Here is a 56714-nt window from a genome sequence, read left to right on the forward strand (position 1 = left end):
CGGTGGGCGCGGTCGATGGCCTGCGCCTCGACGGCCGGGTTCCACCACGGGTCGAGCAGGATGACGTAGTCGGCCTCGACGAGGTTGAGCCCGACACCGCCCGCCTTGAGCGAGACAAAGAACGCTGGCGCGTCGCCGGTGCGGAACTGGTCGATGACGGCAGCGCGGTTGGTCGTTGAGCCGTCGAGGTAGAGCGAGGCGATCCCGGCATCCGTCGCAGCATCCCGCGCGCGGCCGAGGAAGCGGGTGAATTGGCTGAGCACGAGGGCGCGGTGCCCTTCGGCAGCTGCCTCGCGAAGCAGCTCGATGAGGGCGTCGAGCTTTGCCGAGGGCGCTTCGCCTTCGTCGACCAGGTCGGGCGAGAGCGAGAGTTGGCGAAGCAGAGTGAGCGAGCGGAAGATCTGGAACCGGTTCGCGTCGACGTCGTCGACCAGACCGAGCACTTTCTGGCGCTCACGTGCGAGCCTGCGGTCGTAGAGCCGCCGGTGGGTCGGGTGCAGATCGAGCACGAGTTGCTGCTCTTGCTTGGGCGGCAGTTCCGATGCGACAAGCTCTTTGGTGCGGCGCAGCAGGAAGGGGCGGATGCGGCGCTGCAGCGTCCGCAGCCGTTCGTTGTCGCGTTCTCGTTCGATGGGTGTGCGGTAGTACTCGGTGAAGCTGCGGCGCCCTCCCAGCAAACCCGGGCACGCGAGCGAGACGAGCGCCCACAGCTCGAGCAGGTTGTTCTCGAGCGGAGTGCCGGTGATGACCAGTGTGAAGGGAGCGTCCAGCATCCGGGCGCATTTGTAGCCCTGCGACGACGGGTTCTTGATCTGTTGAGCCTCGTCGAGAATGAGCCCCTGCCAGTCCAGGGTCGCGTAAGCGTCGAACTCGAGACGGAACAGCGCGTAGCTGGTCACGACGACGTGCGCCCCGGCGACCTCGTCGGCCAGTGCCGTGCCGCGCTTGTTTCCCATTGCGCTGATCGCAGCGACGCGCAGCTCGGGCGCGAATCGCGCGCACTCGGCAGCCCAGTTGCCGACGACGCTGGTGGGGGCGACGATGAGAAACGGCGGATGCTGCTGGTCGCCCGTCTCAAGCGCATCGAGTCGTGCTTTCTCGATCATCGCGATGGTCTGCAGGGTCTTACCCAGGCCCATGTCGTCGGCGAGCACCCCGCCGAGTTGGTGGGTGCGCAGGAAGTCGAGCCAAGAGAACCCTGTGCGCTGGTAGTCGCGCAGTTCGGCGCGCAGGGTCGGGGGCGGCTCGATGGGGGTGAGCTGATCGTGGTCGCTGAGACCGCGCACCCGCATCCACCATTCGATCTCTTGGCGCGCGACGACGCCCAGCTCGACGAGCTCTTCCCAGAGGTCGGCTTGGTAGCGGCTGACCTGCACCGAGGTGACGGGGCGGTCCGAGAGGGCACTGGCTTCGGCGATGATCTCGCGCAGGCGCTGCAGCTCGGGCGTATCGAGCGAGAAGTAGGTGCCGCTCGGCAGGACGAGGATCGGCTCGTTCTCGCTGAGCGCCCGGAACAGGGCAGCGAAGTCGACATCCTCACCCTCGATGCGCACCTGAACGCTCAGGTCGAACCAATCATTGGTTCCGGGCTGGGCGGTGACCGAGACATCCGGCGCCTGGGATGCGGCACGGAAGCTGGGCGCCTCGACGTCTTCGATGACCCGCACGGCCTCGAGCGAACGCAGGCCGGGCAGCACTTCGGCGACGAAAAGCACAGCAGCCGCGCCTCGCAGGGTTTGGTCGGGCGGCACCACCGCAGCATCGGGCCGCTCCCCCGGCAGCACGATGGAGGCGTGGGCGCCTGCGGCGCTGCGAACGGCATCGAGGATGCCGCCCTCGCGAACCCGGTCGGGACGGATGCTGCCGCCGAGCCGGTCCCATCGCCAGGTGAGGTGGGCAAGCCCGTCGCCGTGGTCGACGCGCACTTCGAGCACGGTGACCGGCGGCGCCGGCACCGTGTAGCTGGCATCGGGCGATACGACCGGCGCGATCGCCTGCAGCCGTGGCAGATAGTCGCTCTCGAAGCGCTCCCTGCTTGCCGTGTCGACCGAGATGGGCGTGTCGGCGGCGAGCAGGTCGCGCATCGGCCCGGTGAGCGGCGGATCGAGGGGGTGCAGCACAATGCGTTCTTCGGCGGTGCCGGCTGCGGTGACCCGACCCACGGCGATCGGAGGATTGCCGACGGTCACGAGCGGCTCCGACGCGTCACTTTCCCCGTCGGCGCCGGCGTCGGCGTCCCCGGCGCCGGCGCCGGCGTCGTCTCGCACCGGCACCAGCTCTCCGCACACCGCGAGTCGCTTACGGTTCTCGGTGACCGAGATCCGCGGGGTCAGCGCCTCCCCGTCAAGCCGCACCGGATGCTGCGCTTTGCCGGGCGAGACGAGCGCAACGCCCGCCGCCTCGAGATCGGTCAACAGCGACCAGAGCGTTCGCGAGGGCAGCCGGTCGAGCTGCATCCATTCGTCGTCGCGATAGGCGTAGCCCCACGAGTTCGCGGCGGGGTCGAGAACGTCGAGTTCGATCAGCAGCGCGAGGGCTGCGGGATCCGCCTGCAACCCGTCGAGGTGCCCCCAGCGAGCCTGGCCCTTGATCCATGCGCCCCGCGCACCCCGCATCCCGGGCCGGGCCACGAGCCTCGGCTGCTGCGGAGCTCTGCTCCAGCGCGTCGCGCGCGGTGTCTGCAGGGCGACGAACAGGCACAGTTCGACGGCGGCCGCATCGGATGCCGGCAGCAGCCCGTCGAGCGAGCGTTGCCACGGTGGGGTTCTGTCGCGGGGCGGGGATGACTGGCCTTTCGATGCTCTCGCGCCCGAGTCCGTCCCGGCATCCGAGACGGCAAGCAGCACGGCAGCGACGTGCGCGCAGTGCGGGGCGTGCTCGCAACTGCAGTAGGCGCTCATCGACCCACGCGCAGGCTCAATGACGGCCGAGACGACCATGACCTCATCGCCCCCGTGGCCGCGATCGCGCACGACGGCATCGACCGAGGTTCGCGTGTTGTCGGCATCCAGGTCGACGATCGTGACCCGCCCTGCCGCGTTCAGCGCCCATGCGCGGTCGTAGTTCGCACCCCCGAGTGATCGGGCAACCTCATGCCAGTAGTCCACGAATCCATCGTTGCAGCCGTCGCCGACATCCCGAACTCGGCCGACGCCGACTCGCTGACAACCGAGTTCTTCGGAGCGTTGTGGAGGAAAGGCTCCTCATCGTCCTGCGCGCAGCACAGCGGACGCCGTGCGCCAGCGTGTCGCGAGTCTAGGAGTCCAGCGCGCGCTTGATGAGAGCCGACACGTCGCGGTCGAGGTTGTCGATCCGGTGCTCGAGCGCGCTGAAGCGCACGTCGACCGCCGCGAACCGCGCATTCATCTCCCCCTGCAGCCCGTCGATACGCCCACTCAGCGCGTCGATTCGCCCGTTGACCTCACCGCCCAGTGCGTCGATCCGCCCAGAGAGCTCGCCCCGCAATCCGTGGATCGCGGCAGTCGTCGTGCGATTGGTGAGTGTGACGATCACCGTCGTGCCTCCCAGCATGACAGTCGTAAGCGCGGCGATGTAGAGCCAGTTCTCTGGGTCCACGAGCGAGATCACCCCTTCATTGTGCGACGTCGCGAGAGGTATCACCTGACGCAGGCGCGAGGCGCGGTGCCAGGCCAGCGGCGAGCGCGTAGACCCGATCGTCCAGCCTCGACACGCGGTCGTCGAGCCGTGAGAGACGCTCGTCGATGCGGTTCAGGTCGGTCTTAAACTCAGCCTTCAATTCGGCCAACTCCGCCTTCAGCTCGGCCTTCACCTCCGCGCGGGTGCGACGCGCCGACGCGGTCACGGTTGTCGCGAGGCCCACGATGCCGACAGCGAGTGCAACGATCACGCCCAGTGTGTCTATGCCCACGGTGACCTCCATGTTCTCCAGTGTGCGCCTTATCGGCGCAGGTAGCTAGAACCGTAAGCGAGCGCGCACCCCACGGCGCACGATCAAGCGCGGGCGCCACACGACGGTCGCCGTCGCCTACTGGGGAGGAACCGACCGGAATCGGACGTGCGATCTGCACCGAACCATGCCTGAGCACCTCACGGGCGAACTGCCGCGCGACATCGCTCATCTCGCCGCGATCGGTACGTTCCCGGGGTCCGTCCCAGAGGTTCTCGAGCACGGTTCGCACGCCCTCTTCATACAGCTCGGATGCCTCGACCGGCCCGTCGCCGCGACGGATGCCGCAACTCCCGCCTCGCGCAGCGCGAACCGCAGATCCGCCAGCTCGTCGTTGATCTCACTCGGGTCGAACCGGGCGGGATCACCCTGGATTTCGATCAGCTCTGCGCCTTCGAGGCCGCGGCTGTCTTCGGGCGGGGCTGCCCGGCGTCCGTCGACGCACACCGCCAGCGGCACGGGATCGAGGTATAGGCCGCAAATCCACGAGTTATGTGTCGCGAAACTACGAGTTGAGCTAGCTACGTGCTCGGCACGGCTCAGCAGAGCGCTGCGTTCGGCGACCGGCTGGGGGGCCTGCCGGTCTCGTCTCTGTGGGAACGTGCCCCCACCCTCTGACGCGTGATCCGAGCGGTGACGTCAGTAATGGTCTCGTGCTTGGAGGATCACGATGTGGTCGTCGGTGACGTAATAGACGAGTCGATTCTTCTCGTCGATCCGCCGAGACCAGGAGCCCGACAGCACGTGGCGGAGCTGCTCGGGTTTGCCGACACCGTCGAACGGATCGCGAAGGACTGCGGCGATGAGCGTGTTGATCCGCTTCAGCGTCTTGCGATCCTGCGCCTGCCAGTACACGCAGTCCTCCCACCCGTTCGGGTCGAAGACAAGCGCGCGGGTCACGGATCGACGAGGTCGTGCTGCTCGAACTCGCCGCGACGCGCGCGCTCGACCGCCTCGAGCAGCCGCTCGGCGTTAGCGGGATTTCGAAGAAGATACGCGGTTTCAGTGAGAGCGTCGTAATCGTCCTTGGACATGATCACGGCATTGCCACGGCGGGAGACGACCTCCACCGTCGTGTGATCGTCGTTGACCTGCTGGATGAGTCCGAACAGGCTCTTTCGCGCTTCGGTCGCCGTGATCGCGGACACGGGAACACCTCCGAGTGAGTAGTACGTAAAACGGTACCACTCTGGAGATTGGTCTGGCGTCGGGAGCGACGAACGCAGATTACTCGTCGCGCGGAGCCTCGCGCGCGGGCGCAAGTCGCGGCGCGAGACCCGCCGCGAGCGCATAGACCCGGTCATCAAGCCGAGACACCCGGTCGTCAAGCCGAGACACCCGGTCGTCAAGCTGCGAAAGTCGGTCGTCGAGGCGAGAGATCTCCGTCGCGAACTCGGCCTTCAGCTCGACGCGAGTGCGTCGCGCAGACGCCGTCACGGTCGTCGCCAGCCCGACGATGCCCACGGCGAGCGCAACGAGCACGGCGAGTGTGTCCATCCCCACGACGACCTCCATGTTCTCCAGTGTGCGCCGGATCAGCGCGCGTATCCATGGATGAGTTCGAGTTCGGCGCGCAGGTGGTGTGGATCAGGAACATCCATCGGTACCGCAGCCAGGATGCCTGCGACGATCGCGGCCTTCGGTTCGAGGCTCGAGGGGTAGGCGACATCGATCGCGCGACGCACCAGAGAAGCGACGGAGACGCCCCGCTGGGCAGCGATTCGTCCAAGCCTTTCACGCTGCTCGGTCTCAATGAGCACCTGAAGCCGCTCGGTCTTCATGCCCATACTGTAGTCGGCGCATGTATCCGGACGTCGGGGCGTTCAGGCGAGGGCTGGTCTGCCGCGCTGCGGGCGCGCCTCCACTTCCCGCGTGATGGCAGTCACCCATTCCCTGCGCCAGCGACGAATCTGCTCGCGTTGCTTCTTGTTGGCGCCAGAGCGGGGGCCCAGGAGATCGAATGCCGCATCGACATAACCCACGAGCTCCTCCTGCGGGCTGGCCGATGCACGCGCGAGTATGCGACATGCCGAGGACGCGTCGACGCCCGTCTCGAGCAGGCGCAGAATCTCCCTTGCGTCCTTGAAGCCCTTTTCGGTGTCAGGCCTATCGAGCAGTGCGGCCATCTTCGAGATCGTGTGGGCGTCGATCGTGAGCAGACGCCATTTGCCTTGGCCGAGGTCTTCTGTGTGGTCGGCGAGAACCTCGACCCGTAGACGGAGCTTTCCGCCGAGCTCGGACTGGTGTGGAATGTACACATCGACGTGGACACCCTCGACTTCACCGCGCCACTTTGTTCCTTGCAGATGGCTGGACTCCGACAGCTCCGACAAGGCGCCTCTGACCTTCTCCCGCACCTCATGTGAGCCGATGATCAGGTCGATGTCACGGCTGATATCACCGCCGACTCGCGCGAACGTCGCCCACCCTCCGATAAGGATCGAAGGCTCGAGTTCGTGGCCCAGGTAGTCCAGGACGAACCTCAGATGTCCCTCGTCATCCAGTGGCACCTCAGCCAACGCGTTCCTCCGCCCGCGCCCAGTCGTCAATCGCGAACCACTCCCGCCACAGGGCGCGACGGAACTCGCTAGCCTGCCAGCCCGGCTGGGCGAAGAGATCCGCGTAAGTCTGCGCGGCACTGGTGAACCCGTCGCCCCACCTCGCGAGCGTGCGCTGATCAACCGTGATCACGCGCGCATCGTCACCAGGCGGAAGTCCATTGAGATCCGTATCGAAGGGCACGTAGACCATTGCGATTCCGTGATCCGCGATGAGATTGCGACCACCGAGGTGATGAGCAGCTGCACGAGTACCCCCAATCGCATACTCAGGCGCACGCGCGACGAGGTCCTGGGCCGCGGCGAACTCGGTTCCGCGTGCACCCGCGAGTGTTCGAGCTGCCGCGAGCAGCATAAGGACGCGTTCCGGATCCGACACACTGAAGCCTCCACCGAGGTGTTTCGTCACCGCACCGATCGCAGTCGGGCGAGACAAGGCTTTGTAGGTGATCTTCTCTCCGACGCCGGCTTCCCACGCGAGGTCACCGGCGTTCTTCCATTGCCTCCGCCCGGCGAGGGCAGCATCGACCATCGTTCGCCAGACGGCATCGGTTTCGCGCATCGCTTTCCTCCCCGTTGATTCTACTCAGTAGTAGAATCAAGAATCCACCTATTGGTGGAATCGAGAATCGACCGAGAAGTAGAATCGCGGATCGCCTGGCTCGATCTTCCTGGCCATCATCCTTTCTTCCTCAAAGGGTAGACTTCCACCGTGGCTCTCAACATCAAGGACCCCGAGGCCGATCGCCTGGTGCGGGCTCTGGCTGACGCAACGGGCGAGAGCATCACGGTTGCCGCGCGGCGGGCGTTCGCCGAACGCCTTGACCGCATCAGGGCACAGGCCACGGCACCTGACGTGCAGGCCGACCTCGAGGCGATCATCTCCCGAGGGCGCGATCGGGCAACCCTGGATCCGCGGCCGGCCGACGAAATCCTCGGCTACGACGAGCACGGCCTGCCCCGATGACGATCGCACTCGACACGTCGGCGTTGCTGGCCATCGTCCTTGGCGAAGAGGATGCATCGCATTTCGCCCGGGTGATCGCCGAGAACGTCGGCGATCTGCACGTGAGCGCTGCCACCCTCGTGGAAGCGATGATCGTGGCCGAAGCGCGCCAGGGGCCAGCAGCTACCCAGGATCTCGAAGCCCTCATCTCTCGCGCTCGCGTCACAGTCGCACCCTTCGACACTGCTCAGGCATCGATCGCAACGGCAGCGTGGCGGCGCTTCGGCAAGGGTCGCCACGCCGCATCACTGAACATGGGCGACTGCTACTCATATGCGCTCGCCCGCAGCCTGGGCGCGGCACTGCTGTTCAAGGGTGACGACTTCGCGCAGACCGACATCGGCGCTGCGATCTGAGAGGTGCATTGCGACGCCTTGCCGCTGGCGCACACGCCGCTCCTTCCCGCTGTCGAAGAGATGGCAGCGGCAAGGAGCGCTGCTGTGACGTGACGCCCCATCCCGGACCCGCGGGCGGTAGCGAGCGAACGCGCTTCACACAAGGCCCTCGGGGAGAGGCCAACCGACCTCATACTGTCGCGATCAGCGGCCCGGCGAGATCGGATGGGAGACGGCAGTGGGTGGTGATCGCTATGTGGAGGCGTTCCGGACGATCCTCACCGGCAAGAACGTGAGGTTCCGCTGGACGGAGATCCTCTTCGTGGGCATCCGCGTGTTCGGCTAGCTGGCGCTGCTGTTCGTCGTGCTCCCGCCGCTGATGGCCATCTCGTTCGTGCTGGTGCAGGCCGCCGTGTTCGGCTTTCTGCTCGCCGGGGCGTTCTCGCCGAACCACATCGGGATGCCGACCGCTCCCGCACGACGCCGATATCGACTTCCTGCGACGCCAGGTCCGCATGTCGCGCAACGTCCGGGGAGGACCGCATGTGCACTTCCTCAAGGGGGGCCTCGAGTACCAGATCGAGCATCACCTCTTCCCTCGGGCGCCGCGTCCGAATCTTCCCGCCCTGCAGAAACTGGTGCGAGCGCATCAACCCGACCACGTGCAGCGCGTCCGGCACCTGTGGGCGTCGGGCGCCGAGCGCGTTCGCGAACCGCGACGAGGACGGCGGATTCGTCAGGGTTCTCGACGAGAACCCCCCGCAGCCCGAATGGGCCGCCGCTCGGGAGGCCGAAGAGCTGTGCCCGTCCGCGACGATCCGGCTCCAGGAGGACTGAACCGCGGACGACGCATCGTCCGGGCGACACTGGCCCGGATCGTTACCGCGAGTTCGATGACTCCCGTTGCCCGGACGACGAGCGCCCGACGAGGTCGGCAACCATTCGGTCGATGGCTTCGGGTGAGAGGAGTTCGTCGATGACCATGAGCGCTGCTCCGCGGACGCCGGCATCGATGCCGCCGCGAGCCGGCACAATGTTCAGGTATTGGGTGGACAGGGGGATAGACCGCTTGTACACGACTTCCCGCACGCCGGCGATGATCTCTTGCACGAGCACGCCGAGGCGACCGCCGACGACGACCGTCGAGGGGTTGAGCAGGCTCACACACATGGCCGCGACCTCGCCGATGGCTCGCCCCGCGTCTCGGGCCGCGGCGATGGCGACGGGGTCCCCGATCCGGATGCGCTCCGCGACGGCGCCCGGCGGCACCCTCTCGCCGGAAGCAGCTGAAAGCTCCTGCGCGATCGCGGGGGCGCTGGCGATCGCTTCGAGATCACGTTCGTCCAGCGAGTAGTGCGGAACCTGCACGTGACCGATGTCTCCCGCCGATCCCTGCGCTCCACGCTGCAGACTGCCACCCGAGATCACACCCGCTCCGATGCCCGTGGACACCTTGATGAACAGCAGGTCGTCAACGTCGGGCCAGGATGTCGCCCGTTCACCGATCGCGAGGACGTTCACGTCGTTGTCCACGAACGTCGGCACATCGATCCGCTCCCGAACGAATGCCGGGATGTCGAATCCATCCCACCCCGGCATGATGGGCGGACGGATCGGCCTGCCTGTCGAGTGCTGCACCGGACCCGGCACCCCGATCCCGACGCCGAGCACCGTGCTCGGGTCGACATCGAGATCGGCGAGCAGCCGTTGGGCAGCCTCGATCACCCAGTCGAGCGTGGCCTGGGGGCCAGCGGCGATATCGAGCTCGCGGCGCTCGGTGATGCGCACCTCCCCGCGAAGATCGGTGATTCCGACGACACCATGGGTAGCGCCGAGGTCGACCGCGACGACCGTGCGCGCCGATGCGTCGAACGCGACGCGGGACGCGGGTCTTCCGCCTGACGACGCTGCGTTTCCGAGCGATGAGACCAGGCCGATCTCCTGCAGCGCCGCGAGACGGACAACGACGGTCGTGCGCGCGAGTCCCGTCTCGTCGACGAGCTCCCCCCGGGTGCGGGGGCTCCCATCGCGGAGGATCCGAAAGAGGTCGCCGGCCCCGACCGTACCCATCTCCGCTCCCTTGTCTCTTCGATGCCGCATCAGAGAATGCAGAAATCATGTCATTGCGTCTTGAGAAGGTCAAAGTGCGGAACCTTATAGCTCCTACGGTATCTACTATTGACTTGAAAAAGTCATAAGTGCTAACGTCGCTGCGACGATCCCCTACGAGGAGGTAGACAGCCATGAAGCTCGCGTTCGAGATGAATGCCTGGGGCGGTGTGGTCGGCACTCCCGGCGCCGTGACCGACATCGGGTCCGGTTTCTATGTGACTCCGGGCGATGTGACGGTGGGTCTCGACGCGGCGGCTGCCGCCGGTTTCGCCGGCTTCGAACTGTTCGACGGCAACCTGCTCCCCTTCGAGGACGACATGCAGACGCTTCGCGCGGCTGCGGCCGACCGCGGGCTCACCCCCGTAGGCGTGTACTCGGGCGGACACTTCATCTACCGCGACGCGCACGCCGACGAGTTGGCGCGGTTCACGCGTTCGATCGCGCTCGCCTCGTCGCTGGGCGCCCGGCACTTCGTGCTCGGCGGCGGCGCGATCCGTCACACCGGCCGCCAGGAGGCCGACTACGAGATCATGGCCTCGCTGCTCGACGAGGTCGCTCGCCGGGCCGAGGATGCCGGGCTCATCCCCAGCTACCACCCGCACCTGGGCAGCATCGCCGAGAGTCCCGATCAGATCGATGCGCTGTTCGGGGCGAGCTCGATCGGGCTGTGCGCCGACGTCGCGCACATCGCAGGAGGGGGCGGCGATGCCGTTGCGGTCATCCAGCGCTATGCCGACCGCCTCGTCAACGTCCACCTGAAAGACCTCGACGCCGAGGCGGGCAGCTTCATGCCCCTCGGCGAGGGCGACCTGCCGATGAGCGCGATCATCCGGGCGGTCGTGGATGCCGGGTATGACGACTGGATCACGGTCGAGCTCGACGGCTACGCCGGCGACGCGAGCGCGGCCGCGAAGCGAAGCTTCGAGTTCCTCTCCTCCGAGGGGCTCGTTTCCTGATCCGTCGGGTCGGGAACGTCTCGGAACGCCAGGGACGAGACGGCTTCCGGAGCCAAGGCGGTTCCGGAGGAGGGGACGAAGCACCATTCGTCCCTCAATCACACGCAAGGGAGCACGTGACCATGCACATCAAGAAGTCACTCGTGGCGGCCATGGCCGTCGTGGGCGTCCTCGCCTTCGCCGGATGCACTCCGGCCGGCGGCGGGGACTCGGGCTCGGACGTCGATCCTGCGATCGCCGCAGAGATCGATGCCGCGCTGCAGGAGATCACGGGCCAGGTGCTGAGCACCGGCCCCAACGGCGAGGAGCCGGCACCGGCGTCCGAGGCTGTCGTCACCGACGAGCAGGCGGCCCAGGTCGCCGAGATGGGGCTCACCGCGGCCATTGTCATGCACTACGGCGGCAACGACTGGGCCAACGCCCAGATCGCGGGCCTGAACGCGGAGTTCGAGCGCCTCGGCATCGAGGTCATCGCCACCACGGATGCCGGGTTCGACCCGGCCAAGCAGGTGTCCGACATCGAGACCGTTCTGGCCCAGAACCCCGACATCATCGTCTCGATCCCGACCGACACGGTCGCGACCGCAAGCGCATACCGCAAGGCCGCGGAGCAGGGCGTCAAGCTCGTCTTCATGGACAACGTCCCCGAGGGCTTCACCCCCGGCGTCGACTACGTCTCGATGGTGTCGGCCGACAACTACGGCAACGGCGTGACCTCCGCCTACCTGCTGGCGCGGGCACTGGGCGGCCAGGGCAAGATCGGTGCGATCTACCACGAGGCGGACTTCTTCGTGACCCAGCAGCGCTACGACGGCTTCGTCGACACGATCACCGAGCAGTTCCCCGACATCGAGATCGTTGAGCAGCAGGGCATCGCCGGTCCCGACTTCGCCGGTGATGCGCAGGCGGCGACCACAGCGATGCTCACCAAGCACGCCGACCTCGACGGCATCTGGGCCGTCTGGGACGTCCCCGCCGAGGGTGTCATGGCTGCCGCTCGCGAGAACGGCCGCACCGACATCAAGATCGCGACCGAGGACCTCGGGACCAACGTGGCGATCGCTCTCGCCGAAAACGAGATGATCGTCGGTCTGGGTGCCCAGTTGCCCTACGACCAGGGCGTCGCTGAGGCGGGTCTGGCAGCCCTGTCGATCCTTGGCATCGAGGTGCCGCCGTACGTCGCACTGAGCTCGCTGCCGGTCGACCACGCGAACGTCCTCGAGGCGTGGGAGCTCGTGTACCACTCGGCTCCGCCGGCTTCGGTCACCGACGCATACGTCGACTGACCCAATCCCTTCCGGGGGTGGATGCCGCCCGCATCCACCCCCACCATCCTTCTTCCTCTCACTGACCCCCTGACATCGGAGACGACATGCAAGACATCAAGATCGCCATGATCGGCGGCGGGTTCATGGGCAAGGCCCACTCGCTCGCGTACTCAGCCATGCCCATGTTCTTCTGGCCGGCCCCGGCACGCCCCGTCAAGCACGTCGTCGTCGACGCCACCGAGGACCTGGCGCGCACCGCTGCGGACCGCTACGGCTGGAACACGTCGTCCAGTTCGTGGGAGGCCGTGATCAACGACCCCGAGGTCGACCTCGTCGACATCGCGACCCCCAACAACCTGCACGCCGAGATCGCGATCGCCGCCGCCGAGGCGGGCAAGCACGTGATCTGCGAGAAGCCCCTCGCGCCCACTTCCGCTGAGGCGCTACAGATGCTCGAAGCGGTTGAGCGCGCCGGTGTCGTCAGCGCCGTCGCCTTCAACTACCGTCGCACCCCGGCTGTCGCACTGGCCAAGAAGTACATCGACGAGGGCGCGATCGGTCGCATCCTGAATTTCCGCGGCACGTATCTGCAGGACTGGAGCGCCGACCCCGACTCGCCGCTGAGCTGGCGCTTCCAGAAGAAGATCGCCGGATCGGGTGCGGTGGGCGACATCGGCAGCCACGTCGTCGACATCGCCCGGTATCTCGTCGGCGAGATCTCCGCGGTGAACTCGATCACCTCGACCTACATCGCAGAGCGCCCGCTGCAGACCAGCGGTTTCGACGCTCTCGGCGGTGCGTCGAGGTCCGATGGGCCCCGCGGTGCGGTGGATGTCGACGACGAGGCCATCTCACTGGTCCGCTTCCACAACGGTGCCGTGGGCTCGATCGAGGCGACGCGCAACGCGTGGGGTCGGAACAATTTCATCACCTTCGAGATCCACGGCACCGAGGGCTCGATCTTCTTCAACTACGAGAACCGTGACGAGCTGCAGGTCGCGTTCAAGAGCGACCCAGCCGACCGCCGCGGCTTCCGCACCGTCTACACGGGACCGAACACGCCTTACGGTGAGGCCCTGTGGCCCATCCCCGCGCTGGGCATCGGGTACGGCGAGACGAAGATCATCGAAGCCCACGACGTCATCAAGGCGATCGTCGACGGCAGCCGGGTGCGTCCCGACTTCGCCGACGGCTACGCCGCAGCATTGGTCGACGACGCGATCCTCGAGTCGGGCCAGTCGGGCGAATGGGTGAAGATTCCTGCGCGCGACGGCGGCGATGTCTGATTCGTCCGCACCCGCGGTGCGGATGCGCCGCATCGTCAAGAGCTTCGGGCCCGTCGAGGTGCTCAAGGAGGTCGATCTCGACATCCATGCGGGTGAGGTTCACGCTCTGGCGGGCGAGAACGGTGCGGGCAAGTCGACCCTCATGAAGGTGCTGCAGGGCGTGCATCCGATCACCTCCGGTGAGATCGAGGTCAACGGCGAGCCGGTGAAGATCCGCAACCCCGCGGATGCCGAGAGGGTCGGGATCGGCATGGTGTTCCAGGAGTTCAGTCTCGTGCCGTCGATGACGGTCGCGCAGAACATCTTCTTGAACCGGGAGCTGCGCTCCAAGCTGGGCCTCATCGACGACCGCGCCGCCGAGCGCGAGGCTGCGCGGATCTTCGCCGACCTGGGCGTGAGCATCGACCCGGCGGCCCGTGTCGAGACTCTCGGCACCGCGTACTGGCAGCTGGTCGAGATCGCGAAAGCAGTGGCCAAGAACGCCACCGTGCTCGTGATGGACGAGCCGACCGCAAGCCTGGCCAGCCACGAGGTGGAGCGCTTGTTCGAGCTCATCGAACGGCTGACGGCTCGTGGGATCGCGATCGTTTACATCTCGCACCGCATGGACGAGATCCGCCGCGTCGCCCAGCGCATCACGGTGCTGCGCGATGGGCGGGTGGTCCTCAGCGACCGCGTGGCCGACGTCGAGGTGGCGCAGATCATCGAGGCGATCATCGGCCGGCGTCTGGCGAGCGACCTCGTCTACCGTGAGCGCGAGCGCGGCGTCGACGATCGCGTGATCCTCGCCGCCGAGCACGTCGCCAGCGACACGGGCCTCGTGGATGTCGACGTGACGGTGCGTGCGGGCGAGATCGTCGGTCTCGCGGGCCTCATGGGGAGCGGTCGCACCGAGTTCGCCCGGGTCATCGCGGGCATCGATCGACCGTCGTCGGGCACCATCCGGATCGACGGGCGGACGGTCAGCTTCCGCAGCGCGCTTGCGGCGCAGCGGGCCGGCATCGCCCTGATCCCCGAGGACCGCCGCGAACAGGGCCTCGTGCTCGAACATTCGGTCTCGGCGAACCTCATGCTGCCGGTCCTCGACCGCCTCATGGCGGGAATCCTGGTGAGCACGGCACGGATGCGCGCCATGACGCAGGACCTCGTCGAGCGCTTCTCGGTCAAGACAGCCGACCCGTACGCTCCCGTGAACCTGCTCTCGGGCGGCAACCAACAGAAGGTCGTCGTCGCGAAGTGGATCAACACCGATCCGAAGCTGCTCGTCATGGACGAGCCGACGGCGGGCGTCGACATCGGCACCAAGACCGAGATCCTCGACATCGTGCGCGACTACGCCTCGCAGGGCAACGCCGTGCTGTTCATCTCTTCCGAGCTTCCCGAGCTGCTGGCCGTCGCCGACCGTGTCGTCGTCCTACGCGGCGGGCGCACGGATCGCGAACTCACTCGCTCGCAGATCAGCAGCGAAGAACAACTCCAACTCATCATCCAAGGAGAAGCCGCATGAGCACCTCTGTGACCGCCGAGAACACCTCGATGCGGCGGCGTCTGACCGCACGCATGGACTGGCGCAGCAACATCATCTACATCGCGTTCGTCGTGGTGTTCATCCTCTTCGCCGTGATGCTCGGCAACGACGGATTCCTATCAGGCAACAACCTGCTCAACATCGCCCGGCAGACCGCGACGATCTCGATCATGGCGATCGCGATGACGTTCGTCATCGCTGCCGCCGAGATCGACCTGAGCGTCGGCTCGATCGCGGGCTTGAGCTCGGTGGTGACGGCGATCACTGTGACCAACTTCGGGCTGGTGCCCGGCATCCTGGCGGGGCTCGCCTCGGGTGCGGTCATCGGCGCCGTCAACGGTGGCCTGGTCGCTCTGCTGAACATCCCCTCCTTCTTGGTGACCCTGGGCATGCTCGGGTTGGCGGCCGGTATCGCGCAGTGGATCACGGGCTCGGCCCCGCAACCGATCACCGACGACGTGTACGTGATGATCTTCGGCGGCGGCGACTTCGGCCCGGTCCCGGGTCTGCTGGTGTGGACCGCCGTGATCGTCGCGCTCGGATGGGTCATCATGAACCGCTCGCGCTACGGTCGCAAGGTGCTCGCGACCGGCGGCAACCCGACCGCGGCACGCTTCACCGGCATCAACACAGCGCGCATCAAGTTCACGGTGCTGCTCGTGTCGGGTATCGTCGCCGCGTTCGCGGGGATGCTGTACGCGGGGCGCCTCGAGTCTGGCCGTTTCCAGTGGGGCCAGGGCGATGAGCTCACGGTGATCGCCGCGGTGATCCTCGGCGGCACGAGCCTGTTCGGCGGTCGCGGGGCGATCATCGGCACCCTGTTCGGTTCGCTGTTCATGGGCCTGGTCAACAACGGCCTGATCCTTGCGGGGCTCGATGTGGCTCAGCAGCAGGTGGTTCGTGGCGCGATCATCATCGCGGCCGTCGCCCTCTCGAGAAAGAAGTAGCGCGATGGAGCCGATTCGCAGCGGGATCATCGGTACCGGGTTCATGGGTCGCGCGCACGCGCGAGCAGTGCGGTCGGCCGGCGGCACGGTCGTCGCGTTCGCTGGACGCGATCAGGACCGGACACGGGCTACCGCCCAGGCCGAGGGCGTGCGGCGGGTCCTGACCCCCCAAGAACTCATCGACGACCCCGACGTCGATCTCGTGCACGTGTGCACCCCGAACGCCTTCCACGTGAAGTACGCCGAGGCGGCGATCGCGGCGGGCAAGCATGTGATCTGCGAGAAACCGTTGGCGTTGTCGCTGGCTGATGCGCAGCGCCTGCAGGATGCCGCAGACGCCGCCGGTGTCGTGCACGCCGTGCCGTTCGTCTACCGCTTCTACCCGACCGTGCGAGAGGCCCGTTCGCGGATCGCGGCCGGCGATGAGCGCATCTGGCTGGCGCACGGCCACTATCTGCAGGACTGGATGTCGGACCGTTCGAGCACGAACTGGCGTCTGGCAGATGGGGCGTCGCGCGCGTTCGCCGACATCGGTGTGCACTGGTGCGACCTGTTCGAGTTCGTTAGCGGGCACCGCATCGTGCGGCTCATCGCAACCCGCTCGCGGCTGCACGATTCGCGGATCTCGGCCGAGGGCGAGGTTCCGGTCCTCACCGAGGACGGCGTGACGATGCTGTTCGAGACCGATCGCGGCGCATCCGGGTCGCTCGTGGTGTCTCAGGCCACACCGGGTCGCAAGAACCGCCTGTGGCTGTCGATCGACGGGGAGACGCAGTCGTACGCGTTCGATCAAGAGAACCCGAACGATCTGTGGATCGGCGCGCGTGAGCAGGTCACGATCGTTCCGAAGGGTGACGAGACGTCGGCGGATGCCCGCGGACTGGATCCGTATCTGCTGGTTCCCTCGGGCCATCCGCAGGGGTACCTTGACTGTTTCGGGCTGTTTCTCGCCGACGTGCACCGCAGCATCCGTGGTGAGCGCGTCGAGGGGCTGCCCTCGTTTGCCGACGGGGTGCGCGCAGCCCGTCTCACCGAAGCCGTGATCGCCTCGTCGGAGTCGGGCGATTGGGCTCACGCCACGGACTCCGCCCGCCGGGAGGCGAACGCAGCATGACATCGACGCACGAGGCACGGCATCCGGTCACCCTGTTCACGGGCCAGTGGGCGGATCTTCCCTTCGACGAGGTCGCGAGGCGTGCGGCGGAGTGGGGCTATGACGGGCTCGAGATCGCCGCGTCGGGTGACCACCTCGATCTGCGTCGCGCCGACGAGGACCCAGCGTATCTGCGCTCGCGCCTCGAGGTGCTCGACCGGTACGGGCTGAAAGTGTTCGCGATCTCGAACCACCTCGCCGGCCAGGCGGTGTGCGACTCCCCCATCGACTTCCGTCACCAGGCGATCGTGCGCGACTACGTGTGGGGCGACGGTGACCCTGAGGGGGTGCGTCAGCGCGCCGCCGACGACATGAAGCGGGCCGCCCGGGTGGCGAGAGGCCTCGGCGCCGACACGGTGGTGGGTTTCACCGGCTCGTCGATCTGGCAGTATGTCGCGATGTTCCCGCCGGTGGATGCCACGGTGATCGACGCTGGTTACGAGGACTTCGCCCGCCGGTGGAACCCGATCCTGGACGTCTTCGACGCCGAGGGTGTGCGATTCGCGCACGAGGTGCATCCGAGCGAGATCGCCTACGACTACTGGACGAGCGTGCGAACCCTCGAGGCGATCGATCGCCGCCCCGCGTTCGGGTTCAACTGGGATCCCAGCCACATGATGTGGCAGCGGGTCGACCCGGTCGGTTTCATCTGGGACTTCAAGGACCGGATCTACCACGTGGACTGCAAGGACACACGAGTGCGCGCGACGAACGGTCGCGGCGGCACATTGGGCTCGCACCTCCCCTGGGGTGACCCACGCCGACCGTGGGACTTCGTCTCGACGGGGCGGGGCGATGTGCCCTGGGACGATGCCTTCCGGGCGCTCGCGGCGATCGGCTACGCCGGTCCTATCTCGATCGAGTGGGAGGATGCCGGCATGGACCGACTCCACGGCGCCGCCGAGGCCGTGACGTACGTGCGCTCGCTGCTGTGGCAGCTTCCCGAGCAGTCGTTCGACGCCGCGTTCAGCAACCAGTAGGCACCGGTTTCCGCGGCCACACCGCCGAGATCGCCGCAGCGCACCGCACGGACTGCTCGCCGCGTTCGCGGTTGCCCGTGGAAGCAGCCCTTCGCCGGTCGTTGAGCGAGCGAAGCGACCCCAAGCACCCCGTCCGCCCCTCCCGGACACCAACCGGATACCAGCACGAAATACCGGGTGTGTGAGGATAGTGCGAGGATCCCCAACCGAGAGGCACCATGGAGCTCCGCGACTACCTGCACATCCTGCGCAAGAACTGGCTCATCATCCTTGCGCTGACGCTCGTCGGTGTCGGTGCCGCCGCCGCATATTCCCTGACGCGCACGCCGCTGTATGAGGCCGAGAGCTCGGTCTTCGTCTCGACGCAGGCCGGGTCGGGAACGATCCAAGACCTGAACCAGGGATCGAACTTCTCGCTCGACCGGGTGCCGTCGTATGTGCTCGTCGCGACGTCTCCGGTCGTGCTCAACCCCGTCATCGACGACCTCGGGCTCGATACGACGGCAAGTCAGCTCGCGAAGCAGATCTCGGTGTCGTCGCCGTTGAACTCCGCGATCATCAACGTGTCGGTGCAGGATGCCGACCCTCAGCTTGCCGCCGACATCGCGAACGCCACCGCGGCGAGCCTGTCCGATGCGGTGGAAGAGATCGAGACGACGGCGGGTCTCACCGCGAGCCCGGTGCGCCTGTCTGTCATCCGCCCGGCGCTGCCGATGAGCGTGCCGGTGAGCCCGAATGTTCCGCTGAACCTGGCACTCGGCGGCCTCATCGGCCTGGCGCTGGGCGTCGCGTTCGCCATCCTCCGCACGGTCCTCGACACGAAGGTGCGCAATCCGCGCGATGTCGCGCAGCTGACCGATCGCCCGATGATCGGTGTCATTCCCTTCGACCCGAAGGCGGCCGAGCGCCCGATCATCCTCGAAGCCGACCCCACGAACCAGCGCGCCGAGGCGTTCCGAGCCCTGCGCACCAACCTGCAGTTCATCGAGTTGGATGGCGGCCAGACGTTCGTCATCACCTCGAGCATTCCCAGCGAGGGTAAGTCGACGACCGCGGTGAACCTCGCGATCGCTCTCGCGGACGCCGGCAAGCGCGTGGCCCTTCTCGACACCGACCTGCGCAAGCCGAAGGTCGCCGAATACCTCGGCATCGAGGGAGCGGTCGGACTGACGGATGTCTTGATCGGGCGCGCGAAGGTCACCGATGTGATGCTCCCGTGGGGCCGCCGCCCGCTCTACGTGCTTCCCGCTGGGAAGGTGCCGCCGAACCCGTCCGAGTTGCTCGGCTCGTCGCAGATGAAGGCGCTCCTCGACGACTTCGCGAACACCTTTGATGTCGTGATCTGCGACGCGCCCCCGCTTCTTCCGGTGACGGATGCCGCCGTTCTGTCACGCCTCACGGCCGGCGCGATCGTCATCACTGCCGCGGGTCGCACGACGACCCACCAACTCGACGGCGCCCTGGATGCCCTCGAGACCGTCGGCGCGAAGGTCGCTGGCCTCGTCATGACGATGGCGCCCACCAAGGGGCCCGACTCGTACATGTACGGCTACGGGTATGGCTACGGGTACGGATACGGCTACGGCCACTCCGACAAGAAGTAGTCAGTCGAGAGCCTGGCGCGACGGGCGCGGCTCCGGCTCAGATCAGCTGAGCCAACCGCCATACGCGAACCGTCAGCGCGGAAGCGCAGCGACGATCTGGTCGACGGCGTCCTCTGGGCTCACGACACTGGCGTCGATCGCAAGGTCGGCGTCGGTGGGCACTTCGTAAGGGTCGCTGATCCCGGTGAACTGGGGGATCTCGCCGGCACGTGCTTTCGCGTAGAGACCCTTGCGGTCGCGCGCTTCGCACACCTCGAGCGGTGTCGAGATGTGGACGAGCATGAACCGTCCAACGTCCTCGGCTCGCTCTCGCATCTCAGCGCGCATCTCGGAATAGGGAGCGATCGGGGCGCAGACGGCGATGCCGCCGTGCTTGGCAATCAGCGCCCCAACCCAGCCGATGCGACGCACGTTCATGAGGCGGTCCTCGCGCGAGAAGCCCAGCTTGGACGACAGGATGAGGCGCACCTCGTCCCCGTCGAGCAGGGTTACGGTGCGGTCGTCAACCTCGCCGAGACGTTCGGCCAGGAGCTTCGCGATTGTGGACTTTCCGGATCCCGAGAGGCCGGTGAGCAGGATGACGAGGCCAGGGCCGACGGCGCGCTCGGTGTCCCAGACCTCGATCTCGTCGGCGAAAAGCGCGTGGGTGGCAGCGGCGACGGCGTCGCGCCAGTCTTCGGCGGATCGGAGTGCCGCGTCGGGGGCAGGAAGAACCCGCACGTCATGTCCCGCCGCGAGAGCTCGCCGCACGTCGTGACTCAACGCTTCCGCGTGGTGGCCGGTGTCGAGCACGACGAGCGGTCGCTCACCGAGCGACTCCCAGCGTGCGTCTTCCTCGCCGGGAAGGTCGCCGAGCACGACGACTGCACGCTCGACACGCGAGGCCTGGGCGCCGATGCGGCGATCGCGGTGTAGTCGGTGTCCGAACGCTCGAAGCTGGGCGGCGGACCCGATAAGCCATTCGCCGCCTGCGACATCGCCATCGATCTCAACGACAGCGAGCGGCGTGCCCTCCTGGTCGAGCATCTCCACGGCCCCGCTCGTGAGGGGCTCAGTCGTCTGCAGCCGGCCACCGGCACCTTCAGACGCGTACGAGGCCGATCCGAGGCCACCGGCGAGCACCAGCTCGAGCTCGGCGACTCCCGCCGGGCTCAGCGTCATGCGAGCGGTCACGAGGTCGACTCGTTGTCGCTGCTGTGGGTTTCCTGCAGCTCACGAGCGCGCTTCTCTTGTCGCTGCGTGGGCTTCAGGCCGTGGCGGGTGCGCAGATACATCCAGCCCAGAGTACCGATCACGAAGGCGCTGATGACGAGGATGAGGGTCCACTCATTCGACACCTTGAGCATCTTGAGGCCGGCGGCCAACAGGACGAGGGCCAGAGCGCGTCGAACGATGGTTCCCGAGACCCGCGACGAGAGCCGAGCGCCAAGGTACGCGCCGGGAATGGCTCCGAGCGTGAGCGGCCACACGATGCCCCAGTCGACGTCGCCGTAGAGCAGGTGGCCGGCGGCCGCAGCGATGACCAGGGGCACGGCCTGCACGAGGTCGGTACCGACGAGCCGGTTGGCCGAGAGCATCGGATACAGGGCCATCAGCGTGATGATGATGAACGATCCGGACCCCACCGAGGTGAGGCCCACCATGAGGCCACCGACGATGCCGACGATGACCGTGACGACGATCTTGACCTTGATGTCCTTGTCGGCGACTTCGGGCTGAGCGATCTCTTCACCGCGCATGATGCGCGCGTGGGTTCGCATGGCGATGTAGGCGCGCACGATCAGCAGCGCCGACGCGATGAGCAACACGACGCCGAGCGCGGTCTTGACGAAGTTGTTAACTTCTTCCATCGGCCCGATCGCACTGATGATCAGGGCACCCGAGAACGCGGCGGGCACGGATCCGACCACGAGCCAGAGCACGATTTTCCAGTGCACGGTGCCGTGTCGCATGTGCACGATCGAGCCGACGGGCTTCATGAACGCGCTTGTGATGAGGTCGCTGGAGACCGCCGTGAGCGGCGAGACGCCGAAGAACAGCACGAGCACGGGTGTCATCAGGGCGCCACCGCCCATGCCGGTCAGGCCGACGACGATGCCGATTCCGAGACCCGCAAGGGCAAGTCCCCAATCCATGCGGTGCCCCCTCGTAAATTCCGACCGGATTAGTCGGTATTCAACGGCACGGATGCCGCGGAGGCAAGCTGAGCCGTGTTAACAGCTCGTCAATTCTTCGCGCATGTCTTCACTCGGCACTCTCGGCCAGCGTGCGCTCGGGCTCCTGGTCGCGTCGAGCAAGACGGCGGTCGTTCAGCACGGCCTGCACCGAGATCCAGACGGCACCAACCCACAGCACGATCACCCCGCCGAGCACCCACCAGGTCAGCAGTCCGCCTGTCTGGTCGACACCGAGCATGATCGTGCGGGCGTTTGTGAAGACGATCATGCCGCCCACGAGCGAGCCGAGAAGGCGGGGCGGCATGATGCGCACGAGCCAGGCTGCGACCGGGGCGGCGACAAGGCCGCCAATGAGCAGCGCGAGGACCCACGCCATATCGAAGCCTTGAGAACCGAGGCCGATGAAGAACCCCACGCTGGCTGAGATGGCGACCAGGAATTCGCTGGTGTCGATCGTGCCGATCACCTTGCGCGGTTCCATCCGGCCGCTGGCAAGCAGCGCCGGCGTTCCGACGGGCCCCCATCCGCCCCCACCGGTCGCATCGATGAAGCCGCCGAGCAGTCCGAGAGGAGCCAGGAATCGCAGGCGGAGCGGCCTCGAGCCATCGGGCTTGGGGAGCGCACGAAACGTGAACCGCACGAGCACGTACAGGCCAAGCGCAAGCAGGATGCCGCTCATCAAAGGCCGGGCCGCCTCACTGGAGAGGTTCGAGAGCAGCGTCGCACCGAGGAATGCACCGATGGCGCCGGGGATGCCGACCTTGGCGACGACCTTCCAGTCGACGTTGCCGAACCGCCAATGCGACAGACCCGACGCTAGGGTCGTGCCGATCTCGGCGAGGTGCACCGAAGCGCTTGCCGCCGCGGGGCTGGCCCCGATGAGCAGCAGGAGAGTCGTCGAGGTGACCCCGTAGGCCATCCCGAGCGAGCCGTCGACGAGTTGGGCGGCGAAACCGACGACCGCAAGCAGGAGCAAGGTTTGCATTCGATGCCTCTTCCCGATAAATCCGACTGGATTAGTCGGTATTAAGACACACGATGGACCCAGCGCGCAAATGAACAGTTCAAGAACCGCGCAGGAGCCGACGAGTCAGTCGCCGAGCGAAGACGCGTTCAGCCAGGCTCGTGGCTCGTCAGCGAGCGCCTGCACTGACGCCGGCAGGCTGCCTGTCGCGAGGTCGGCGATGGTCGTGGCCTCGAGCACCGCCCGCACGTTCGCCCGCAGCGCGACCCAGAGCGTGGCCAGGGCCTCGTGCTCCTCGAGGTACTCGACGTCCGAGGGCCGCGCGTCCCGCACGTAGACGAGGGGGCCGTCTACGGCACGGATGACGTCAGCCACCGAGACCGTCGAGGCGGGCACCGCGAGCCGATAACCGCCAGCCGCTCCGCGACGACTGGTGACGATTCCGGCCCGCCGCAGCGAGGTCAGGATGCCTTCGAGGAAGCTGCCCGGAATCCCCTGCGCTTCGGCTACGGCATCTGCCGAAATGACCTCGTCGCCTGCCTGCGCGATCGCGACCGTCGCGCGGACGGCGTAGTCCGCTCGGGCTGAGATGCGCATACCCGATTATGGCCTGTTACGTACGCGTAACGCGGCAGAGACCCGGCGTTCGTTTGACGACACACGCTTACGGTAAGGTCGCTCAGCGTACGGTCAGCCACTGGGAAAGCGACCAATGACACAAGCACCACTGAGCGATTCATCGCTCGCAGAATCCATCGCACGTACGGCCGCCGAAGTCCTGATCACCACTCGTCGAGAGTTCCTCGGCGAGGATCTTCGCGCGCTCAAAGACGCGGGAGACGCCGCGGCGCAGGCGCACATCGCGGGGCGCCTTGCCGACGAAGCTCCGGCCGACGCCGTACTGAGCGAAGAGGCGAAAGACACCGCAGAGCGGCTGTCGGCAGACCGCGTCTGGATAATCGACCCCCTCGACGGTACCCGTGAGTTCTCCGAGAGCCGTGACGACTGGGCAGTGCATGTCGCCCTCTGGCAGGATGGCGAGCTTGCTCTCGGAGCGGTGGCTCTCGGCGGGCCCGAGGTCGTGCTCTCCAGCGCCACTGTCCCCGCTCCCCCGGCCCGCCCTGAGGGCCCGATTCGCATCGCGGTTAGCCGTTCACGGCCGCCCGAGATCGTGAACGCGGTCTCCGAGCAACTCGGAGCAACCCTCGTGGCGATGGGGTCGGCGGGAGTCAAGGTGTGTGCTGTCGTGACCGGCGAAGTGGATGCTTATGTCCACGGCGGCGGACAATACGAGTGGGACTCCGCAGCTCCGATTGCCGTCGCTCGCGCCGCCGGGCTTCACACGTCGCGGCTCGACGGGTCCCCCCTCGTCTACAACCAAGAGAACCCCTACCTCCCCGACCTCGTGGTCTGCCGCCCGGAGTTCGCGGCACAGATCCTCGAGGCCATTGCGAACGCTGAACGGAAGGCATCCGAGTGACATCGCCTAACCAGTACGCGCTCAGCCAGCTCCAGATTCTGGAGGCTGAGTCGATCCACATTATCCGCGAGGTCGTCGCGCAGATGGAACGCCCCGCGCTCCTCTTCTCTGGTGGCAAGGACTCCATCGTGCTGCTGCACCTCGCGATGAAGGCCTTCCACCCGGCGCCGATCCCGTTCCCGATCGTGCACGTCGACACGGGCCACAACTTCCCCGAGGTGCTCGAGTTCCGCGACCGCATCGTCGAGAAGCACGGCATCCGCCTGGTCGTCGGATCGGTGCAGGAGGCGATCGACAAGGGCACGGTTCGCGAGGAGCCCAACGGATCGAGAAACCGCATCCAGACCCCCGTGCTGCTCGAGACGATCGAGAAGCACCAGTTCGACGCCTGCATGGGCGGCGCCCGCCGCGACGAAGAGAAGGCGCGCGCCAAGGAGCGCGTATTCTCCTTCCGCGACGAGTTCGGCCAGTGGGATCCGAAGAACCAGCGCCCCGAGCTCTGGAGCCTCTACAACGGCCGCGTGCACCCGGGTGAGAACATCCGCGTGTTTCCCCTGTCGAACTGGACTGAGCTCGACATCTGGCAGTACATCGGTGAGTACGGGGTCGACATCCCGTCGATCTACTTCGCTCACGACCGTGACGTCTTCGTGCGGAACGGGATGCTCTTCGCCGCGAACGAGTTCTGCGTTCCCAAGGAGGGCGAGGTCGTCGAAACCCGCAAGGTGCGCTACCGCACCGTTGGTGACGCGACTCTCACCGCGGCAGTGGCATCGGATGCCGACACTGTCGAGCTGATCATCGAGGAAGTGGCCGCGACGCGCGTCACCGAGCGCGGTGCGACCCGCGGTGACGACAAGGTCAGCGAGGCCGCGATGGAAGACCGGAAGAAGCAGGGGTACTTCTAAACATGGACATGCTGCGATTTGCGACCGCCGGTTCGGTCGACGACGGCAAGAGCACGCTCATCGGACGTCTGCTGTATGACTCGAAGTCGATCTTCGAAGACCAGCTCGAGAGCGTCGAGGCAACGAGCAAGGCTCGCGGCGACGAATACGCCGACCTCTCCCTACTGACCGACGGCCTGCGCGCCGAGCGCGAGCAGGGCATCACCATCGACGTCGCCTACCGCTACTTCGCGACCCCCAAGCGCAAGTTCATCATCGCCGACACTCCCGGCCACGCGCAGTACACGCGCAACATGGTCACGGGCGCCTCGACGGCAGACCTCGCCATCGTGCTGGTGGATGCCCGCAAAGGCGTGCTCGAGCAGAGCCGCCGCCACGCGACGATCGCGTCGCTCCTGCGCGTGCCGCACATCGTGCTGGCGGTCAACAAGATGGACCTCGTCGACTGGTCGCAGGAGGTTTTCGAGTCGATCCGCGATGAGTTCTTCGCCTTCGCGTCGAAGCTCAACATCACCGACATGACGGCGATCCCGCTGTCGGCGCTCGCTGGCGACAACGTGGTGAACCGCTCTGAGAACATGCCGTGGTACGAGGGCACGTCTCTCATGCATCACCTCGAGAACGTGTACATCGCGAGCGACCGTAACCTGCAGGATGTGCGCTTCCCGGTGCAGTACGTCATCCGCCCCCAGCAGAGCGCGCACCGCGACTATCGCGGCTACGCCGGCCAGGTTGCCAGCGGTGTCATGAAGATCGGCGACGAGGTGCTCGTGCTGCCGAGCGGCCTCTCCTCGAAGATCGTCGGCATCGACACCGCCGACGGCCCCGTCGACGAGGCGTTCCCGCCGATGTCGGTGACCGTCCGCCTGGCGGACGACATCGATATCTCCCGTGGCGACGTCATTTGCCGTAAGGGCAACCACCCCGAGGTCAGTCAAGACATCGACGCGATGGTCTGCTGGATGGATGACGTGCCACTCACCGTCGGCCAGAAGCTCTCGATCCTTCACACCACCCGCGCTGCGCGCGCTGTCGTGAAGGAGATCGCGTACGAGCTCGACGTGAATACCCTTCACCGCACTGAGATGGCGAGCGAACTCGGTCTCAACGCGATCGGTCGCGTGAAGCTCCGCACTACGACGCCGCTCGTGGCCGACGCATACCTGAGAAATCGAACTACGGGCGCGTTCGTTCTGATCAACGAGAGCACCAACAGGACTGTCGGCGCTGGCACGATCCTCGCCGCGGAAAACTAGACGAAGCTGCACCGTGCCCAGTCGTATTCTCGTCCTCGCCAAGGGGTTTCCGCCCACCACCGGTGGAGTCGAAACTTATTCGGAGCAGGTCGCGAGAGCGTACCTGCGCCGCGGTCTGGAAGTCGTAGTACTCACACAAACAGACGGACCGCAGGGATGGACTGACCGCCGAACCCCCGACGGAAGCCTCCGCCTCTGGAACGCAGGCGGCGGAGGTCAGCTGACCGTGTTTGCTCGAATGCTGAGAGCCGCCTTGAAGCTGCGGCAGGACACGGACCTAGCCGCAGTTCACTCGACGACGTGGCGCGTCGGCCTTGTTGGAGACATGGTCTTTCCGGGCATTCCGCGCGTCGTGACCGTCCACGGGCGCGAGGTGCTGAACTTCCCGCCCGGTGCCGGGATAGCCATGCGGCGCGTTCTCCGGAAGGCGTCGCTGGTTCTCGCCGTTTCTCAAGCGACACTCCGCGTAGCGCTAGCGGCCTCGAGACAAGGTGCGAGCCCCAAATGGGTGGTAGCACACAACGGCCTTACTGACGAAGCACGCGCCCGAGCATCGCTCCGCCAGCCGACAGAGTCAACGGTTAGAGTCCTTGCCCTTTGCCGGCTGGTACCCCGCAAGAACATAGTTCATGCGGTCGCTGCGGTTGCGTCGCTGCCGACCGCGACTGCCGAACAGCTCGACTTTCGAATCGCGGGACGCGGCCCGGAACAGAGCTCTATACAGTCCGCCATCGAAACCGCAGAATTGTCGAGCCATGTGCGCATGCTCGGCTATGTCCCCGACGAGGATGTCCCGCAACTGTACGAATGGGCCGATATTTTCGTGCATCCCCATTCGCACACGGGCGAGGGGTCGGACTTTGAAGGATTCGGAATCGCGATCGCCGATGCAATGGCCTACGGTTGCGCGGTGGTGTCAGGGCGAGATGGGGGTCCCCTGGACTTCGTCATTGACGGAGAGACAGGACTTCTCGTGGACGGCAACGAAACGTCCGAGATCGCTGCGGCGCTGCAGACGCTAATAGACGAACCCTCCTTGCGAGCGACGCTGGCGGGCCGAGGGAAAGCCTACGCGCTCGAAAACTTCTCCTGGAACCACCACATCGAGCCGGTCGTCGAGACACTCACAAGAGAGAAAGCTAGATAGCGATGTTGGTTCTAGCGGTCTCAGGCTCCGTCCTTATCATTGCTCTCGCTCTATTTGCCTACCCGTATCTGATTTACCCAGGGACGCTCGCCCTTCTTCGCTCAATCCCCGTCGACGCGCAGGAGGACTCGGAGGGAGGCGACGGGCAGGGAGTCGCTCTCTTGTTTTGCGCGTTCAACGAGCGTCGAGCGCTACCGGAGAAGATCGACAATGTTCGCGCACTGAAAGCGCGATATCCGAAGCTTCAAGTCTTGGCTTTCGATGATGGTTCTACCGACGGCACCTCCGAACTATTGATGAGTCACCCTGAACTACTGGAGGTTGTCAGTGGTCCCGGACGCTCGGGAAAAGCAAACGGGATGAAGCAGCTAGTTGCTCACACTGACGCGGATATTCTCGTGTTCACGGATGCAAACGTCCTACTTGACGTCGAGTGCATCCAACGGATATCAGACTGCTACCTCGACCCGTCGGTGGGTGGCGTGTGCGGTTCGCTTCACTACCTCGCATCTGACGTGCAGACTGCCACCGAAACGAGTGGCGGAGCATATTGGCGATTGGAAGAGAAGATCAAGCGCGCGGAGTCCCGAACGGGGAACGTGATGGGGGCGGACGGTTCGATCTTTTCGGTTCGGGCTTCTCTATACCCGGACTTCCCAGACACGGTACAAGACGACTTCACCGTCTCCATGTCAGTGGTTTTCGCGGGGAGTCGACTCATCAAAGCCGAGGACGCGATCGCCTACGAGCGGCTAGTCTCCAACAGATCGGACGAGGCATCGCGAAAGGTCCGAATCGCTGCGCGCGCCTACCACACGCATAAGTTTCTCGCTCCGAGCCTCTCCAAGATGTCAAGGCTCGATCGGTACAAGTACTTCGCCCACAAGTACCTGCGCTGGTGGGGTGCCGTGCCTGCTGCGTTCGCGGTGCTTGCGGGTACGACGTTCTTCGTTGCTCTTGGTGTGGTGTCACCGCTCATACTCGGGGTCGTTGCGGTCGTTCTGATCTTGACTGCGGTGGTTGCTCGCAGGCTCGTCGCCGTGGGAATTGACTTCGTTGTCGCCGTTGTCCAGACCTTCAGAGGAGTGATGCGCGCGAACCGGGGAATGACATACGCGGTGTGGACGCCGCCAACGACGCGATGAAAAGGGTGTCTGAGCTCCTCAAGACCCTTACGCGGTCTTTACGCACCCCTGCAGTTACCCAGAGCGGCATCGCATTCGTTCTTAGGGTAACTTCAGCCGGCCTTTCGTTCCTCATGTTCGTCGCATTGGCACGGGCCATGACTCCGAGCGCTTACGGTGAGTTCGGGTTCACGTTTTCGCTCGCAACTTTCATCTCACTCGTGTCGGGCTTAGGCCTCGGCATGCTGGCGCTACGTTTCATCCCGGTCTACGCCTCGGAAGGAGACCACGCGGCGAGCCGAGGACTTCTGCGCTCAAGTTACGTCGCGATCTCTACAGTGACGCTCATCGCTGCGGCAGCGCTGGTGGTGCTCGCGGTATTGTCCATCGTTCCGTGGTATGTCGGAACGGCAGGACTGTTAGTGATTGGGATGACGTTCGCCGACTTCCAGGCGGGCGTGTTCCGCGCGAAGGGGACCTTGATCCTCGCGCAGGCACCCAGAGATGTCGCGTGGCGACTCATTGTCATATTGCTTTGCGCTCCTGCGATGCTGGGCCTGGAAGCAATACCCCTCGGAGACGGGATCTCGGTCGATCTCGCCGTTGTTCTCTGTGGAGTCTCCTTGATCGCTGTCGTGATGGTCCAGCTATGTCTGCGGCCGGACATTCTTCGCGATCTCTTCGGTAGACAACGGGCCACGTACGCACTGAAGCGGTGGACCAGTACGAGCTGGGGGCTCTGGCTGAACGGAATTCTACAACCGGGCGCCGCGCAAATCGCAGTCGTGCTGCTAGGAATCGCTCTGACTCCCGCGGAATCCGGAAGCCTCTTCGCAGCGGTGAAGACCGCCACACTACTCAGCTTCTTCCTCGCGGCGAGCAACCTCGTTGCAGCGCCCAAAATTGCGCGAATGTGGCATGAGGGCCGCGCTAAGTCACTAGAGCGATATTGCGCGTCGATTACCCTACTCGCGGCGGTCCCAACAATCGCCATGTACTGCCTATATATTGCGTTCGGACCGTGGATCCTGAGCCTTTTCGGCGGAGAGTACGCGGATTCGTACCCCCTGTTGCTCATCGTGGGAGCGGGACAAGTCGTGAGTGCGCTCAGCGGGCAGACCGCAATCTTGATGTCAATGACTGGCAATGAGCGCCGCCTACTCCTATTCGTCGCAGTATCGAACGCGATTCCATTGGCGCTCATCATTCCCGGCGTATGGCTGTTCGGGGAGGTTTTTGCCGCGTCGGCGCTAGCGTTAGGCATGGCCACCTGGAACATCGTCACTGCATTCTGGACTCGTCGAAATCTCGGCGTCGATACGTCAATCTTGGGCGCGCTGAAAGCCCTTAGACACAGGGGAGAACTCGAATCATGACTCCATTGTTTCTGCTCGGTGCACCGAAGTGTGCAACAACGAGCCTGTATGAACATCTCGCGAGACACCCACAGCTATCCGCCCCATCCGTCAAAGAGCCAGGATACTTCTCGAGGTCTGGTATAAGACCGGACGTCCGCGCGAGGACACCACACGTTCAATCCTTCGATGCGTATCTTGCGCTATTCGACCAACGCAATGACAAGATCCGTGCATGGTGCGATGGTTCGACCTCATACCTCCGTTCTCCAGAAGCACTGCAAGCGATCCGAGCGAAGTTCCCCGATGCGCGCGCGATCGCGGTCGTCAGAGACCCCGTCGATCTCGTGAGCTCCTACTACACGTTCTTGCGCCACGAGCGTTGGGAGAATGCGCCGACCCTTGAAGAAGCGTGGAATGCGCAGGAAGCAAGGCGAGAAGGCGTAGGGATACCGGACGCTGCTCGCCGACCGGATTCTCTCGTTTACGCCGATGTGGCAATGCTCGGAAGCCAGGTGGAGACCGCGAAACGTGTCTTCGGAGCCAGCCTCCTGGTCTTTACAGTTGACGACCTCCGCTCGGACCTGCAGCGCGTGTCTCGTGTTATTCAGGAGCATGCAGGACTGGATCCGCTCGATCTGGGAGCGCTGCCCCAATCGAATCCCGCGAGGCAGGCAAATTCTGAGCGGCTAAACGCTCTCGTCAAGGATCCCCCCGAGTGGCTTGCGAAGGCGGCCTCCGGACTCAAAGCCAGACTGGGAGTCACGTCTCTGGGGATTCGGAGAAAAGTGGAACGGGCAAACTCAACACCGGTACGGCGCGAGCTCGCCGTCGAGACTCGCGACAGGCTAAGGGCTTTCTTCAGCGCCGATGTAGCGCTCCTATCCTCAATTCTTCATCGAGACCTGCGGGCCGAGTGGGGATGGACAGATACCGCTTAACGATGGATGACGCTGCCGTGCGCCGACTTCGAGGCCGGCGCACTTTAGTCACGGAGGCCAAGAATCACCGATGCGATATAGAATCCAACTCATGATCGGCGACGGCCGCCGCCGCGAGCCCAGGCGAGCGCCAAAGCCGAAGATCTTCTTTCGCGTCACTTACGGGACGACAAACGCCGAACCGCCGGCTCGTCAACCCGCTCTCATTATCAACCATGGTGAACATGTCAACAACCATCGTGAACATGTCAAATAGCGTTCGCCGCTCGCCGACTCGTCCCAATCCAGCAGGCTGGCCGCTAGTCGCCGCATGGATCGGCCTACTCTTTATTCTTGGGTCTGTACTTGGGACCTACGGGATCGGGGTTGGTGACGCCCTTCTGCTCACAGCCGCGTTCGCAAGCGTTCTTCTTCAACTCACACGACTGTCGCGAGCGCCCCACGTCATTATGGCGTGGTCACTCGCGTTCTGCGTGGTATATCTGGTTGTAAGTCCCTTCACGACATATTCGACCCAGGGCATTCAGCACTTCTTCACCGCAGTCACGGCGACTGGCGCCCTACTCCTATTTGCCAATTTCGGGCAAGAGATCACAGCGTACAGATGGTTCCGCATATCGTCATACGCCCTCAGCTTCGTGGGAGTTCTTGGGGCGCACGTGGGCGGCCTAGCAAAGAACGGGACTGGTGCCGCCACCCTTTATCTGGTGGCGCTCCTCACGATCGTCCTACTCACCCAAGCTAAACGAGGAGAGGCACTCTACGTTGTTGGGTTCTTCATAGTAACCGGGGCTTTAGCTTTCACGCTTGATCTGCGAGGCATGGTCGGCTATGCCGCAGTCCTAGTCATTGGATTCGTCGGAGCGGCTACCCTTCCAAAGACCGCGTTCTGGATCGCGGGCATCATTGGCTCCCTAGTCGTGATCCTCACAACACTATGGTACTTCCTGAACATTTACACGAGCCAGTTAGCTCATGACATATCCACCACGATCGTCAGCATCTCGGGGCGTCCCGCGACTTCGGGCCGTGAGTGGATCTGGCCCGCAATAGTGGACGCGGTGAGCGCCAACGGCCCGTGGTTCGGTCTCGGTCCCGGGGCGCTCCCCCGCGACATCCTTCCAACCACGCTTTCATCCCACAACTTCTACCTCCAGATCTACCTTCAGCTTGGGTTCGCCGGAATCATCTTGCTGACCGGATTCCTCCTAGCTGTATGGAGGCCCCTGGCGTTCGCACGCAGCACTGTCGGCTACTTCGGAGCCGCGATATTCCTCATGTTCGTGACGCACAATGCCACCGAGGTAATAATGCTCCAGAATGCACTAATCGCGTCGGTTCCGGCGTGGTGCGCGATCGGTATAGCGATCGCCTTCGCGAATACAGGAGTTACGCCACCCAAGCCATCGAGAATCGCCAGCCGACGCACCCTAGTGCGTTAGCCGCGACCCTCCCATCCACTGGCGAAGCTTGTAGCTGATAGCCTCCCGCCAACCGCGTTCGCGTGCATAGCTCCTGAGTATCGCTACCCCGTCGTGAGCAGTTGCGAGGACAACTCTAATTCGTCTGGGGCTGCGCGGGGTAGTCGCAAGCTCCGGCTGGTAGCCAAGAGCAATCATCTCGCGGAAACAGATGGACTCGACGAGCTGGACCTGACGAGAGTCCAGAGATTCGGTCCACTCGGATTCTCTCGCAACTACACCAGAGGCGCCCGCAGCTTGGCCCCACCGTTCCTCAGTCTTGACGACCTTGACGTTCTCGGGCTCCCAATCCACACCGAGCCAGCTCGCGACGTGTTCAATGGAATCGACCGGGTTTGCAACGATGTCCTCGTATCGAATCAAGTGCAGCGCAGAGGGACGCCCTGCAGCGTGCTCTAGCGCAGCAGCCATGGCGTCTCGCCAGACTACGGAACCACGCAGCCAGCTTCGCCCCCACGCCTTGTTCATCGAGCGCACCGTGTCCCGCGGGTCCCTAACAACAACGAGGACTCTCGCGTTCGGCCATGTACGAAAAATCAGGTCGAGCTGGAACACATTCTCCGGCGTCTTGTCACCGAAATATCGCGGAGTGGGCAAGCCCTCTTCGGCGCGGACAAGCATGACGAAGTCCTGAAACGCTGCTCCAGGATCGTTCCACCGCAACCGCTCGACGATCGCTTCCTCGGAAGGAAATATGCCGCGTCTTTTCAAGTGGGTCGCGAAGGCCGATCCTGTCAGTAAGTTGACGACTTGTTGCTGGGAGCGTTCTTCCGCAACCATTTCGAGGAACGGACGGAGCAACTGGAACTCTTCCGGCAGAACATACACGCCCTCCACCGACCTCAGCAGCGCCTTTGCGAGGGTTGTCCCGCTCCGAGGTGCGCCCACGATGAAGAACGGTTGAGGCTCGCGTTTCTCTATCACTTCTTCTCTTTCTGACCGCGCTCACTGTGGCGCCGCTCCATCGCGACCGAAGAACGGTCGCCACTCCAGTACTCGAGGAGGCGAGCTTCCCATCCGGGTCGCTGAGCGCGATTGTAGCTAGAGAGTGCGTCGTGCAAGTTTCGCGCTTCCCCGCGTCGCTGCACACCGCGCATAGCGCAATCTCTCAACGAGCACATGGCGCGCGCAGAAGCCAAGAACACGAGAGGCTCGACGAACAGCGATCCAGGCCAAGTCAGGCAGTCGGTCCGACGAGAACGCGACCGACCCGAAGTGGAAACATGAACGTGGTAACTTCTGCATCGCTGTCATCAGCTCGAAAGCGGGGATTGAGTATGGCGCCTCAAACACCGGTAGTTACATCGTCCACCGGCGCGATCGAAGACCGCTCCGCGGGCGCTCTAGGCTCTGAACGCAACATCACCACATCGACGGGGTCGATCCTGCGAGTGAAGAATGGTGCGACACAGCGTTGGCAGCCGCGCTTCACCCGACGGTTGTGGGTCAGCGATCTTTTCGTGCTCGTGTGGGTGGTCTACGGCACGCAGATCTTCTGGTTCGGAACCGGGAACGCAGCCTTGTCTCTCGCGCATGATGGGAGATTCAGTGCTGTGTCGTATTGGCTCGCCTCCGCTCTGATCGTGCTGCTGTGGTGGTGGGCCCTGTCGCTTGTCGACTCGCGTAGCTACAGAGTGATTGGTACGGGCACCTCCGAGTACATCCGAGTGATCGACGCCAGCGTGCGCCTCTTCGGCGTCATCGCGATTATTGCGTTCCTCTTCCAGGTGGATATTGCCCGCGGCTACCTACTCATTAGCCTTCCCGCCGGCATTGTGACGCTCATTCTCGTGCGATGGCTTTGGCGCCACTGGCTGTTCGCCAAGAGATTCAACGGTCAATACATGGCGCGAGTGTTGCTAGTTGGCTCCGAGAGTTCGGTCGCACAAATCGCTTCCGAACTCCAACGCAACCCCCGAGCGGGCTATCGCGTCGTTGGGGCCTGCGTACCATCAGGGCGAGTCGCCGACACAATCCCGAATACTGGCGTGCCGGTCATGGGCAGTGTCGAGACAGTAGAGCGCGCGATCGCGGCGACGCATGCAGACACTATCGCTGTGACGAGCGCGGACGAGCTTCCGCCAGACAAGGTCAAGCAGATTTCGTGGAGTCTGGAGGCTGGCAAGCAGCATCTCGTGCTCGCACCGAGCATCGTTGACATCGCAGGCCCGAGAATCCACATCCGCCCCGTGTCAGGGCTTCCCCTGATACACGTCGAAACGCCACGCTTCAGCCTTGGTCAGCGCCTACTCAAGCGTTCCTTCGATCTCGTTGCGGCGACAGGAATCGCGATTCTTATCTCGCCCATCTTGTTGATCGTCGCGATCGCAGTGAGTTGGACAAGTGTCGGCCCGATCCTCTACAAGTCCGAGCGGATCGGGATGAACGGAAAGCCCTTCCAGATGCTCAAGTTTCGGTCAATGAGAGTTGGCGCCGATAAGGAATTGAAGGCGCTGCTCGAGGCCCAGGGAACGAGCGAGAAGCCGCTGTTCAAGATCAAGGATGACCCCCGCATCACCCCCGTGGGCCGCTTCATCCGCAAGTACTCGCTCGATGAACTGCCCCAGATTTTCAACGTGATCGGTGGCTCAATGAGTCTCGTCGGCCCGCGGCCGCAGATTGCAGCCGAAGTAGCGCTGTACTCAGAGGCTGCGAAGCGCCGATTGCTTACGCGGCCGGGAATCACCGGTTTGTGGCAGGTAAGCGGCCGGTCGGCGCTCGACTGGGATGCGGCAGTGAGGCTCGACCTCTACTACGTTGAAAACTGGACCCTGGCGGGCGACATCGCGATCCTGTTCAAGACCGCCCGCGCAGTCATCGCGCCCGGCGAGACCGCTCACTGATCTTTCCCCCTCACCGAACACCACGACGCGGAGAACCCATGCGCCTATCTGTCATCGGATGCGGATATCTCGGAGCCGTGCACGCAGCGGCCATGGCCTCGATCGGTCACGACGTCGTCGGCATCGACGTCGATCAGCGCAAGATCGATGCCCTCTCGAAGGGTGAGGCTCCGTTCTTTGAGCCCGGGCTGCCCGAGATCCTTGCCGAAGGTGTGGCATCCGGTCGCCTGCGGTTTACGACCGACATGGCCGAGGCGAAAGGCGCCAAGGTCCACTTCATCGGCGTCGGCACTCCGCAGCAGAAGGACGGCTACGGCGCCGACCTCACCTACGTGAACGCCGCCATCGACGGCCTCCTGCCCTACCTCAGTGAGGGCGACATCGTTGCGGGCAAGTCGACGGTTCCCGTCGGCACGGCAGCTGAGCTGACGCCGCGGGTCGAGGCGGCGGGCGCCACGCTCGTGTGGAACCCCGAGTTCCTGCGCGAGGGGTGGGCCGTGCAAGACACCATCGACCCCGACCGGTTGGTGTTGGGCGTTTCGTCTCGCTTCGCTCGCTCAACGACCGAGGGAGGCGACACCGGCTCAACGACCGAGGGAGGCGACGCCCGCTCAACGACCGAGGGAGGCGACGGTCACTCGATGACCGGAGAAGAGGTCGACGTCGTCGCCGTGATGAAAGAGGTGTACGCGCCGCCGGTTGCGAAGGGCACACCCTTCATCGTCACCGACCTCGCCACCGCCGAACTCGTGAAGGTCTCGGCCAACGCGTTCCTCGCGACCAAGATCTCGTTCATCAACGCGATGGCTGAGATCGCCGAGGTCGTCGGCGCCGACGTCACGCAGCTTGCCGATGCGATCGGCTACGACGCGCGCATTGGCCGCAAGTTCCTCGGAGCAGGAATCGGTTTCGGTGGCGGATGCCTCCCCAAAGACATCCGCGCCTTCTCTGCCCGCGCCGAAGAACTCGGCCGCGGCGAATCGATTGCGTTCCTGCGCCAGATCGACGAGATCAACATGCGTCGGCGCGACCGAGCTGTGCAGCTTGTGGTCGACGGGCTGGGCGGATCCGTGTTCAAGAAGAACGTCACGGTGCTCGGTGCCGCGTTCAAGCCGCACAGTGACGACATCCGCGACTCGCCCGCCCTCGACGTTGCCGTGCGCCTGCACGGCCTGGGTGCGTGGGTTACTGTCACTGACCCCGAGGCGATCGCGAACGCTCAGGCGAAGCATCCGCAGCTCAACTACGTCGCCGACCGCGACGAAGCCCTGCGCGCCGCTGACGCGGTGGTAGTCGTCACCGAGTGGGACGAGTACCGCCGGCAGATGTCGCCCGAGCACGTCTCGACCCTCACCGATGGACGCGTCATCGTCGACGGACGCAATTGCCTGGATGCCGCCGCCTGGCGCGCCGCCGGCTGGACCTACTACGGCATGGGGCGCCCGTAGATCAGATTCCTCCACAACACACCGCGGGGCCCGACTGTGCATGACTGTGACCCACGCCACCGCCTGGACGGTTCGTCCTGGCATCCTGGGCGAGAGTGCCGCACACTGAGAGGGTGACCGTCATGACCGAACCGCAGAGCTGGGCGCTCATCGGAGTGTTCACCTCGATCATGCTCGGCGGCATGACGATCATGACCATACTGCTGATGCGCACCGTGACGGCATCCGTCAATGGGCTCCGCGGAGAGATGACCGGACTGCGCGGCGAGATGAACGGTCGCTTCGATGGGATTCGCGGCGAGATGAACGCCCGGTTCGACGCGATGGGCACCCGCATCGACCATCTCGACCGCGACATCTCCGCCCTCAGCCGCCGCGTCTGGGGCGAACCCTCCGGGGAGTGACTCGAAGGTTCTGGCTGTCACGCGTCGCGAAGCGAGTCGTCGTCCAGAGCCTGAGTCGCCGGTGCGGGCCAGCGCACGTGCCGAACACCGGGTCCACTCGCCGGTGTTCTCATGTGCTACAGCGCGCTACACTACTCGCCATGGACACCGTGAGCCACCGGGAGCTGCGCAACCGCAGCGGCGAGATCCTGCGCCGGGTTGAAGCCGGCGAGACCGTGCAGATCAGCAACCGGGGCAAGGTGATTGCACTCTTGACTCCCCTTGCCTCCCGGGGCCTCGAAGCCCTCGTTTCTGAGGGGGGTGCGAGGCGAGCTACCGCACCGGTATCGACGCTCTCCGGCATCCGTCGAGCCGCGTCTGCGCGGGATACAACCGAGATCATCCGCGACACCCGGGGCAGCTGGTGACCGTCACCTACCTCGACACCTCAGCCGCGATAAAGCTGCTCGTCGACGAGGCAGAATCCGACGCACTCCTCCACGAACTGACCACAACAGCGCGTGATCTGGTCGCCTCATGGCTCCTGCACGCCGAGTTGCACTGCGCTGCCGGACGAAACCCCAGCCTGATCGAATTTGACGCCATCACCACTGTGCTCAACGCAGTGACGCTGATCGACGTCACGCGCGGCGACCTTCTCTCAGCGGGGACGCATGCACCGTTGCGCTCGAACGGCGCGATTCACCTAGCGACTGCTCTTCGCGTGGGCGTCGACGAGGTGCTCACCTACGACGGGGAGCTTTCGGCCGCAGCCAAGCGGTCGGGGCTGCGCGTGCTCGCACCATCGTAGGGTTGCGCTCCTCCCCAGGCGGTTCCCGCGCGGCACCGCCTGCCAGGTGCGGCACCATTCGTCCGCGCGAGGGCGAAGCGATGGCATCCTGAATCGCCATACCGCACACTAGGAGGGTGACCATCGTGACCGAACCGCAGAGCTGGGTGCTCATCGGCATCTTCGCGACCATCATGCTCGGCGGGCTCACGCTGTCTACGAACCTCATCATGCGCACAGTGACCGCCAGCATCTCGGGCGTCGAGGGCCGGCTCGAGGGGAAGATCGATGGCCTTCGTGCTGAGATGAATGCCCGCTTCGACGCGATGGGAACCCGCATCGACCACCTCGACCGCGACATCTCCGCCCTCAGCCGCCGCGTCTGGGGCGAGCCCTCCGGCGAGTAGGCATCCGTCGCGATCCACCACGGGGCGCGTCGGTCAGAGATTCGAAGCGGCCGTCCACGCCGTCGAGGAGGTGCTCGCGGGCCGTTGCACCAACGACGCTCTGGGCGACGGGGCGCACGCTGTCGTGAGGGCAACATGTGCGGAGCGGAGCGGGTCGAGCAGGCAATCGCAGGCCTCGATGTCACCGACGAACTCGATCGGCTCGCGACGAATGTCCGTGAGCGTGCCTTCACGCCACGGGAGTTCACGGACTGACGAAGCCGGGATCCGATATTCGTAGTTTTGTTCTATTGAGCTTCGAGTCGAACCATCATGCACTCGCATGTAGACCAATTTCTGCGGGTTTTCCACAGGCGCGCCCCTCTGGGACTCAATGTCGGAGGGTGATGTCATTATTAGTACATGAATTCGAACGGAGTCATCGAGTTCAGCGAGGCGCAGACCGCCGAGCTGACCTCGATCGTCGCCGCCGTTCAGCAGGCGGATGCCGCGCTCGCCGCCGCCGAAGCCGCCCGCATCCGCGCTCTCGCTCGCGCGGGCGAACTGGCGCGCGAACTCGCGGCGGGCAAGCCGTCCCGGGTGCGCGAGCACGACATGGCGCTACGCAGCATCGCCGCCACGATCGGAGTGCCGACGCGCGTGTCCGATCGGTCGATGCAACGCCAGATCGGCGACGCCGAACGGCTCGCCGAGCGCTACCCCGGCACCCTCGAAGCCCGCGCTCAAGGTGAGATCACCCGTCAGCACGTGTACGCGATTCAGGATGCTGCCGCCGACCTCCCCGATGAAGTCATCCCCGCCTTCGAAGCCGAGGCACTCGATCGGTGCCGGCGCGACACCGTCGGTCGGGTGAAAGCTGAGCTCGAAATCCTCGCCCAGCGGATGCATCCCCGCAGCTTCGTCGAACGACACGCCTCCGCGCGCGAACGCCGCGACATCACCACCCGCGCGCTGCCCGACGGGATGTCATCGCTACTCCTGGTCGCGCCCACCCCGGTCATCGCGGGCATCGACGACCGCATGAACCAGATGGCCACCGTTGTCATCGACGTGCGCAACGCCGCGAAGGCTGCAGTCGGTTCTCCGGCAGGCGATGACGCCCGAATCCCGGCTGACATCCTCGCCAGCGACATCCGCACCCGGGCTCAGATCCGCGCCGATATCGCCGCCGACATCCTTCTCACCGGATCCCCCTTCGCCGACCCCACCGTCACCGGCGACGGACCCGGCACACTCGGTGCGATCCGCGCGAAGATCCAGGTCGTCGTTCCAGCCCTCAGCCTCCTCAAGCCCGACGGCGACGAGAACAGCCACGCAGAACCCGCCGACCTCGTCGGGTACTCCCCCATCGACGCCGAAACCGCCCGCGCCATCGCCGAAGCCTGCGACACCTGGTGGGAACGCCTCGTCACCCACCCCGTCACCGGTCAGGTGCTCCACACCAACGGCTACCAGCGCACCGCCGCGATCGACCGCCACCTGAGGGCCCGCGACCGCCACTGCCGGTTCCCCGGATGCCGCCTCCCCGCCATCCGCTGCGAAGTCGACCACACGATCGATCACGCGCTCGGCGGCAAAACGGATGTCTGCAACCTCGCCCACCTCTGTCAAAGACATCATTCGATGAAACAGTTCGCCGGCTGGAAAGTCAGGCAACTCGAGGGCGGCATCCTCGAATGGACCTCACCGGTCGGAACCACCTACACCGACTATCCACCCACGCCCGGGGTCCACTTCGCGCCCGACCCATCCGTCGCGGACGATCCACTACCCCCGGATGCCGCACCCGCCGACGCCTCCGACGCACCGTTCTGACATACCTCACGCGCCGACACTCCGCGCTGCCCACCCGGCGTACCGCCCCCTCCGAGCGCCACGTGCCGACGCGCCGCGCCCGCACCCCGCCCTGCCCACCCGGCGCACGTGCCCGGAAGCCCCCGTCCTTGCGCTGTACTGAGGCCCGGTCCCACTCACCCCGCGCACCGCTCCTCCCCAGCGCCGCCCAGTTCGCCGAACAGTCCCAGGCCGCCCGCGCCAGCGATCGGCGGCGCGAGAACCTTGGCATCCTGAAGTGACCTGCCGCACACTGGAAAGGTGACCACCGTGACCGAACCACAGAGCTGGGTGCTCATCGGCCTCTTCGCCACGCTCATGCTCGGCGGCATGACCGTCATGACAACCCTCCTCACCCGCACCATGACCGCATCCATCAACGGACTACGCGGCGAGATGAACGGCCGCTTCGACGGACTCCGCGGCGAAATGGATGCATCGATCAGCGGACTGCGCGCAGAAATGAACGGACTCCGCGGCGAGATGAACGCCCGGTTCGATGCGATGGGCACCCGCATCGACCATCTCGACAAAGACATCGCCGCACTCAGCCGCCGCGTCTGGGGCGAACCCTCGGGCGAGTGACCCCGAAGCCTCCACGTCACAGTCTGTCCTTCGACGACCGCAGGGTCACCCCAGCGCACCCACAACGGCCGGCATCTCGCCACTCGAAGACGTTCTCGTGGCGCGCAATAGCGTCGACGCCGTAACCTACCCGAGGGGGTATCTGGATGGCTCGAAGCGGCACGAAGATCGACCGCGGTCAGTGGGTAGCGAAGCTTGGGATGCTCACCGGCGCCGCTCTGCTGGCCGCGGGACTGCTCACAGCACCACCGGCACAGGCCGCAACCGACGACGGCATCCCGCCGACGGTGATCATCCTCGACGCTTCCGGTTCGATGATCCGCGAAACCTCGCCGGGGGTCACACGGATGGATGTCGCCAAGCAAGCCACCATCGCGGCCCTGGAGGCCCTCCCCCAGAACGCAGAAGTCGGCCTCCTCGTCTTCGGGACAGGCACAGGCAACTCGGATGCCGAGCGCGCATCGGGGTGCCAAGACGTCAAGACCCTCTCTTCCCTTCAGCCGATGGACCTCGGCTCGCTCCGGGCGTCCGTCAACGGCGTCACCCAATCCGGTTTCACCCCTATCGGGCCGGCATTGGGTGTTGCGATGTCGATGCTCCCACCCGGCCAACCCGGAAATATCGTGCTGATCTCCGACGGCGTCGACACGTGCGCACCACCGACCTCGTGCGACGTCGCAGCCGACCTGCACCGCGAGAATCCGCTTGTGAACATCAACGTCGTGGCATTCGGCGTCGACCAAGACGAAGAGGCGCAGCAGCAGATGACGTGCATCGGCGGCGTCGGAGGCGGAACAGCGGTCGCTGCATCCAACCCTGACGAACTCTTCGCCCGACTGAAAGCGGCAACCCTCAACGACGCGACAGTGCTCAGCGCGCGCGGATTCCACGGCGTGCAGCTGGGCATGACCTTCTCGGAAGTCCGCAGCAACGTCGACGACATCCGAATCATCGAGTCCACGCTGCGTAACGGCGTGCGAATCATCGTGATCGACTGCGGGTGGGGAACTGTCGAGCTGCACGATGATCGGGTCTACGCGATCACCCCCGCCGATGAGACAACAGTCACCGCGGAACGCTTCGGCCCGGGAAGCTCACGTGCATCCCTCGAAGCAACCTATGGCGCTCCCGTCGCAAGCGACGATGAAGCGCCGGGCACAGCCATCTATCGAGCCCAGCCGGGCAGCCCGGTCGGCTACCGGGTCACATACGATCCCACGACCGACACGGTGCGAACCATCGTCGTCTGCCGATGCATCATCGGGTCATCCTCGGTGCTCGACGCCGGCCTGTGGCAGATCGACTTCGACGGCATCGGCCCGCTCACCCTCGGCATGACCGAATCCGAAGCGTCCGCCGCGGCGCCCGACCTCACGAAGATCCGAGACGGCGAGTGGCAAATCCTCGAGATCGGACTGTCAGCCGTCTTCCACGACGGCACGCTGTGGTCGATCTCCGTGTCACGGGCCCCGTCCAGCTTCGGAGAGAGCATTTCGGGCGCGTTCCTCCCCAACGCCCGCGGCATCCGCCTCGGCAACCTCAGCGGAAACCTCGGAGCCGTGTTCCCCGGCGGGATGTACCGGTCGTACGTCGTCGCAGGCTGGACGCAGTACCTGGTCGCCGATCGCTCCGGGCATCTCATCACGTTCACCGCCGACGGCGCCTCCGTCTACGGTGACGAATCGATTGAGAACACGATGCCGGGCCTTGAACTCACCGGCGTCACGGTCGAGGATGCCGCTCGCACCCTCTCCGCGGCTACCCACGCCGAGATTCTCGGCTGATCAGCGTAGCGCCGGCAGATCAGCGCAACGCCATCTGATCAGCGAGTGCCACGAACGCCTCGTCGCGCTGCTCAACGACCGCGGCGACGATCTTCGAGAGCTCCGACGCCTCGGAGAACCGGTCATCCCACACGACGCTGACCGTGGTCACGGTGTTTCCCTCGAGGCTGAGCAGCTCGAGCGTGTCGTCGCCCGATTCCGGTGGCATCTCGCCGCCCTCGGTTCGGCGAACAGCGACCAGGGATTCTGTCCCTGCGGGCACGTCGAGCGACTCAATGAAAACTCGACCATACTCCGCCTCATCAGGCCCGAGGATGGCGAAGTCCGTGCATACGTCGACCGTGTCGCTGTACGCCTCGAAGTAGTGCTCGGCTTCGTCATCCGTCGGGAACCCGCGGACCGCGACTGCGCCGTTGTCCCACGAAGCGGTGCGCAACCCCACGACGGCCCAGTCATCGCCCCAGAACCACATGGAACACTCCTCGGGCCCCGTGTGCACGCCCTCGCCCTCACCGATACCGCCGAGCTCGGCGCCGCGGGAGACTGAACCCACACCCGGGAACAACACTCGCAACTGGCTATCCTCCGGCAGGAACCACTCCAGCTCGTCGCCGACGTAGACCTCAGGCCCGTCGAGCTCGGGTCGTTCCGCATCCGCCGCCGTTCCGGCATCCAAGGGCGACCCCACCCCATTGCCCAACACACCCGACGCGATGAGCCCCCACACCCCACCACCGACTGCGATGACAGCTACCGCTCCCGCCGCGATCCCGATCCAGACGCCAGGACGAAGGCCCGAGCCACCCGCATCTTCAGCGGGTGACGATGCGGACGCGCTGTCTGTCTCCGCCGCAGCACCCGTCGCAGCGACCGATCGAGCCCACAATGCGAGTTCGTCATAGCACTGAGGATGAGACGCGATCTGCAGCGCGAACTCCGGATACTCACCGGCAATTCGAGCGAGAGTCTCGGCATCCGTATCGGCTGAATGGAGCGCCTGCCACGCGACTGTGCGATCCATCAGCCGTCCTCCCCCACGATGCCCTCACCCTATCGTCGCGTTGCGACTACCGCGTCCCACACGGCTTCCGCAACCTCACGCTTCGACCCCGAAGCCTCCGCTGCGACCTCGCCCGACCGATCGATCACGACGACCTCATTGTCGGCCGACTCGAACCCGCGAGCCCAGCCAACCTCGTTCACCACGAGCAGATCGACATCCTTGCGCTCCCGCTTACGCTTGGCCCGCTCCAACAACTCATCCCCCGACGAGGTCTCTGCCGCGAACGCCACCACCGTCTGTCCCGACAGCCTGCCGGCTGCCAACCCCGCCACGATGTCGGGATTCTCGACGAGCTCCAGCGTCAGACGATCGCCCTGGGCTTCCTTCGTGAGCTTCGCCTTCGCCACCTCGGCGGGCCGATAGTCGGCAACCGCCGCCGCCATCACGACGACATCCGCAGCGGATGCCGCCTCCGTCACGGCATCCTGCATCTCCAGCGCCGTCCCCACCGACACGACCTTCACGCCATCGCCCACCCCACCGAGCACCTCACCGTCGATGTGCGCGGCGACCAGCGTCACCTCCGCACCCCGGTCAGCTGCAGCGACCGCGAGCGCAACCCCCTGCCGCCCACTCGAGCGGTTCCCGAGGAACCGCACCGGATCCAGCGGCTCCCGCGTCCCACCCGCCGACACGACAACCCTCAGCCCGGCAAGATCCCGCGCCCGCCCGCCCTCGGCACCCGAAACCACGGCGAGCGCAGCATCCGCAATCTCATCCGGCTCACTCATCCGCCCCGGCCCCGAATCGCCACCGGTCAACGGCCCATCAGCCGGCCCGACCACGTGCACGCCACGAGACCGCAGCACCCGCATGTTCTCTTGCGTCGCCGAATGCCGCCACATCTCCGTGTGCATCGCAGGCGCCACCACCACCGGCGCGGTCGTCGCAAGTAGCGTCGTCCCGAGCAGATCGTCGGCGAGCCCGGCGGCCATCTTCGCGAGCGTGTTCGCCGTGGCCGGCGCGACGATCACGAGATCCGCCCGCTGCCCGAGCGACACGTGCCGCACCGTCGCGACATCCTCATGCACCGATGTCGTGACGGGATGGCGACTGATTGCCTCCCACGTCGGCTGCCCGACGAAGCGCAGCGCGTCCTCGGTCGGCACGACGTGCACCTCATGGCCCTCGCCGATCAGGCGCCTGACCAGATGTACCGTCTTGTATGCGGCGATTCCGCCCGTGACCCCGACGACAACGAACACGCGGCCAGTCTTCCACGACTTGAGCAGGAACCCCCATGTGCACTGTGATCATCGATGTCCCGACCGGCCCGGGCACACCCGTGCGCCTCCTCGCGATCCGCGACGAAGACCCCACCCGCCCGTGGAACCCGCTCGGACACTGGTGGCCGCAGCACCCGTCGATCCTGGGCGTGCAAGACATCCGCGCCGGCGGCGCCTGGCTTGCAGCGGATGCCGACACCCACCGCCTCGCTGTCCTGCTCAACCGCGCCGGCGGCGACGACCTGCCCGACTCCGCCGTCGTCTCGCGAGGAACCCTCCCCCTCGACTCGGTCCTCGGCACCTCACCCAGCGAGCACCCCGCAATGCGCGGCTTCAACCTGCTCGAGGTCGACGCCACCTCCGCACGCGTCATCTCGTGGGACGGCGAGCGCCGCCGCGAAACGCAGATCGAAGCCGGCATCCACATGATCGCCCACGACGATGTCGACGACCCGGCCACCGCCCGCATCTCGCACTGGCTCGAACACTTCCGCCTCGCGCAGCCCGAGGCGGGCGAGCGCTGGTATCGGCCCTGGCTAGAGGTGCTCGAACGCAGCACTGCCCTCGGCCCGGTCGATGAACGCGCGATCATCCGCGACAACCGCCCCCTCGGCTATCCCACCCTGTCGCTCCTCGTCTGCGCAGCATCCGTGGGACTGGACGGGATCGACGTGAGCTACGCCGAACTTCCCGCACCCGGCGAGTGGGGCCACCTCGACCTGCACGCTCCGCGGAGCTAGAGCCCCCAACCCGGGGGATAGCCCCCTGACGCGGCGTCCGGCACCGACCTAGAGTGGGGCACGGAACTCGCGAACGGGAGGACACCCATGTCGACACCAGAGCAGCCGTCAGCCGGCTGGTACCCCGACCCGTCTACCCCCGGCATCCTGCGCTTCTGGGACGGCACCGCCTGGACAGCGCACACGTCAGCACCCAACGCAGCGTCCAACCCAGTGGCGCAGCCGCCAGCAGCTCCCGCCGCCGCACCCGAACCACGCAAGAGCCCCGGCGTCGACACGAACACCGTCTGGATCTGGCTCATCGTGCTGCTGCCGCTGGTCTCGACGCTGGCCGCTCTCCTCGTGCCGTGGCGCTCGATGTTCGCCATGCAGGGCTGGATGATGCAACCCTTCGCCGAGTCGGGTCCGCGTACCGACCTGCACACGTTCATGCAGCCGTTCGACATCTTCTTCTCGCCGTGGTGGTGGGGGATCATGCTCCTCGGCTGGGCGGTCTACGGCTTCAGCGTCTGGTTCGCGTACCTCGACCACCGCGAACTCCGTAACCGCGGCATCGACCGCCCGTTCCCCTGGCCATGGATGTTCCTCTCGCTCGTCTACCCCATCGGACGCATCGTCGTCACGATCCGCCGCACCGGCACCGGCTGGGGACCCCTGTGGGGCCTCATCGCCACCCAGGTCGTCGGCATCATCGTCGCGGTCGTCATCTCGGCCCAGATCACCCTCGCAACCTTCCAGTTCCTCAGCACGATCGCCCGCTACGGCGGCTACTCGGGCTGAGGCACCTCTCTCTCGCAAACCCACGGTGTCGCGCCGGTGAACGACCGGCGTGTGCAAGGCTGGGTGAGTGCGCTCCACGGGTGAGCCACGACCGTGGCATGAGAGTTACCGCACACGACTGCTGATCAGCGACGCCGTCGTTCTGGTGTGGGTCGTTTACGGTACCCAGATCGTGTGGTTCGGCACCGGCAACGCCCAGCTCTCACTCCTGCGAGACCTGCGCTTCACCGCCGTGTCGTACTGGTTGACCTCCGCGATCCTCGTCGCCCTGTGGCTGCTCGCCCTGAGCCTGGCCGACACCCGAACACCCGGCGTCGTCGGCACCGGCATGACCGAATACGTCCGCGTCATCGACTCCTCCCTCGTCCTGTTCGGGGTCATCGCGATCGTCGCATTCCTCTTCCGCGTCGACATCGCCCGCGGCTACCTGCTCATCAGCCTGCCCGCCGGCATCCTGCTGCTCCTGCTCGTCAGATGGCTGTGGCGACAGTGGCTCGTCGCCAAACGCCGCGTCGGCAAGTGCGCCTCCGGCGTGATCCTGATCGGCTCACCGGCATCCGTCGCCCAGGTGGGCTCCGAGCTGCAGCGCCGCCGCGACACCGGCTACCTCGTCGTCGGCGCCTGCCTCCCGCCCGGAGACCACGAAGCCGCCATCACCACGACGGATGCCGACATCCCCGTCCTCGGCACCTTCGACGACCTCACCCGCGTCCTCACCGACACCGGCGCCGACACGGTGCTGGTCACCAGCAGCGACGCCCTCCCGCCCGAGAAGGTCAAGCAGATCTCCTGGAGTCTCGAAGCGGGGCGCCAGCACCTCCTGCTCGCACCGGGCATCGCCGACGTCGCCGGCCCCCGCATCCACACTCGCCCCGTCTCGGGTCTGCCCCTCGTCCACGTCGAGACGCCGCGGTTCTCACCCGGGCAACGCTTCGGCAAGCGCATGACCGACCTCATCGTGTCGCTGATCAGCGTCGTCGTCATCAGCCCCCTGCTCGGCATCCTCGCCCTGGCCGTGAAGCTCTCCTCGCGGGGCCCCGTCTGCGTCCGCGAAACCCGCATCGGCTATCACGGCCACCCGTTCACGATGCTCGCGTTCCGCACGGCTCGCGAGGACGACGACGGCACCGTGCCGACAGCCCTCGGCAGGTGGATGCACCGCCACACCCTCGACGACCTTCCGCAACTGTTCAACGTCATCGGCGGAACCATGTCGCTCGTCGGCCCCCGTCCACCCCTGCCGGGCGAAGTCGAGACCTACACCGACGCCTCACTGCGTCGGTTCCTGGTCAAACCGGGTATCACGGGCTTGTCGCAGATCAGTGGCCGCGAGAACCTCGCGTGGGAGGACGCGGTGCGCCTCGACCTCTCCTACGTCGAGAACTGGAGCCTCGCCGGCGACGTCGCGATCGTCATCAAGTCGGCCAAGGCAGCGCTCCTCGGCCGCGCAGCCCGCTAGAGCGCCGCATATCCCTCAGTTCAGTAGCAGCGCGTACGTGATCCAGTACGCCGCGAGACCCAGTGCGACAAGACCGATGCCGGCCAGCACGATCCGCCCCACCGTCCACTTCTTCTCAGCTGGCTGATTCTGTGCAGGCTGCTCGCTCACGGTTCCTCCTCGACGGTCCACATGCCACGCGGGCGCGTGCGCCTGGCCGACGTTACCCACCGGACGTGGCACATTAATGCCATTGGCCACAACGCGCCTCGAGGAGGACCGATGACCGACAAACGAGCTCTCGTCGTGCTCGCCGCAGCCCTCCACGACCCGGGCGCCGACCCGACCACGCTCGCGACCAGGCTAAACCTCGACGAGGCCGACCTGCGTGAACAGCTCGCGCGCCTCGAGGGCCGCGGACTCCTCAGAGTCACCGGCGACACCATCGCTCACCGCCGACCCGACTTCACGGTAGCCACCGCCATCCAGCAGATCATCGACGACGGCGTGCGCGAACTCACGGATGCCGCAGCCGCCGCGCATACCCTGGCTGCCAGCATCCCGGAGCTCCTCCAGGCCTGGAATGCCGGCGAGACGGGTGACGGAACCGGAACCTCGACACCGCCCACCACGGTTCAGGGCACCTGGGCGCTGGCCGACATGTGGCGCGCCCAGTCCTCGCGCCGGGCGCCCCGATCAGCACAGCTGTGCATCCCCTCGACGCAGATCCTGCGCGACGCCGGCCTCGACTACGCCGAAACGCTCTGGGCCGCGCGCCCGATCGACGGCGAGAGCCGCATCCGCGTCATCCTCTCCGACGAAGACGCCCTCGACCCCATCAACCGGTGGCACCTCGACAACGAACTGGCAGCAGGCACCTGGATCCGAACCCACCCGTCGCCGCCCAGCTTCTTCTGGATCATCGACGATGACACCGTTACCCTTCCCTCTGCTTGGGGGGATCCCCATCCGACCCGCGTGCTCGCCACGAGCGCTCAAGAGGTCGTCTCGCTTTCATCCTGGGTCTTCGAGAAACTGTGGGGCGAGGCAACCGCTGTCGACCAAAGCGACGAGCCGTGGGCGCCGATGCTCGCCCTGATGAGCCGGGGCATGACCGTCGAGGCCGCCGCTCACACGCTGGGCCTGAGTCCTCGAACCGGCAGGCGCCGCGTGGACCAGGCGATGCGCCACTTCGGCGTGACCGGCCAGTTCGCGCTCGGCGCCGTCTGGGGCGCACAACAGGCGGGGCGCGGACGACCGCCCGGGTCGCCCTAGCCGAAGACGCAGCGGCACCACAAGCCCTGCGCCACCCCGCCTCCATTCGCTAGGGTCGGTCGGGACCGCCGACCTGGGAGGCCCTCCGTGACCGAAACACGACGTGACAGTTTCGCCGGCGCAATGCGGGAAGCGCAGCGACCGACCGGGCCGCTTGTCGGCTCGATCGTTGCCGTGGTCCTGTTCGCGTCGGTCATGGCCACCAGCATCCTGCTCGCCCTCATCCCAGGCATCACGGCCCTAGGCCTCACCAACATCAGCAGCCTGGCCTTTCTGTCGGTCTGGATCCTGCTGTGGGTCTGGCTGCGATTCAAGGAACGGCGGGCATTCGCGAGTATCGGCTTCCGTTCCCCCTCCCGCGCCCCGCTGCAGATCGCGCGAGGAGCCGCGATCGCACTCGGCGCGATGTCCCTCGCCGTTGCCGTGGCAGTCCTCACCGGCAACATGGAGTTCCTCCAGACTCCCGACGGCAGCTACGCCGCCTGGACCGCACTCGGATGGGTGATCTTCGCGTTAGTCGGGTTCTCGATCCAGAGCGGCGCCGAAGAGCTCATCTCTCGCGGGTACCTCATCCAGTCCTGGATGCCGCGCTTCGGCATCCTCGCCGCGATGATCGCCCAGACCGTCTTCTTCACGCTCGCGCACTCCCTCAACACGGGCATGAACATCCTGTCCGTCCTCTCGCTCGTGCTCGTCTCCCTGCTCCTCGGGTTCTGGGCGCTCAGCGAAGGCGGCCTCTGGGGGGTCATCGCGTTCCACGCCGTGTGGAACTGGGCACAGAACAGCCTCTTCGGCATCCCGGTGTCGGGCATCCCCGCAGAGAACTCGCTCTTGGCGGTCGTCGAGACGACGGATGCCAACCCCCTCGTCTCGGGCGGCCTGTTCGGCCTCGAGGCCAGCCTCACCACGGTCGTGATGCTCGCGATCATGGCCGCTGCCACCATCGCGTACTGGGCTCGCGGTCGTAACAGTCGCACCGCCTAACCCGGCGAAACGACGTCGTCCGACGTAGCTTTCACGTCCGGAATCGTCCGGAAACGACGCAAAAGCCGGGGATCTCTCGTGCGCTAGATGAGAGTTCGCACAGTTTGTCTTGCCGCACTACGCGGATCGCAGACAATAGTGGTCAACCCGAGAGCGTGCAACATGGCTCACCCTGACTCAGCACCAGGTTCGAACATGGACAGTAATTCACTCATCACCCTCATGATCGGCTTCGGCGTCGTTGCCGTGCTGGGACTCGTCGTGGGCTGGGCGATGTGGGAGAGCAACAAAGCCGAGGCGACCTCCGATCGTCATGAGCCCGCACAGCGCATGCCGCGGTACCCCGACATGAGCACCCCCGCGGTCACGACATCGACCATCCGCACCGTAACCGCGCCGCGAAACACTGTCGGCACGCCGATGTCGCATCCCTACACGGCACCCACCGCGGCGTACCAGCAGCAGCCGCAGGCACCTCAGTTCACTGCTCCCCCGGTCACCGCACCCCCTGTCACCGCGCCCCCTGCCACCGCGCCGCCTGCCACCGCGCCACAGGCACCGCGGGTCGACGAGGGCACCATCGAGTACGTCTTCGCCCCCAACCCGTCAGCGCAACCGGTCACCGTGGCAAGCGCCGCCTTCGGCCCCGCTCCGACCGCGCTCGCGCCCACGCCCGCTCCGGAGCAGCAACCTCCCTCCCCTCCCGTGGATGAGCCCATCCCGGCAGCATCCCTGAGCCCGGAGGCCGCACCGACCCCCGACCCGCCGCAACAGGCGGCGGGCGTCCCCCAGCAGCCCTACGTCGCGCCGCCGCGCGCGCCGCAGAAGTCGGTCTTCCGGCTCGGGCGCGTGCTCTGGGTCGACGACGACCCCGACAGCCACGTTCCGGATGTCGTCGCCCTGCACCGCATGGGCCTCACCGTCACCGTCGCGCGGCACTGCGAAGCTGCGCTGGCATACCTCGCAGCGGAGAAGTACCTCCTGGTCGTCACCGACTGCGGCCACGAGGGCGACGTGATGACCGCCGCGGACTTCATCCGCACGGTACGCCGCAACTATCCGGGGGTCCCGACGATTGCGTACGCCCCCGGCACCATCGTGACCGGACCCGGTGCGCCCGAGCTGCCTCACGACCAGGTGGTCACCACCCCGGGAGAGCTTCCGAGCGTGGTCGGTAGGCTGCTCGGCCGCTGACCCACCTGCCCGCGCGGCGGATTATGGCATCCGGGACGCGCAGTTGACAATCCCCCGGCACGAAGTCGCGAACCGTGCCATTCTCATCGTGGCAAGACCGCGCGCTGAGTGTTTCGGGTCACTCATCCGCCGCGAAGGTACGCGTCTCGCGTACAGCCCCCGGCTCGACAGCCCCCCAGATCGAGCCGGGGGCTTTGCCGTTAGCGGACCGCAGCAGTAACCGTCGTCAGGTGGTCAAGCACCTGGGTGCTGACCGACCCGAGCAGGAACCGGGCCAGCCCGGTACGCCCGTGCGTCCCGACGACGGCAAGACGGGCGGATGCCGCCACTTCCGTGATCACGGCAGCGGGGTCCCCCTCGTCGACGTGCACGACGATCTCGAGGTTCGGGTGGTCCTTTCGCACCTCATCGGCCATCGACTGCGCGAACGCCTCGGTTGTGCCCTGCAGATCAGTGAGGTACATGTCGGGGTACGGGGCGATATCGCCGGTGTAGACGACAGGCATCCACGTCGACACGACGGTCAGCGGCTCGGCGAATCGTGCGGCCTCGGCGGCGGCGAACGCCAGAGCCGCGTGCGAAACCTCCGAACCATCGACGCCGACAACCACGCCCGTGCGTCCGGTCGTGTCGATGTCGGGAACGACGACGACGGGGCAGTGCGCTCCTGCCACGATTCGCGTCCCGTGCGGCCCGCGGTGCTTGTCGGTGCCGCCGGTGTGATCACTGCCGATCACGAGAAGCCCGGCATCCGCTGACGCCTCGACGAGCTCCTTCGTCGGGTTTCCGTTCGTCACCCGAACCGCAACATCGATGCCGCGGGCAGACAGGCTCGCCGCCTCGTTACGAAGAAAGGCCTCTTCGTAGTCCACGGCGCGCTGCACGACCTCCTGTTCACCGACAGCACCCACGGCGCCGCCGATCACCGAGAACAGTTCCAGGCGAGCACCGGTGCTCACCGCGCGCGCGACCGCCCACTCGATGGCGCGCCGCGAGCCAGGCTTGCTGGTCGCACCCACAACGATCGTCGCGGAAGTTCCGGGGGAGGATGGCTCGCCGTTCGCAGCATTCTCGGTCATGCCCTCACCCTATTCATGCGAGTTGTCCCTCGTCCACGCGAGTTGTCCCTCATCCAGGCGAGTTGTCCTTCCCACGCCCGAGTTGTCCCCGCGCGCCGCACCGCCGACCGGGCATACTGACCTCATGCAGATCGACACCGGCTTCGTGACGCTCGTCCTCGGCTTCGTCGGGGTGATCGTCGTGATGGCCCTGGTGGGCGTCATCCTCTGGATCCGCCGCACCTCCACCGTCCGCGTCCCGACCCAGCGACTCTCGACAATCGAGATCACCCTCGCGCCCGAAGACCGCGAAGCAGTCGCGACGCAGCTGCGCGAAGCCCATGCAGCCCGCGGCCAGGGCCCCGGCGTCACACCGAAGCTCCCCGAGCGCGTGCACCCGGGACGCGTGCTGTGGGTCGACGACGACCCCGACACGAGCATGTCCGAGACCATCGCGCTGCAAAAGCTCGGCACCACCGTCACCAAGACGAATCACGCGGATGCCGCCCTGGCCTACCTGTCGGCTGACACCTACACCGCGCTGGTGTTCGGTGTCGTCCCCGACAGCGACCTTGCCGCGATCGAAGCGTTCGTCTCGCGAGCCCGCACGAGCCAGCCGGGCATCGTCACGCTGGGGTACGCCGCCCCGGGCGTCGTTCCGGATGCCGGGGACTTCACGCTCGTTCGCGATCCGAGCGAACTCGTGGCCGCCGTCATCGCGCCGCTCACCATCGCCTGATCCGTCGGCGCGGGCCAGCTCACGCCAGCAGCGTGGCGAGCGCGTCCCGGCGATGACCGATGGCGGCATCCATCGCGGCGAACTCGTCCTCGGCAAGGCCTACCCGCTTCGCGACATCCGGCCACGACTCCACGGCGACGAGCACCTGAGCCAGCGACCGTCGCCACGACGAGGTCTTGATTCCGAGCTCCCCGGCGAGCGCGACCAGGGCCGCCGGCGCGGCATCCGGATCGACCACCCCGACGATCGCGGTCGAACGCAGCCGCTCCTGCACCGGATCGGGCTCGACATCGAACACTGGACACAGCCGCCATGCCGCCTCGCGCCGCAGGAATCCCAGGTTGCGGAGGTGGTCGTCGGTGCAGTGCACGGCGACGGCGAACGCCACCCGCCGCCACAGGTCCCGCAGCTGGGCACGGATGACGTCGCGAGGCGCGTCCATGCCACGGATGACTCGCGCGACATCCAGGTAGTCCCGCCCATCGCCGGTCGCGGTCCGCGCCGACCAGTAGGGAATCCGCAGCTCGCCCGCCGTCGGATCCGGCGCCGCTGGGTCGACCTTGCCGACGCGATCGAATCGATCGACCAGCAACACCGCGTGCTCTCCGATCTCGATCGTGCGCACCCGGGACGTGGCAAGCCCTGCAGCATGAGCCAGGTGCAACGACACCGCTTCCCACCGGATCGCATCGTGTTCGTCATCCGGTGCCGGAAACTTCGCAAGCAGCGCCCGCCCCTTCCGTCGCACCAAGGCCTTGGGTCTGGCGCCTCCCAGCACCGCCGTGCCGGCATCCAGAAGCTCCGCGATCGCTTGCTCGCTCGAGGAGACACCTGCGCGCGTCCGATCCGCAGCCGACCGCAGGTCGCGCAGGTCGAGGACGACCGGAACCCGGGCGGCACGGTCGGCGACGTACGCTTCTTTCTCGCCCGTACCCGCATGCTCACGGAACCGGAACGCACCAGTGCGTGCCTCATCCGACACCCCCACGAGAGCATCGACCTCCGAGAGGAAGGTCTCCCCCTCGGCGCGCAACTGCCGGCGGATCAGCTTCTGTCCCCACGAATCGGCGCTGGAATCCACGAACGCTCCGGGCATCGACGCGAGCGCCCGAGTCCCTGACTCCAGCGGCAGTTCCGGCGACACCGCGTACGCGTCCGGTCGGGCGAGGTAGGAGGGATCGTAGGAGAAGGTCACGCCGACTGCCTTCTCGGCCAGGGTCACGACATCCATCCAGCCGACAGGCCCGGCTGCCGCGTCTGGGGTCGCCGCCGCGTCCACCCAGACACGCTGGGTCGTCGCGTTCGCCGTCACCATGGGGCCCCGATCCCTTCGTCAGTCAGCTCGTCGCCCAGCTCCCCACCCTAGGGGGCGCCTGGGACGGCGCGTCATGCGGTTGCCTCTCATCGTGTACTCGGGTACGGACGAATAGGCTTCCCTGAGGACAGGAGGGCACGCGACCCATGCATGACGAGCCGGCCACCCCCGCGGGCGCGGACCCCGACCCGACCCTCGGCGACGACAACACCGCCGCCAGCGACGATTCCGAGATCGCTGCGACCCGCCGTGCGGTGGATGCCGAGAAGTCGCGCCGCGCACGGTCTCGCAAACGTCACCGCCGCGAACGCACGGCCGGCATCGTGTTCGCCTCGGTCCTCGGCGCCATCCTGATCCTCGGCGTCGCGGGGGCGGCGTGGATCGGCGTCCGCGGCGCGCTCGCGTACGGCCATGTGGCTGACGCCCAGCGCGCAGCCTCGAGTCTTGGAGACTCCCTCACCGACCCTGCCGCGGCAGCCGAGATCGTACCGGCCCTGACCGCCGACACTTCGGCGGCCCGCTCGCTCACCTCCGACCCGGTGTGGGGCGCCGCCGAGCACCTGCCGTGGATCGGACCGCAACTGGCCGCCACGGCGACAGTCATCGCATCCGTCGACGATGTCGCCACCACCGCCCTCGAACCGCTCGCGCAAGCGGCGTCGAGCTTCTCGCTCGACACGCTGCGGCCCGCGGGCGGGGCGTTCGACGTCGCCGCCATCGCGAGCCTCTCGGACGTCGCGACCACGGCGACCGACAGCCTGCGGCAGGCGTCGGCATCGGTCAACGCGATCGATACGACGGAACTCCTGGCTCCCCTCGCAGCCCCCGTCACCGAGGTGCGCGACCTCTTGACGAGCGGTCTCACCGCGGCTGACGCGCTGCGCCGCACCTCCCAGCTCCTCCCCCTCGCTCTCGGCGCGGAGGGCCCCCGCAACTACCTCGTCATGTTCCAGAACAACGCGGAGTGGCGGTCGCTCGGCGGCATCGTCGGAGCAATGGCGATGATCCACACGGATGGCGGCCGCATGGACCTGACCGGACAGGGCTCCTCGTCCGACTTCACGCGATACGCCGACCCCGTGCTTCCCCTGTCGGACGAGATCCTCGGCATCTTCGTTGACAAGCCCGGCGTCTACATCCAGAACGTGACCCAGATCCCCGATTACACGATCGACGGCCCTTTGGCCCGCGAAATGTGGCTCCGAGAGACGGGCGTGGCTGTCGACGGCGTCTTCGCCCTGGACCCCGTCACCCTCTCGTACCTGCTTGAGGCCACCGGCCCCATCACGCTCCCGACCGGCGAACAGCTCACGAGCGAGAACGCCGTGCCGCTGCTACTCAACGAGGTGTACCAGCGGTACCCCGACCCCCGCGACCAGGACGCGTTCTTCGCCGCCACAGCCGCCGTCGTCTTCGAAACGATCGCCGACGGCGCAGCAGAGCCGGCGGGGCTCATCCAGGCGCTCGCCCGCGCCGGCAGCGAACGCCGACTGTTCATGTGGAGCGCCGACCCGGCCGAGCAGGCGATCCTCGACGGCGCAACCATCCAGGGCGGCCTGCCCGTCACCGACGACACCCGCACACAGTTCGGCGTGTACTTGAACGACGGCACGGGCTCCAAGATGGACTACTACACGCAAGGCTCCGCGTCAGTCGGCTGGTGCGCAGCGAGCACCGCCTTCACGCAGAACCTCCGTCCCGGTGAATACCTCCGCGAAAACCCCCTCGCCACGGTGTCGGTCACCCTCCACAGCACGGCTCCCGCGGATGCCGCGACCAGCCTCCCCAAGTACATCACCGGCGGCGGCAACTTCGGCGTACCTGCCGGGATCACGAGAACCATCGCCTACCTGTACCTCCCGACGGGGTCCGAGGTCGTCTCGAGCGTCGCCGGGGACGAGGGAGCAGCGACAGTGTTCGGAACCGGCACCCACGACGGTCGTGACGTGCTGATCTGGGAAACCAACCTCAACCCCGGCGAGGCGGCTACCGCGACCATCCAGGTCCGCACCCCGCCGACCCCGACACTCGAAGCCCTCATGACACCGACGATCGGTGGAACGGGCCTCGTGGCTGGGGGAGCATGCCCGCTCACGGGCTCGGCAGACGAGGGATAACCCTCCTGTAACACGCACGTCACTCGCGCTCTGCTCGATCTGGCTAGGATCGGGCACCATGAGCAGCCCCTACGAACCGCGAGGCCCCCGCAAGTCCCGCAACTGGCTCCTCTATATCGGTGTCGCGCTCCTGGCCTCGGGAGTCGGCGTCCTCGTCTACGCAGCCTTCATGCACTACGCGGCAGCGATCCGCTGAGCACGCGCCGGCGTGAGCCGCG

At 66.0% G+C, this 56714-nt stretch carries 58 protein-coding genes and 1 pseudogene; 39 read left to right on the top strand and 20 right to left on the bottom strand.

Annotated elements, in window-relative coordinates:
* The 3 genes from B4F19_RS08760 to B4F19_RS08770 all read right to left on the bottom strand — a co-directional run.
* Positions 1-3107, bottom strand: a 3107-nt coding sequence (locus tag B4F19_RS08760) for a DEAD/DEAH box helicase (RefSeq protein WP_292734213.1), incomplete at its 3' end; no start/stop codon positions are given.
* A gap of 148 nt (positions 3108-3255) precedes the next feature.
* Positions 3256-3588 (bottom strand): hypothetical protein, encoded by a 333-nt coding sequence (locus B4F19_RS08765; protein ID WP_292734216.1) that lies wholly within the window; start codon positions 3586-3588, stop codon positions 3256-3258.
* A 4-nt stretch (positions 3589-3592) separates the two neighbouring features.
* Positions 3593-3901, bottom strand: coding sequence for a hypothetical protein (locus B4F19_RS08770; RefSeq protein WP_292726790.1), 309 nt, complete (start codon positions 3899-3901; stop codon positions 3593-3595).
* 279 nt (positions 3902-4180) lie between these two features.
* Between B4F19_RS08770 and B4F19_RS08775 the strand changes: the two genes are divergently transcribed.
* Entirely contained in the window at positions 4181-4402 is a 222-nt protein-coding gene (locus B4F19_RS08775) for a hypothetical protein (RefSeq protein WP_292726789.1), read from the top strand.
* A 165-nt stretch (positions 4403-4567) separates the two neighbouring features.
* On the opposite strand, the gene B4F19_RS08780 is transcribed toward B4F19_RS08775, so the two are convergent.
* The 6 genes from B4F19_RS08780 to B4F19_RS08805 all read right to left on the bottom strand — a co-directional run bounded on the left by B4F19_RS08780 (position 4568) and on the right by B4F19_RS08805 (position 7048).
* On the bottom strand, positions 4568-4828 hold the full coding sequence (locus B4F19_RS08780; protein WP_292734219.1) for a Txe/YoeB family addiction module toxin: 261 nt from the start codon (positions 4826-4828) through the stop codon (positions 4568-4570).
* A complete protein-coding gene (locus tag B4F19_RS08785) occupies positions 4825-5076 on the bottom strand; it encodes a type II toxin-antitoxin system Phd/YefM family antitoxin (RefSeq protein ID WP_229382258.1) in 252 nt (83 codons plus the stop codon). The genes B4F19_RS08780 and B4F19_RS08785 overlap by 4 nt, the downstream gene beginning before the upstream one ends.
* 79 nt (positions 5077-5155) lie before the next feature.
* Positions 5156-5443, bottom strand: a complete 288-nt coding sequence (locus B4F19_RS08790; protein ID WP_292734222.1) for a hypothetical protein — start codon at positions 5441-5443, stop codon at positions 5156-5158.
* Between the two features lie 20 nt (positions 5444-5463).
* A complete protein-coding gene (locus B4F19_RS08795; protein WP_292734225.1) occupies positions 5464-5709 on the bottom strand; it encodes a hypothetical protein in 246 nt (81 codons plus the stop codon).
* A 42-nt stretch (positions 5710-5751) separates the two neighbouring features.
* The gene (locus B4F19_RS08800; RefSeq protein ID WP_414683158.1) at positions 5752-6438 is read right to left on the bottom strand and encodes a hypothetical protein; all 687 of its coding nucleotides are present in this window, start codon (positions 6436-6438) and stop codon (positions 5752-5754) included.
* 1 nt (position 6439) lies between these two features.
* Positions 6440-7048: a hypothetical protein gene (locus B4F19_RS08805; RefSeq protein WP_292734231.1), complete on the bottom strand. Its 609-nt coding sequence runs from the start codon at positions 7046-7048 to the stop codon at positions 6440-6442.
* 150 nt (positions 7049-7198) lie between these two features.
* Between B4F19_RS08805 and B4F19_RS08810 the strand changes: the two genes are divergently transcribed.
* The 4 genes and pseudogenes from B4F19_RS08810 to B4F19_RS15900 all read left to right on the top strand — a co-directional run bounded on the left by B4F19_RS08810 (position 7199) and on the right by B4F19_RS15900 (position 8664).
* On the top strand, positions 7199-7453 hold the full coding sequence (locus B4F19_RS08810; protein WP_292734234.1) for a type II toxin-antitoxin system VapB family antitoxin: 255 nt from the start codon (positions 7199-7201) through the stop codon (positions 7451-7453).
* Entirely contained in the window at positions 7450-7848 is a 399-nt protein-coding gene (locus B4F19_RS08815; protein WP_292734236.1) for a type II toxin-antitoxin system VapC family toxin, read from the top strand. The genes B4F19_RS08810 and B4F19_RS08815 overlap by 4 nt, the downstream gene beginning before the upstream one ends.
* A 476-nt stretch (positions 7849-8324) precedes the next feature.
* Positions 8325-8501, top strand: a pseudogene (locus B4F19_RS15895) (fatty acid desaturase); the annotation flags it as partial.
* Positions 8476-8664 (top strand): 4Fe-4S domain-containing protein, encoded by a 189-nt coding sequence (locus B4F19_RS15900; RefSeq protein WP_366767685.1) that lies wholly within the window; start codon positions 8476-8478, stop codon positions 8662-8664. The pseudogene B4F19_RS15895 and the gene B4F19_RS15900, both read left to right, overlap by 26 nt.
* Positions 8665-8706: 42 nt before the next feature.
* Here the strand turns inward: B4F19_RS15900 and B4F19_RS08820 are convergent, their stop codons facing one another.
* Positions 8707-9897: an ROK family protein gene (locus B4F19_RS08820; RefSeq protein WP_228177242.1), complete on the bottom strand. Its 1191-nt coding sequence runs from the start codon at positions 9895-9897 to the stop codon at positions 8707-8709.
* A 173-nt stretch (positions 9898-10070) separates the two neighbouring features.
* Here B4F19_RS08820 and B4F19_RS08825 point away from each other — a divergent pair, with 173 nt between their 5' ends.
* From B4F19_RS08825 to B4F19_RS08860, 8 genes are all read left to right on the top strand, one after another.
* Positions 10071-10895: a sugar phosphate isomerase/epimerase family protein gene (locus tag B4F19_RS08825; RefSeq protein WP_292734241.1), complete on the top strand. Its 825-nt coding sequence runs from the start codon at positions 10071-10073 to the stop codon at positions 10893-10895.
* Between the two features lie 122 nt (positions 10896-11017).
* Entirely contained in the window at positions 11018-12181 is a 1164-nt protein-coding gene (locus B4F19_RS08830; RefSeq protein ID WP_228177506.1) for a substrate-binding domain-containing protein, read from the top strand.
* 86 nt (positions 12182-12267) lie between these two features.
* Complete coding sequence (locus tag B4F19_RS08835) at positions 12268-13449, top strand: Gfo/Idh/MocA family protein (protein ID WP_292734244.1); 1182 nt, start codon at positions 12268-12270, stop codon at positions 13447-13449.
* Positions 13442-14956 carry a sugar ABC transporter ATP-binding protein gene (locus tag B4F19_RS08840; RefSeq protein WP_228177245.1) on the top strand — a complete coding sequence of 505 codons (1515 nt, stop codon included), beginning with the start codon at positions 13442-13444 and terminating at the stop codon, positions 14954-14956. The genes B4F19_RS08835 and B4F19_RS08840 overlap by 8 nt, the downstream gene beginning before the upstream one ends.
* Positions 14953-15924 (top strand): ABC transporter permease, encoded by a 972-nt coding sequence (locus B4F19_RS08845; protein ID WP_292734247.1) that lies wholly within the window; start codon positions 14953-14955, stop codon positions 15922-15924. Before B4F19_RS08840 ends, B4F19_RS08845 begins: the two co-directional genes overlap by 4 nt.
* A gap of 4 nt (positions 15925-15928) precedes the next feature.
* Positions 15929-17038, top strand: a complete 1110-nt coding sequence (locus B4F19_RS08850; protein ID WP_292734250.1) for a Gfo/Idh/MocA family protein — start codon at positions 15929-15931, stop codon at positions 17036-17038.
* Positions 17035-18057, top strand: a complete 1023-nt coding sequence (locus B4F19_RS08855) for a sugar phosphate isomerase/epimerase family protein (protein WP_228177248.1) — start codon at positions 17035-17037, stop codon at positions 18055-18057. The genes B4F19_RS08850 and B4F19_RS08855 overlap by 4 nt, the downstream gene beginning before the upstream one ends.
* 218 nt (positions 18058-18275) lie before the next feature.
* Positions 18276-19661, top strand: a complete 1386-nt coding sequence (locus B4F19_RS08860; RefSeq protein WP_292734253.1) for a polysaccharide biosynthesis tyrosine autokinase — start codon at positions 18276-18278, stop codon at positions 19659-19661.
* Positions 19662-19733: 72 nt separating this feature from the next.
* On the opposite strand, the gene cysC is transcribed toward B4F19_RS08860, so the two are convergent.
* The 4 genes from cysC to B4F19_RS08880 form a co-directional block, all read right to left on the bottom strand.
* The gene (gene cysC / locus B4F19_RS08865) at positions 19734-20834 is read right to left on the bottom strand and encodes an adenylyl-sulfate kinase (protein ID WP_292734256.1); all 1101 of its coding nucleotides are present in this window, start codon (positions 20832-20834) and stop codon (positions 19734-19736) included.
* Entirely contained in the window at positions 20831-21796 is a 966-nt protein-coding gene (locus tag B4F19_RS08870) for a sulfite exporter TauE/SafE family protein (RefSeq protein ID WP_292734259.1), read from the bottom strand. The genes cysC and B4F19_RS08870 overlap by 4 nt, the downstream gene beginning before the upstream one ends.
* A gap of 109 nt (positions 21797-21905) precedes the next feature.
* A complete protein-coding gene (locus tag B4F19_RS08875) occupies positions 21906-22823 on the bottom strand; it encodes a sulfite exporter TauE/SafE family protein (RefSeq protein ID WP_292734261.1) in 918 nt (305 codons plus the stop codon).
* A 105-nt stretch (positions 22824-22928) separates the two neighbouring features.
* Positions 22929-23399 (bottom strand): RrF2 family transcriptional regulator, encoded by a 471-nt coding sequence (locus B4F19_RS08880; RefSeq protein ID WP_292734263.1) that lies wholly within the window; start codon positions 23397-23399, stop codon positions 22929-22931.
* A gap of 115 nt (positions 23400-23514) precedes the next feature.
* Between B4F19_RS08880 and B4F19_RS08885 the strand changes: the two genes are divergently transcribed.
* The 8 genes from B4F19_RS08885 to B4F19_RS08920 all read left to right on the top strand — a co-directional run bounded on the left by B4F19_RS08885 (position 23515) and on the right by B4F19_RS08920 (position 32455).
* Positions 23515-24282 carry a 3'(2'),5'-bisphosphate nucleotidase CysQ gene (locus tag B4F19_RS08885; protein WP_292734266.1) on the top strand — a complete coding sequence of 256 codons (768 nt, stop codon included), beginning with the start codon at positions 23515-23517 and terminating at the stop codon, positions 24280-24282.
* Positions 24279-25190: a sulfate adenylyltransferase subunit CysD gene (cysD, locus tag B4F19_RS08890; protein WP_292734268.1), complete on the top strand. Its 912-nt coding sequence runs from the start codon at positions 24279-24281 to the stop codon at positions 25188-25190. The genes B4F19_RS08885 and cysD overlap by 4 nt, the downstream gene beginning before the upstream one ends.
* 2 nt (positions 25191-25192) lie before the next feature.
* Positions 25193-26446, top strand: coding sequence for a sulfate adenylyltransferase subunit CysN (gene cysN, locus B4F19_RS08895; RefSeq protein ID WP_292734271.1), 1254 nt, complete (start codon positions 25193-25195; stop codon positions 26444-26446).
* Between the two features lie 13 nt (positions 26447-26459).
* Positions 26460-27593, top strand: a complete 1134-nt coding sequence (locus B4F19_RS08900) for a glycosyltransferase family 4 protein (protein WP_292734274.1) — start codon at positions 26460-26462, stop codon at positions 27591-27593.
* 2 nt (positions 27594-27595) lie between these two features.
* Positions 27596-28738: a glycosyltransferase gene (locus B4F19_RS08905; RefSeq protein WP_292734276.1), complete on the top strand. Its 1143-nt coding sequence runs from the start codon at positions 27596-27598 to the stop codon at positions 28736-28738.
* On the top strand, positions 28714-30093 hold the full coding sequence (locus B4F19_RS08910; protein WP_292734278.1) for a lipopolysaccharide biosynthesis protein: 1380 nt from the start codon (positions 28714-28716) through the stop codon (positions 30091-30093). The genes B4F19_RS08905 and B4F19_RS08910 overlap by 25 nt, the downstream gene beginning before the upstream one ends.
* Complete coding sequence (locus B4F19_RS08915; RefSeq protein ID WP_292734280.1) at positions 30090-31013, top strand: sulfotransferase family protein; 924 nt, start codon at positions 30090-30092, stop codon at positions 31011-31013. The genes B4F19_RS08910 and B4F19_RS08915 overlap by 4 nt, the downstream gene beginning before the upstream one ends.
* Positions 31014-31237: 224 nt before the next feature.
* Entirely contained in the window at positions 31238-32455 is a 1218-nt protein-coding gene (locus B4F19_RS08920) for an O-antigen ligase family protein (protein WP_292734283.1), read from the top strand.
* Here B4F19_RS08920 and B4F19_RS08925 read toward each other — a convergent pair.
* On the bottom strand, positions 32444-33418 hold the full coding sequence (locus B4F19_RS08925) for a sulfotransferase family protein (protein ID WP_292734285.1): 975 nt from the start codon (positions 33416-33418) through the stop codon (positions 32444-32446). The genes B4F19_RS08920 and B4F19_RS08925 overlap by 12 nt on opposite strands.
* 299 nt (positions 33419-33717) lie before the next feature.
* On the opposite strand from B4F19_RS08925, the gene B4F19_RS08930 reads away from it, so the two are divergent.
* The 9 genes from B4F19_RS08930 (at position 33718) to B4F19_RS08970 (ending at position 42567) form a co-directional block, all read left to right on the top strand.
* Positions 33718-35337, top strand: coding sequence for a sugar transferase (locus B4F19_RS08930; protein ID WP_292734287.1), 1620 nt, complete (start codon positions 33718-33720; stop codon positions 35335-35337).
* A 38-nt stretch (positions 35338-35375) separates the two neighbouring features.
* Entirely contained in the window at positions 35376-36785 is a 1410-nt protein-coding gene (locus B4F19_RS08935; protein ID WP_292734289.1) for a UDP-glucose dehydrogenase family protein, read from the top strand.
* Between the two features lie 122 nt (positions 36786-36907).
* Positions 36908-37189 carry a hypothetical protein gene (locus B4F19_RS08940; protein ID WP_292734291.1) on the top strand — a complete coding sequence of 94 codons (282 nt, stop codon included), beginning with the start codon at positions 36908-36910 and terminating at the stop codon, positions 37187-37189.
* A gap of 140 nt (positions 37190-37329) precedes the next feature.
* Complete coding sequence (locus tag B4F19_RS08945) at positions 37330-37596, top strand: type II toxin-antitoxin system Phd/YefM family antitoxin (RefSeq protein ID WP_292734294.1); 267 nt, start codon at positions 37330-37332, stop codon at positions 37594-37596.
* Positions 37593-37979 (top strand): type II toxin-antitoxin system VapC family toxin, encoded by a 387-nt coding sequence (locus tag B4F19_RS08950; protein ID WP_292734297.1) that lies wholly within the window; start codon positions 37593-37595, stop codon positions 37977-37979. Before B4F19_RS08945 ends, B4F19_RS08950 begins: the two co-directional genes overlap by 4 nt.
* Before the next feature lie 125 nt (positions 37980-38104).
* Complete coding sequence (locus tag B4F19_RS08955; RefSeq protein ID WP_292726727.1) at positions 38105-38365, top strand: hypothetical protein; 261 nt, start codon at positions 38105-38107, stop codon at positions 38363-38365.
* Between the two features lie 402 nt (positions 38366-38767).
* Entirely contained in the window at positions 38768-40180 is a 1413-nt protein-coding gene (locus B4F19_RS08960; protein WP_292734300.1) for an HNH endonuclease, read from the top strand.
* Positions 40181-40468: 288 nt separating this feature from the next.
* Positions 40469-40783: a hypothetical protein gene (locus tag B4F19_RS08965; RefSeq protein WP_228177276.1), complete on the top strand. Its 315-nt coding sequence runs from the start codon at positions 40469-40471 to the stop codon at positions 40781-40783.
* Positions 40784-40929: 146 nt separating this feature from the next.
* Positions 40930-42567: a VWA domain-containing protein gene (locus B4F19_RS08970; RefSeq protein ID WP_292734302.1), complete on the top strand. Its 1638-nt coding sequence runs from the start codon at positions 40930-40932 to the stop codon at positions 42565-42567.
* A gap of 19 nt (positions 42568-42586) precedes the next feature.
* Here B4F19_RS08970 and B4F19_RS08975 read toward each other — a convergent pair whose 3' ends face one another.
* Positions 42587-43588 (bottom strand): hypothetical protein, encoded by a 1002-nt coding sequence (locus B4F19_RS08975; RefSeq protein ID WP_292734304.1) that lies wholly within the window; start codon positions 43586-43588, stop codon positions 42587-42589.
* 29 nt (positions 43589-43617) lie between these two features.
* The gene (gene coaBC / locus B4F19_RS08980) at positions 43618-44835 is read right to left on the bottom strand and encodes a bifunctional phosphopantothenoylcysteine decarboxylase/phosphopantothenate--cysteine ligase CoaBC (RefSeq protein ID WP_292734306.1); all 1218 of its coding nucleotides are present in this window, start codon (positions 44833-44835) and stop codon (positions 43618-43620) included.
* A 35-nt stretch (positions 44836-44870) separates the two neighbouring features.
* Between coaBC and B4F19_RS08985 the strand changes: the two genes are divergently transcribed.
* The 3 genes from B4F19_RS08985 (at position 44871) to B4F19_RS08995 (ending at position 47835) form a co-directional block, all read left to right on the top strand.
* Entirely contained in the window at positions 44871-45596 is a 726-nt protein-coding gene (locus B4F19_RS08985; RefSeq protein ID WP_292734308.1) for an NRDE family protein, read from the top strand.
* Positions 45597-45683: 87 nt separating this feature from the next.
* Positions 45684-46376: a DUF2510 domain-containing protein gene (locus B4F19_RS08990; protein WP_292734310.1), complete on the top strand. Its 693-nt coding sequence runs from the start codon at positions 45684-45686 to the stop codon at positions 46374-46376.
* Between the two features lie 67 nt (positions 46377-46443).
* Positions 46444-47835, top strand: a complete 1392-nt coding sequence (locus tag B4F19_RS08995) for a sugar transferase (protein ID WP_292734313.1) — start codon at positions 46444-46446, stop codon at positions 47833-47835.
* A 15-nt stretch (positions 47836-47850) separates the two neighbouring features.
* On the opposite strand, the gene B4F19_RS09000 is transcribed toward B4F19_RS08995, so the two are convergent.
* Positions 47851-47985 carry a hypothetical protein gene (locus B4F19_RS09000; RefSeq protein WP_267189479.1) on the bottom strand — a complete coding sequence of 45 codons (135 nt, stop codon included), beginning with the start codon at positions 47983-47985 and terminating at the stop codon, positions 47851-47853.
* 111 nt (positions 47986-48096) lie between these two features.
* Between B4F19_RS09000 and B4F19_RS09005 the strand changes: the two genes are divergently transcribed.
* The 3 genes from B4F19_RS09005 to B4F19_RS09015 all read left to right on the top strand — a co-directional run bounded on the left by B4F19_RS09005 (position 48097) and on the right by B4F19_RS09015 (position 51267).
* On the top strand, positions 48097-49089 hold the full coding sequence (locus B4F19_RS09005; RefSeq protein WP_292734316.1) for a hypothetical protein: 993 nt from the start codon (positions 48097-48099) through the stop codon (positions 49087-49089).
* 87 nt (positions 49090-49176) lie between these two features.
* Positions 49177-50073, top strand: coding sequence for a CPBP family intramembrane glutamic endopeptidase (locus B4F19_RS09010; RefSeq protein ID WP_292734318.1), 897 nt, complete (start codon positions 49177-49179; stop codon positions 50071-50073).
* Positions 50074-50268: 195 nt separating this feature from the next.
* A complete protein-coding gene (locus tag B4F19_RS09015) occupies positions 50269-51267 on the top strand; it encodes a hypothetical protein (protein WP_292734321.1) in 999 nt (332 codons plus the stop codon).
* A gap of 200 nt (positions 51268-51467) precedes the next feature.
* Here B4F19_RS09015 and B4F19_RS09020 read toward each other — a convergent pair whose 3' ends face one another.
* Positions 51468-52346, bottom strand: coding sequence for a universal stress protein (locus B4F19_RS09020; RefSeq protein WP_292734324.1), 879 nt, complete (start codon positions 52344-52346; stop codon positions 51468-51470).
* Between the two features lie 124 nt (positions 52347-52470).
* Here B4F19_RS09020 and B4F19_RS09025 point away from each other — a divergent pair, with 124 nt between their 5' ends.
* A complete protein-coding gene (locus B4F19_RS09025) occupies positions 52471-53064 on the top strand; it encodes a hypothetical protein (RefSeq protein ID WP_292734326.1) in 594 nt (197 codons plus the stop codon).
* 19 nt (positions 53065-53083) lie between these two features.
* On the opposite strand, the gene B4F19_RS09030 is transcribed toward B4F19_RS09025, so the two are convergent.
* Entirely contained in the window at positions 53084-54379 is a 1296-nt protein-coding gene (locus tag B4F19_RS09030; protein WP_292734329.1) for a type II toxin-antitoxin system HipA family toxin, read from the bottom strand.
* Between the two features lie 146 nt (positions 54380-54525).
* Here B4F19_RS09030 and B4F19_RS09035 point away from each other — a divergent pair, with 146 nt between their 5' ends.
* Both B4F19_RS09035 and B4F19_RS09040 read left to right on the top strand, forming a co-directional pair.
* The gene (locus B4F19_RS09035) at positions 54526-56496 is read left to right on the top strand and encodes a DUF4012 domain-containing protein (protein WP_292734332.1); all 1971 of its coding nucleotides are present in this window, start codon (positions 54526-54528) and stop codon (positions 56494-56496) included.
* Positions 56497-56554: 58 nt separating this feature from the next.
* Positions 56555-56692 carry a hypothetical protein gene (locus B4F19_RS09040; RefSeq protein ID WP_228177289.1) on the top strand — a complete coding sequence of 46 codons (138 nt, stop codon included), beginning with the start codon at positions 56555-56557 and terminating at the stop codon, positions 56690-56692.
* The last annotated feature ends 22 nt before the right edge of the window (positions 56693-56714 follow it).

This window comes from Microbacterium sp. UBA1097 (assembly GCF_002313585.1).
Lineage (GTDB): Bacteria > Actinomycetota > Actinomycetes > Actinomycetales > Microbacteriaceae > Microbacterium.

Bases quoted from the DNA above. Each gene is read 5' to 3' on its own strand.
- B4F19_RS08770 (WP_292726790.1), bottom strand. From the start codon at position 3,901: ATGGAGGTCACCGTGGGCATAGACACACTGGGCGTGATCGTTGCACTC.
- B4F19_RS08775 (WP_292726789.1), top strand. From the start codon at position 4,181: ATGCCTCGACCGGCCCGTCGCCGCGACGGATGCCGCAACTCCCGCCTC.
- B4F19_RS08790 (WP_292734222.1), bottom strand. From the start codon at position 5,443: ATGGAGGTCGTCGTGGGGATGGACACACTCGCCGTGCTCGTTGCGCTC.
- B4F19_RS08795 (WP_292734225.1), bottom strand. From the start codon at position 5,709: ATGAAGACCGAGCGGCTTCAGGTGCTCATTGAGACCGAGCAGCGTGAA.
- B4F19_RS08805 (WP_292734231.1), bottom strand. From the start codon at position 7,048: ATGCGCGAAACCGATGCCGTCTGGCGAACGATGGTCGATGCTGCCCTC.
- B4F19_RS08815 (WP_292734236.1), top strand. From the start codon at position 7,450: ATGACGATCGCACTCGACACGTCGGCGTTGCTGGCCATCGTCCTTGGC.
- B4F19_RS08820 (WP_228177242.1), bottom strand. From the start codon at position 9,897: ATGGGTACGGTCGGGGCCGGCGACCTCTTTCGGATCCTCCGCGATGGG.
- B4F19_RS08825 (WP_292734241.1), top strand. From the start codon at position 10,071: ATGAAGCTCGCGTTCGAGATGAATGCCTGGGGCGGTGTGGTCGGCACT.
- B4F19_RS08830 (WP_228177506.1), top strand. From the start codon at position 11,018: ATGCACATCAAGAAGTCACTCGTGGCGGCCATGGCCGTCGTGGGCGTC.
- B4F19_RS08835 (WP_292734244.1), top strand. From the start codon at position 12,268: ATGCAAGACATCAAGATCGCCATGATCGGCGGCGGGTTCATGGGCAAG.
- B4F19_RS08840 (WP_228177245.1), top strand. From the start codon at position 13,442: ATGTCTGATTCGTCCGCACCCGCGGTGCGGATGCGCCGCATCGTCAAG.
- B4F19_RS08845 (WP_292734247.1), top strand. From the start codon at position 14,953: ATGAGCACCTCTGTGACCGCCGAGAACACCTCGATGCGGCGGCGTCTG.
- B4F19_RS08850 (WP_292734250.1), top strand. From the start codon at position 15,929: ATGGAGCCGATTCGCAGCGGGATCATCGGTACCGGGTTCATGGGTCGC.
- B4F19_RS08855 (WP_228177248.1), top strand. From the start codon at position 17,035: ATGACATCGACGCACGAGGCACGGCATCCGGTCACCCTGTTCACGGGC.
- B4F19_RS08860 (WP_292734253.1), top strand. From the start codon at position 18,276: ATGGAGCTCCGCGACTACCTGCACATCCTGCGCAAGAACTGGCTCATC.
- B4F19_RS08870 (WP_292734259.1), bottom strand. From the start codon at position 21,796: ATGGATTGGGGACTTGCCCTTGCGGGTCTCGGAATCGGCATCGTCGTC.
- B4F19_RS08875 (WP_292734261.1), bottom strand. From the start codon at position 22,823: ATGCAAACCTTGCTCCTGCTTGCGGTCGTCGGTTTCGCCGCCCAACTC.
- B4F19_RS08880 (WP_292734263.1), bottom strand. From the start codon at position 23,399: ATGCGCATCTCAGCCCGAGCGGACTACGCCGTCCGCGCGACGGTCGCG.
- B4F19_RS08885 (WP_292734266.1), top strand. From the start codon at position 23,515: ATGACACAAGCACCACTGAGCGATTCATCGCTCGCAGAATCCATCGCA.
- cysN (WP_292734271.1), top strand. From the start codon at position 25,193: ATGGACATGCTGCGATTTGCGACCGCCGGTTCGGTCGACGACGGCAAG.
- B4F19_RS08905 (WP_292734276.1), top strand. From the start codon at position 27,596: ATGTTGGTTCTAGCGGTCTCAGGCTCCGTCCTTATCATTGCTCTCGCT.
- B4F19_RS08915 (WP_292734280.1), top strand. From the start codon at position 30,090: ATGACTCCATTGTTTCTGCTCGGTGCACCGAAGTGTGCAACAACGAGC.
- B4F19_RS08920 (WP_292734283.1), top strand. From the start codon at position 31,238: ATGTCAACAACCATCGTGAACATGTCAAATAGCGTTCGCCGCTCGCCG.
- B4F19_RS08930 (WP_292734287.1), top strand. From the start codon at position 33,718: ATGAACGTGGTAACTTCTGCATCGCTGTCATCAGCTCGAAAGCGGGGA.
- B4F19_RS08935 (WP_292734289.1), top strand. From the start codon at position 35,376: ATGCGCCTATCTGTCATCGGATGCGGATATCTCGGAGCCGTGCACGCA.
- B4F19_RS08940 (WP_292734291.1), top strand. From the start codon at position 36,908: ATGACCGAACCGCAGAGCTGGGCGCTCATCGGAGTGTTCACCTCGATC.
- B4F19_RS08945 (WP_292734294.1), top strand. From the start codon at position 37,330: ATGGACACCGTGAGCCACCGGGAGCTGCGCAACCGCAGCGGCGAGATC.
- B4F19_RS08960 (WP_292734300.1), top strand. From the start codon at position 38,768: ATGAATTCGAACGGAGTCATCGAGTTCAGCGAGGCGCAGACCGCCGAG.
- B4F19_RS08970 (WP_292734302.1), top strand. From the start codon at position 40,930: ATGGCTCGAAGCGGCACGAAGATCGACCGCGGTCAGTGGGTAGCGAAG.
- B4F19_RS08975 (WP_292734304.1), bottom strand. From the start codon at position 43,588: ATGGATCGCACAGTCGCGTGGCAGGCGCTCCATTCAGCCGATACGGAT.
- B4F19_RS08985 (WP_292734308.1), top strand. From the start codon at position 44,871: ATGTGCACTGTGATCATCGATGTCCCGACCGGCCCGGGCACACCCGTG.
- B4F19_RS08990 (WP_292734310.1), top strand. From the start codon at position 45,684: ATGTCGACACCAGAGCAGCCGTCAGCCGGCTGGTACCCCGACCCGTCT.
- B4F19_RS09005 (WP_292734316.1), top strand. From the start codon at position 48,097: ATGACCGACAAACGAGCTCTCGTCGTGCTCGCCGCAGCCCTCCACGAC.
- B4F19_RS09015 (WP_292734321.1), top strand. From the start codon at position 50,269: ATGGACAGTAATTCACTCATCACCCTCATGATCGGCTTCGGCGTCGTT.
- B4F19_RS09020 (WP_292734324.1), bottom strand. From the start codon at position 52,346: ATGACCGAGAATGCTGCGAACGGCGAGCCATCCTCCCCCGGAACTTCC.
- B4F19_RS09025 (WP_292734326.1), top strand. From the start codon at position 52,471: ATGCAGATCGACACCGGCTTCGTGACGCTCGTCCTCGGCTTCGTCGGG.
- B4F19_RS09030 (WP_292734329.1), bottom strand. From the start codon at position 54,379: ATGGTGACGGCGAACGCGACGACCCAGCGTGTCTGGGTGGACGCGGCG.
- B4F19_RS09035 (WP_292734332.1), top strand. From the start codon at position 54,526: ATGCATGACGAGCCGGCCACCCCCGCGGGCGCGGACCCCGACCCGACC.
- B4F19_RS09040 (WP_228177289.1), top strand. From the start codon at position 56,555: ATGAGCAGCCCCTACGAACCGCGAGGCCCCCGCAAGTCCCGCAACTGG.